At 62.0% G+C, this 53769-nt stretch carries 50 protein-coding genes and 8 pseudogenes (1 of these 58 cut by a window edge); 30 read left to right on the top strand and 28 right to left on the bottom strand.

Features of this window, described 5'->3' with window-relative positions:
- Positions 1-477: nicotinate-nucleotide--dimethylbenzimidazole phosphoribosyltransferase (locus ACFP9U_RS01245; protein WP_378618411.1), on the bottom strand; the 477-nt coding region annotated here is incomplete at its 3' end.
- 123 nt (positions 478-600) lie between these two features.
- On the opposite strand from ACFP9U_RS01245, the gene ACFP9U_RS01240 reads away from it, so the two are divergent.
- Positions 601-828, top strand: a complete 228-nt coding sequence (locus tag ACFP9U_RS01240) for a DUF1289 domain-containing protein (RefSeq protein WP_378618409.1) — start codon at positions 601-603, stop codon at positions 826-828.
- 2 nt (positions 829-830) lie between these two features.
- A complete protein-coding gene (locus ACFP9U_RS01235; protein ID WP_378618408.1) occupies positions 831-1109 on the top strand; it encodes a hypothetical protein in 279 nt (92 codons plus the stop codon).
- Here ACFP9U_RS01235 and ACFP9U_RS01230 read toward each other — a convergent pair.
- Together ACFP9U_RS01230 and dusA are read right to left on the bottom strand one after the other, a co-directional pair.
- Entirely contained in the window at positions 1056-2492 is a 1437-nt protein-coding gene (locus tag ACFP9U_RS01230; protein ID WP_378618406.1) for a uracil-xanthine permease family protein, read from the bottom strand. The two genes, ACFP9U_RS01235 and ACFP9U_RS01230, sit on opposite strands and share 54 nt — an antisense overlap.
- Before the next feature lie 164 nt (positions 2493-2656).
- Positions 2657-3664 (bottom strand): tRNA dihydrouridine(20/20a) synthase DusA, encoded by a 1008-nt coding sequence (dusA, locus tag ACFP9U_RS01225; RefSeq protein WP_378618405.1) that lies wholly within the window; start codon positions 3662-3664, stop codon positions 2657-2659.
- Between the two features lie 118 nt (positions 3665-3782).
- Here dusA and ACFP9U_RS01220 point away from each other — a divergent pair, with 118 nt between their 5' ends.
- Entirely contained in the window at positions 3783-4877 is a 1095-nt protein-coding gene (locus ACFP9U_RS01220) for a site-specific integrase (RefSeq protein ID WP_378618403.1), read from the top strand.
- 111 nt (positions 4878-4988) lie between these two features.
- Here ACFP9U_RS01220 and ACFP9U_RS01215 read toward each other — a convergent pair whose 3' ends face one another.
- The 3 genes from ACFP9U_RS01215 to ACFP9U_RS01205 are packed head-to-tail and all read right to left on the bottom strand — an operon-like array spanning position 4989 to position 7740.
- The gene (locus ACFP9U_RS01215) at positions 4989-6233 is read right to left on the bottom strand and encodes a Zn-dependent hydrolase (RefSeq protein WP_378618402.1); all 1245 of its coding nucleotides are present in this window, start codon (positions 6231-6233) and stop codon (positions 4989-4991) included.
- Positions 6234-6237: 4 nt separating this feature from the next.
- Positions 6238-6894: a TenA family protein gene (locus ACFP9U_RS01210; RefSeq protein WP_378618400.1), complete on the bottom strand. Its 657-nt coding sequence runs from the start codon at positions 6892-6894 to the stop codon at positions 6238-6240.
- 3 nt (positions 6895-6897) lie between these two features.
- On the bottom strand, positions 6898-7740 hold the full coding sequence (locus ACFP9U_RS01205) for a BtpA/SgcQ family protein (RefSeq protein WP_378618399.1): 843 nt from the start codon (positions 7738-7740) through the stop codon (positions 6898-6900).
- Positions 7741-7765: 25 nt separating this feature from the next.
- Between ACFP9U_RS01205 and ACFP9U_RS01200 the strand changes: the two genes are divergently transcribed.
- Entirely contained in the window at positions 7766-8665 is a 900-nt protein-coding gene (locus tag ACFP9U_RS01200; RefSeq protein WP_378618397.1) for a ribokinase, read from the top strand.
- Positions 8666-8685: 20 nt separating this feature from the next.
- Here ACFP9U_RS01200 and ACFP9U_RS01195 read toward each other — a convergent pair whose 3' ends face one another.
- From ACFP9U_RS01195 to ACFP9U_RS01170, 6 genes are read right to left on the bottom strand one after another with little or no spacing between them, the layout of a single operon-like run.
- The gene (locus tag ACFP9U_RS01195) at positions 8686-9462 is read right to left on the bottom strand and encodes a glutamine amidotransferase (RefSeq protein WP_378618396.1); all 777 of its coding nucleotides are present in this window, start codon (positions 9460-9462) and stop codon (positions 8686-8688) included.
- A gap of 32 nt (positions 9463-9494) precedes the next feature.
- On the bottom strand, positions 9495-10559 hold the full coding sequence (locus tag ACFP9U_RS01190) for a phosphotriesterase family protein (RefSeq protein ID WP_378618394.1): 1065 nt from the start codon (positions 10557-10559) through the stop codon (positions 9495-9497).
- A 3-nt stretch (positions 10560-10562) separates the two neighbouring features.
- Positions 10563-11567 carry an ABC transporter permease gene (locus ACFP9U_RS01185; protein ID WP_378618393.1) on the bottom strand — a complete coding sequence of 335 codons (1005 nt, stop codon included), beginning with the start codon at positions 11565-11567 and terminating at the stop codon, positions 10563-10565.
- Complete coding sequence (locus ACFP9U_RS01180) at positions 11564-12385, bottom strand: ATP-binding cassette domain-containing protein (protein ID WP_378618391.1); 822 nt, start codon at positions 12383-12385, stop codon at positions 11564-11566. Before ACFP9U_RS01180 ends, ACFP9U_RS01185 begins: the two co-directional genes overlap by 4 nt.
- Complete coding sequence (locus ACFP9U_RS01175) at positions 12382-13344, bottom strand: substrate-binding domain-containing protein (RefSeq protein ID WP_378618390.1); 963 nt, start codon at positions 13342-13344, stop codon at positions 12382-12384. The genes ACFP9U_RS01180 and ACFP9U_RS01175 overlap by 4 nt, the downstream gene beginning before the upstream one ends.
- A 31-nt stretch (positions 13345-13375) precedes the next feature.
- Complete coding sequence (locus ACFP9U_RS01170; RefSeq protein WP_378618388.1) at positions 13376-14401, bottom strand: LacI family DNA-binding transcriptional regulator; 1026 nt, start codon at positions 14399-14401, stop codon at positions 13376-13378.
- A gap of 112 nt (positions 14402-14513) precedes the next feature.
- Here ACFP9U_RS01170 and ACFP9U_RS01165 point away from each other — a divergent pair, with 112 nt between their 5' ends.
- The gene (locus tag ACFP9U_RS01165; protein ID WP_378618424.1) at positions 14514-14846 is read left to right on the top strand and encodes an alpha-hydroxy-acid oxidizing protein; all 333 of its coding nucleotides are present in this window, start codon (positions 14514-14516) and stop codon (positions 14844-14846) included.
- A 27-nt stretch (positions 14847-14873) separates the two neighbouring features.
- Here the strand turns inward: ACFP9U_RS01165 and ACFP9U_RS01160 are convergent, their stop codons facing one another.
- A complete protein-coding gene (locus ACFP9U_RS01160) occupies positions 14874-14996 on the bottom strand; it encodes a hypothetical protein (protein ID WP_378618387.1) in 123 nt (40 codons plus the stop codon).
- Positions 14993-15502, bottom strand: coding sequence for a nucleoside deaminase (locus ACFP9U_RS01155; RefSeq protein ID WP_378618385.1), 510 nt, complete (start codon positions 15500-15502; stop codon positions 14993-14995). Before ACFP9U_RS01155 ends, ACFP9U_RS01160 begins: the two co-directional genes overlap by 4 nt.
- Positions 15503-15878: 376 nt before the next feature.
- Here ACFP9U_RS01155 and ACFP9U_RS01150 point away from each other — a divergent pair, with 376 nt between their 5' ends.
- The 5 genes from ACFP9U_RS01150 to ACFP9U_RS01130 all read left to right on the top strand — a co-directional run bounded on the left by ACFP9U_RS01150 (position 15879) and on the right by ACFP9U_RS01130 (position 20980).
- Positions 15879-16874, top strand: coding sequence for an ABC transporter substrate-binding protein (locus tag ACFP9U_RS01150; protein WP_378618423.1), 996 nt, complete (start codon positions 15879-15881; stop codon positions 16872-16874).
- Positions 16875-16877: 3 nt separating this feature from the next.
- The gene (locus ACFP9U_RS01145; RefSeq protein ID WP_378618384.1) at positions 16878-17654 is read left to right on the top strand and encodes an ABC transporter ATP-binding protein; all 777 of its coding nucleotides are present in this window, start codon (positions 16878-16880) and stop codon (positions 17652-17654) included.
- Positions 17605-18450, top strand: a complete 846-nt coding sequence (locus tag ACFP9U_RS01140; protein WP_378618382.1) for an ABC transporter permease — start codon at positions 17605-17607, stop codon at positions 18448-18450. The genes ACFP9U_RS01145 and ACFP9U_RS01140 overlap by 50 nt, the downstream gene beginning before the upstream one ends.
- Positions 18447-19841, top strand: coding sequence for an amidohydrolase family protein (locus tag ACFP9U_RS01135; RefSeq protein ID WP_378618381.1), 1395 nt, complete (start codon positions 18447-18449; stop codon positions 19839-19841). The genes ACFP9U_RS01140 and ACFP9U_RS01135 overlap by 4 nt, the downstream gene beginning before the upstream one ends.
- Before the next feature lie 149 nt (positions 19842-19990).
- Entirely contained in the window at positions 19991-20980 is a 990-nt protein-coding gene (locus ACFP9U_RS01130; RefSeq protein WP_378618379.1) for an isopenicillin N synthase family dioxygenase, read from the top strand.
- A gap of 79 nt (positions 20981-21059) precedes the next feature.
- Here the strand turns inward: ACFP9U_RS01130 and ACFP9U_RS01125 are convergent, their stop codons facing one another.
- Complete coding sequence (locus ACFP9U_RS01125) at positions 21060-21977, bottom strand: DNA-binding response regulator (protein WP_378618378.1); 918 nt, start codon at positions 21975-21977, stop codon at positions 21060-21062.
- A gap of 47 nt (positions 21978-22024) precedes the next feature.
- Complete coding sequence (locus tag ACFP9U_RS01120) at positions 22025-25180, bottom strand: ATP-binding protein (RefSeq protein WP_378618376.1); 3156 nt, start codon at positions 25178-25180, stop codon at positions 22025-22027.
- A gap of 378 nt (positions 25181-25558) precedes the next feature.
- On the opposite strand from ACFP9U_RS01120, the gene urtA reads away from it, so the two are divergent.
- The 14 genes and pseudogenes from urtA (at position 25559) to ACFP9U_RS01050 (ending at position 39054) form a co-directional block, all read left to right on the top strand.
- Positions 25559-26761: an urea ABC transporter substrate-binding protein gene (urtA, locus tag ACFP9U_RS01115; RefSeq protein ID WP_378618421.1), complete on the top strand. Its 1203-nt coding sequence runs from the start codon at positions 25559-25561 to the stop codon at positions 26759-26761.
- A gap of 88 nt (positions 26762-26849) precedes the next feature.
- Positions 26850-27776 carry an urea ABC transporter permease subunit UrtB gene (urtB, locus tag ACFP9U_RS01110; protein WP_378618375.1) on the top strand — a complete coding sequence of 309 codons (927 nt, stop codon included), beginning with the start codon at positions 26850-26852 and terminating at the stop codon, positions 27774-27776.
- A gap of 13 nt (positions 27777-27789) precedes the next feature.
- Complete coding sequence (gene urtC / locus ACFP9U_RS01105) at positions 27790-28932, top strand: urea ABC transporter permease subunit UrtC (protein ID WP_378618373.1); 1143 nt, start codon at positions 27790-27792, stop codon at positions 28930-28932.
- Between the two features lie 11 nt (positions 28933-28943).
- Complete coding sequence (urtD, locus tag ACFP9U_RS01100) at positions 28944-29717, top strand: urea ABC transporter ATP-binding protein UrtD (protein WP_378618371.1); 774 nt, start codon at positions 28944-28946, stop codon at positions 29715-29717.
- Positions 29718-29720: 3 nt separating this feature from the next.
- Positions 29721-30410, top strand: a complete 690-nt coding sequence (gene urtE / locus ACFP9U_RS01095; protein WP_378618370.1) for an urea ABC transporter ATP-binding subunit UrtE — start codon at positions 29721-29723, stop codon at positions 30408-30410.
- A gap of 33 nt (positions 30411-30443) precedes the next feature.
- Positions 30444-31676, top strand: coding sequence for a formamidase (fmdA, locus tag ACFP9U_RS01090; protein ID WP_378618368.1), 1233 nt, complete (start codon positions 30444-30446; stop codon positions 31674-31676).
- Positions 31677-31687: 11 nt separating this feature from the next.
- Positions 31688-32017: an FmdB family zinc ribbon protein gene (locus ACFP9U_RS01085; protein WP_378618367.1), complete on the top strand. Its 330-nt coding sequence runs from the start codon at positions 31688-31690 to the stop codon at positions 32015-32017.
- A gap of 429 nt (positions 32018-32446) precedes the next feature.
- A complete protein-coding gene (locus ACFP9U_RS01080; RefSeq protein WP_378618365.1) occupies positions 32447-32875 on the top strand; it encodes a Gfo/Idh/MocA family oxidoreductase in 429 nt (142 codons plus the stop codon).
- Positions 32875-33569, top strand: a pseudogene (locus ACFP9U_RS01075) (N-acetylmannosamine-6-phosphate 2-epimerase). The gene ACFP9U_RS01080 and the pseudogene ACFP9U_RS01075 overlap by 1 nt, the downstream one beginning before the upstream one ends.
- Positions 33570-34644 (top strand): annotated as a pseudogene (locus ACFP9U_RS01070) (ABC transporter ATP-binding protein).
- Positions 34641-35564, top strand: coding sequence for an ROK family protein (locus tag ACFP9U_RS01065; RefSeq protein ID WP_378618364.1), 924 nt, complete (start codon positions 34641-34643; stop codon positions 35562-35564). The pseudogene ACFP9U_RS01070 and the gene ACFP9U_RS01065 overlap by 4 nt, the downstream one beginning before the upstream one ends.
- Positions 35561-36376, top strand: a complete 816-nt coding sequence (gene nagB / locus ACFP9U_RS01060; RefSeq protein ID WP_378618362.1) for a glucosamine-6-phosphate deaminase — start codon at positions 35561-35563, stop codon at positions 36374-36376. Before ACFP9U_RS01065 ends, nagB begins: the two co-directional genes overlap by 4 nt.
- Positions 36373-37527: an N-acetylglucosamine-6-phosphate deacetylase gene (gene nagA / locus ACFP9U_RS01055; protein WP_378618361.1), complete on the top strand. Its 1155-nt coding sequence runs from the start codon at positions 36373-36375 to the stop codon at positions 37525-37527. Before nagB ends, nagA begins: the two co-directional genes overlap by 4 nt.
- A gap of 540 nt (positions 37528-38067) precedes the next feature.
- A pseudogene (locus ACFP9U_RS01050) lies at positions 38068-39054 on the top strand (IS3 family transposase).
- A gap of 105 nt (positions 39055-39159) precedes the next feature.
- Here the strand turns inward: ACFP9U_RS01050 and ACFP9U_RS01045 are convergent.
- Together ACFP9U_RS01045 and ACFP9U_RS01040 are read right to left on the bottom strand one after the other, a co-directional pair.
- A pseudogene (locus ACFP9U_RS01045) lies at positions 39160-39728 on the bottom strand (LysR family transcriptional regulator); the annotation flags it as partial.
- 209 nt (positions 39729-39937) lie between these two features.
- Positions 39938-40753, bottom strand: a complete 816-nt coding sequence (locus ACFP9U_RS01040; protein ID WP_378618359.1) for an SDR family NAD(P)-dependent oxidoreductase — start codon at positions 40751-40753, stop codon at positions 39938-39940.
- A gap of 115 nt (positions 40754-40868) precedes the next feature.
- Between ACFP9U_RS01040 and ACFP9U_RS01035 the strand changes: the two genes are divergently transcribed.
- Positions 40869-41453, top strand: a complete 585-nt coding sequence (locus ACFP9U_RS01035; protein ID WP_378618358.1) for a TetR/AcrR family transcriptional regulator — start codon at positions 40869-40871, stop codon at positions 41451-41453.
- A gap of 133 nt (positions 41454-41586) precedes the next feature.
- Here ACFP9U_RS01035 and ACFP9U_RS01030 read toward each other — a convergent pair.
- Positions 41587-41997 (bottom strand): annotated as a pseudogene (locus ACFP9U_RS01030) (DUF3363 domain-containing protein); the annotation flags it as partial.
- A gap of 53 nt (positions 41998-42050) precedes the next feature.
- Positions 42051-42272, bottom strand: a pseudogene (locus tag ACFP9U_RS01025) (choline dehydrogenase); the annotation flags it as partial.
- 234 nt (positions 42273-42506) lie between these two features.
- On the opposite strand from ACFP9U_RS01025, the gene ACFP9U_RS01020 reads away from it, so the two are divergent.
- The 4 genes and pseudogenes from ACFP9U_RS01020 (at position 42507) to ACFP9U_RS01005 (ending at position 43663) form a co-directional block, all read left to right on the top strand.
- On the top strand, positions 42507-42761 hold the full coding sequence (locus ACFP9U_RS01020) for a type II toxin-antitoxin system prevent-host-death family antitoxin (protein WP_113342252.1): 255 nt from the start codon (positions 42507-42509) through the stop codon (positions 42759-42761).
- Positions 42762-42771: 10 nt separating this feature from the next.
- Positions 42772-43197, top strand: coding sequence for a hypothetical protein (locus ACFP9U_RS01015; protein WP_322450492.1), 426 nt, complete (start codon positions 42772-42774; stop codon positions 43195-43197).
- Positions 43198-43224: 27 nt separating this feature from the next.
- A pseudogene (locus tag ACFP9U_RS01010) lies at positions 43225-43332 on the top strand (hypothetical protein); the annotation flags it as partial.
- A gap of 49 nt (positions 43333-43381) precedes the next feature.
- Positions 43382-43663 (top strand): recombinase family protein, encoded by a 282-nt coding sequence (locus tag ACFP9U_RS01005; protein WP_378618356.1) that lies wholly within the window; start codon positions 43382-43384, stop codon positions 43661-43663.
- Positions 43664-43902: 239 nt separating this feature from the next.
- On the opposite strand, the gene ACFP9U_RS01000 is transcribed toward ACFP9U_RS01005, so the two are convergent.
- The 6 genes and pseudogenes from ACFP9U_RS01000 to ACFP9U_RS00975 all read right to left on the bottom strand — a co-directional run bounded on the left by ACFP9U_RS01000 (position 43903) and on the right by ACFP9U_RS00975 (position 51108).
- Positions 43903-43971, bottom strand: coding sequence for a hypothetical protein (locus tag ACFP9U_RS01000; RefSeq protein WP_378618419.1), 69 nt, complete (start codon positions 43969-43971; stop codon positions 43903-43905).
- Positions 43972-44206: 235 nt separating this feature from the next.
- Positions 44207-44674, bottom strand: coding sequence for a ferric reductase (locus ACFP9U_RS00995; protein ID WP_378618354.1), 468 nt, complete (start codon positions 44672-44674; stop codon positions 44207-44209).
- Between the two features lie 150 nt (positions 44675-44824).
- Positions 44825-45313, bottom strand: coding sequence for a twin-arginine translocation pathway signal (locus ACFP9U_RS00990; protein WP_378618353.1), 489 nt, complete (start codon positions 45311-45313; stop codon positions 44825-44827).
- Positions 45314-45478: 165 nt separating this feature from the next.
- Positions 45479-46431: pseudogene (locus tag ACFP9U_RS00985) on the bottom strand (PQQ-dependent sugar dehydrogenase).
- 580 nt (positions 46432-47011) lie between these two features.
- Positions 47012-50083 (bottom strand): efflux RND transporter permease subunit, encoded by a 3072-nt coding sequence (locus ACFP9U_RS00980; RefSeq protein WP_378618351.1) that lies wholly within the window; start codon positions 50081-50083, stop codon positions 47012-47014.
- The gene (locus tag ACFP9U_RS00975) at positions 50080-51108 is read right to left on the bottom strand and encodes an efflux RND transporter periplasmic adaptor subunit (protein ID WP_378618350.1); all 1029 of its coding nucleotides are present in this window, start codon (positions 51106-51108) and stop codon (positions 50080-50082) included. Before ACFP9U_RS00975 ends, ACFP9U_RS00980 begins: the two co-directional genes overlap by 4 nt.
- A gap of 301 nt (positions 51109-51409) precedes the next feature.
- On the opposite strand from ACFP9U_RS00975, the gene ACFP9U_RS00970 reads away from it, so the two are divergent.
- Positions 51410-51631 (top strand): FCD domain-containing protein, encoded by a 222-nt coding sequence (locus ACFP9U_RS00970; RefSeq protein WP_378618418.1) that lies wholly within the window; start codon positions 51410-51412, stop codon positions 51629-51631.
- A gap of 278 nt (positions 51632-51909) precedes the next feature.
- Here the strand turns inward: ACFP9U_RS00970 and ACFP9U_RS00965 are convergent, their stop codons facing one another.
- Positions 51910-52896 carry a 4-hydroxythreonine-4-phosphate dehydrogenase PdxA gene (locus ACFP9U_RS00965; RefSeq protein ID WP_378618348.1) on the bottom strand — a complete coding sequence of 329 codons (987 nt, stop codon included), beginning with the start codon at positions 52894-52896 and terminating at the stop codon, positions 51910-51912.
- 31 nt (positions 52897-52927) lie between these two features.
- A protein-coding gene (locus ACFP9U_RS00960) for an ABC transporter ATP-binding protein (RefSeq protein ID WP_378618347.1) crosses the window boundary here: on the bottom strand, positions 52928-53769 show its 3' portion. It continues 280 nt past the right edge of the window; 842 of the gene's 1122 nt are visible here — the last part of the coding sequence; its start codon lies beyond the right edge, outside the window; it ends in the stop codon at positions 52928-52930.

The following is a 53769-nucleotide window of genomic DNA, read 5'->3' as shown; positions in this document are numbered from 1 at the left end:
GGCCGCCCCGAGGCAAAGCAGGTCCGCGCCGCCGGCCACCGCTTCCATGCCGAAGGCGATCGTGGCGGCACAGGCGCGTTCGTCGAGGGCCGCCGTTTCGGTAACGTCGCCGACGGGAAGATCGAGCGCTAGGTCGAAGACGTTAAGGCCGAGATCGTTTGCTGCGCACAGCTGGCTGACCGGAGCAGCTCCCGCGGCGATCTCTTCCACCCGGGCCTGCGCTTCCCTCACCGGATCCGCGCTCCCCAAATGACGGGAGACGGTGTGGGTGGCGGCGAACAATGCCACGACCGGCCTCAGCACTCGCGGCGGTGTACGGCCCGTGACGGCGGCAAACCAGGCCGCCAGGTCTTCCATCCGGCCAAGATGCAGACCGGCCATGGTCTCGTGCACCCGTGACGCGGCGGCCCCGTTCAGGGCGGGCAGGCCGCGGGCGAGCGCGCGGATGTCATCGAAAGGCAAGCCGGTGGTCGTCATCGCATCCGTCTCGTTGTGATGCCGGTGGCATATCGTCCGGTGTGCCGTATGGCAACGCCGTGTTGGGATGCGGGGTTGCGCCGGCTGTTCTTTCGTCCCATCTGGGTCGGCAGGAAGGAATCCATGACCACCGTCGAAACGCCCTGCATTCTCGTCTGCTCGATCGACGAAAAGACCGGCTACTGCTTCGGCTGTGGGCGCACGCGCGAGGAGATCGCCGCGTGGATGACGATGGGACCGGATCGCCGGCAAACGGTGATGGCGGTGTTGCCGGACCGCCTGTCGAAGATCGTGCGCAAGCCGCGACGCGAGACCCGCAGACGCAGGCTCAAGCGCGAACGCGAGGACTGACCATGCCTGTCTTCTGGATCGCGATGGCCATCCTCGGCGTCGGACTTGCGCTGCTGATCGCCAATCACGACAACGGACGGGTCTTCGGGCTGGAAAACAACGCCTTTGCGGCCACGCTCTATCTCGGGCTCTGGGGCGCCGTTCTCATCCTCGGCATCGCAGGCCGCTACCATCGCCGCGGCACGATGCTGCGCGATCTCGCCTTCTGGGCGCTGCTTTTCCTTGTCTTAAGCGTCGCGTACGCCTACAGGCTGGATCTCGCCGCGTTCTTCGGTCTGTGAGGCGCGCACGTCCTCTCCCGCTTCCTCCGGCAGGAGGAGATTGAGCGCGATCGCCAGGAAGGCGGACGGCAGGAGGCCGGATGTCAGCAGGATCTGCGCCGTCTCGGGCAGATGCTGCAGCGCGTCCGGCTCGAGTTGCAGGCCAAGGCCCACCGAGAGGGACACGGCGAAGATCACCATGTTTCTCCGGTTCCATTCAACCGCCGAAAGGATCTTCACGCCGGCCGCGGCCACCATGCCGAACATGATGATCACACCGCCGCCGAGCACGGCGATGGGCACGGTCGCGATGACGGCGCCCACCTTCGGGATCAGGCCGCACAAAATCAGAAAGAGCGCGCCGCAGGTCACGACATGGCGGCTCATGACACCCGTCATGGAAACGAGACCGACATTCTGGCTGAAGGAGGTGTTCGGCAGACTGCCGAACACACCGCCGACGGCCGTTGCCAGGCCATCGGCATAGGTGGCGCCGGAGATCTCCCGGTCGGTCGCCTCGCGCCCGGCCCCACCCTTGGTGATCCCGGAGACGTCGCCGACCGTCTCGATCGCCGAGATGATGCTCATGAAGCACATGCCGATGACGATGGGCATGGAGAACTCGAAACCCCATTTGAAAGGCGACGGCAGTGCCAGCCAGCCGGCATCGGAGACATTGCCGAAATCGACCATGCCCATGACGAGAGCCACACAGTAACCGACGACGAGCCCCAGGAGGACGGCCGCGATCGACCACAGGCCCCGGGCAAAGAACTTCAGCAGCAGCGTCACCAGCACCACGACAATTGCCACGCTCCAGTACCGGAGTGCGCCATACTCCTCCGTGCCGATCAGCGGCACGCCGCCGGCGGAGTACTGTATGCCAACCCGGACAAGGGCGAGCCCGATCATCAGGACGATAAGGCCCGTCACCAGCGGGGGAAGGGCAAACCGCATCCTTTTCACGATGCTGCCCAGCGAGAAGTGGAAGAGCCCGCCGATGAAGACACCCCCCATGAGGGCGGCCATGGCGGATACGCCCTGCCCCGCGACTGCTGGGATCATCACGGGAAGGAAGGCGAAGCTCGTTCCCAGGACGATCGGCAGCCGGCCACCCACCGGTCCCATACCGATGGTCTGGAACAGGGTCCCGATGCCGGCGAACAGAATCGCCATCTGGATCATGTAGACGAGGTTTTCGAAATCCGGGGATTGTGAACCGAAGCCGAAACCGGCAGCGCCCGCTATGATGATCGCCGGCGTCACATTGGAAACGAACATCGCCAGCACATGCTGTATCCCCAGCGGCACCGCGGTCGACAGCGGCGGCATATAGTCGGGATTTTTAAGCTGCGCCTCGTCGAGGCGTCCTCCAAGAACGTCGGACCATCTTGCCTGTTTCATGTCTCCTCCCCTCCGAAACCGGAATTGCCCGATCATCGGCCATCCGGCGGCGGGGAACTATCGAGAATTTTTTGAAGGACCCACAGATTTCGCCTCCCGCGGGAACCGTCACCGCCGCGTCTCAGGTGAAGGTGGTGCTTGCCTGTGCCGCAAAGCGCTTTGCGTCAAGCCGCTTCGCCCCGCAAATCTTCGGCGACGGCGGAAAAGGCCTCCCGCAAGATCTGCGCCCCCGCATCCGGACGGGTGGCCCTCGTTGAAAGTATCTGGCGGAAACGGCGGGCGCCCGGCTGACCGTGGAAAAGGCCGACCATGTGCCGGGTGACATGGGACAGCCGGCCGCCGGCTTCGATGTGGCGCTCGGCATAATCCGCCATTGCCTCGATAACGGTCGCAGGATCGGGCTTTCCGCCTGCCGCGCCGAACAGGCGGCTGTCGACCCCCGCCAGCATCATGGGCGCATGATAGGCGGCACGCCCGACCATGGCGCCATCGACACGCCCCAGATGGTTAACGGCTTCATCGATCGATTGAATTCCACCGTTTATCCCGATGAACTTATGGGAGTATTTCTTCTTGAGGCGGTATACGCGCGCATAGTCGAGCGGTGGCACTTCACGGTTTTCGCGCGGACTCAGTCCCTGCAGCCAGGCCTTGCGCGCATGCACCCACAGTGCGTCGGCACCGGCTGAGAAGACGCACTCTGCCAGCCGGTCGAGGGCCTCTTCAGTATCCTGATCGTCGACACCGATGCGGCACTTGACGGTCACCGGCACTGCCGCGGCCGCCTTCATCGCCGCCACGCAGTCTCCGACCAGCTCCGGCGCCTTCATCAGGCAAGCGCCGAATGTGCCCGACTGCACGCGGTCGGAAGGACAACCGACATTCAGATTGATCTCGTCATAACCGCACGCCGCCCCGATACGCGCGGCCTCGGCGACCTTTCGAGGCTCATTGCCGCCGATCTGGAGGGCGACAGGATGCTCGATCTCGTCAAATCCCAGCACCCGCTCCCGGTCGCCGTGGATCACCGCATCCGCCACCACCATCTCCGTGTAAAGCAGCGCATGGCGGGTAAGTTGACGGTGGAAGAACCTGCAATGGCGGTTCGTCCAATCCATCATCGGGGCGATGGCGAATATTTTCTCTTTGTTTTTCAATGATTTATGATACATTTCAACAAGATCAGATCATGAACACCGTGCACCAAATTGGACCAAACTGCACGGGTTTGTACCTCGTTTGATCTCTCTGTGCACGGAAATCGCACGGATTGAAAGGACTGCACGGGCCATGGCAACCATCGTTCGCACGAAGGAGGGAAGCTGGCGTGTTCAGGTCCGTCGGAAGGGCAAGTATGCATCACAAACCTTTAGGCTCAAATCGCTCGCCAATGAATGGGCAGTCGAAACTGAGCGTCTGATCGATCTAGGCGGCGAGCCGACTCATCAGCGTATACGCGATCCAAAGACGGTCGGCGACCTCATCGACCTTCATGTTTCTGACTTGCACGAAGTTGGGCGGCCCCTTCGCCGGTCCAAGCAGGCGGTAATGGATGCCCTCAAGCGTGATCTGGGTGCAACCCGGATCAAGCGTCTCGATCGTGCAGCAGTTATCAAATATGGGCAACAACGCGCCAAACAAGGTGCCGGACCTGTGACGCTCGCCGTGGATCTTTCATACCTCCGAATGGTGCTCACGCACGCGGCCGCAATTCACGGCATTTCGGTTGATACGGAAAGCGTCCGCCTCGCCCGCGCCGCCCTCACCCGGCTTGGCCTCGTCGGCCGATCATTCGAGCGAGATCGGCGCCCTACCGAAGACGAGATCGATGCGCTACTCGATTACTTCGACAATAAGACCAACACGATCATTCCGATGGGTCGGATCGTCCGCTTTGCGATCGCCACAGCCATGCGCCAGGAGGAAATCTGCAAGATCGAGTGGAGCGACGTCGATCTCAAGAAGCGCGTGGTGCTTATCCGCGACAGGAAAGATCCGCGCCGCAAGGATGGCAACCATCAAAAGGTACCTCTCCTCAACCTTGCAGGTTTTGATGCATGGCACCTTCTTCTTGAACAAAAGGTACTAACTGGTGGAAAAGGCCTCTGTTTTCCCTATCACCACAAATCGGTGGGCACGGCGTTTCGACGAGGAAGAATGGAGCTCGGCATCGAAGACCTGCGCTTTCACGACCTGCGCCATGAAGCCACAAGCAGGCTATTCGAGGCAGGCCTGTCGATTGAACGCGTCGCGCTCGTAACCGGGCATCGGGATTGGAAAATGCTTCGCCGGTACACCAACCTCAAACCCGAGGATCTACATCAGTTGCAGACGTCCAAGCAGGCCTCCGAGGAGGAGTTCTTCCGAATGCTCGCGGAGGATTAGGTCTGGTTGTGGGGGCACGCAACCACCGATACCGACATTCGCTGGTCGTTGCGGTTTGATGCAAGACGCCCACGGCGGCAATTCCAGACCTTTGCGCCATAGCGTCCAATTCTACGGTGCTTGCCTGGTCGCCTCCAACGTTGAGGCCAGGAGCATCCGGGCGCCTGCGACGCAGTGGCCCGGCTCGACATATTCGGCCTCGTTGTGGCTCAAGCCGTCCCGGCACGGCACGAAGATCATTGCCGACGGCGCCTTGCGATTGATGAAAAGGGCATCGTGAAAGGCGCCTGACAGCATCCGTATCGTCGTTAAGCCGAGATGTTCCGCGGCTCTGTCAAGGCAGGTCAGCAAAGTATCGGAGAAGGAGGCCGGCTCCATTTCAGACAGGCGGCGGATCGAAGATGTGCAGCCTGACGCCACGCGCTCCTCTTCGATCTCCGCTGCAATTATCTCTTCCAGCGCATCGAGCACCGCAGTTTCAGGATGCCGCAGATCGATCGTGAATGTCACCGTCTCCGGAATGGCGTTGACCGATCCCGGCTCGAGGACGAAGCGCCCGACGGTAAAGCGAACACGCTCATCCTTTTGCATCACGGATTTGTACAGCCTGTCGAGGGCGGCCGCAGCGGCGACCATGGGATCGCGGCGAAAGGCGAGCGGCGTGGTGCCGGCATGCGCGGCCTGCCCCGTCAGGACGACCTCGAGCCATCGCGTCCCTTGAATCCCGTGGACGATGCCGATGGGAACGCCCTCCCGTTCAAGGGTCGGCCCCTGCTCGATGTGGAGTTCCAGATAGGCGGAAATTCCAATGCCAAGCGGACGCGCTTCGGTATCCGCAAGCGCATCTAGCGTCAACTTCAGTTCTTCCGTGAGATGCGCTCCATTGCGTGCGCGCACATCGGTCCATTCCGGCGGGATGTGCCCCAGCGCAAACGCCGACGAACCCATTGCACCGGGCGCAAATCGGCTACCTTCCTCGTTGGTCCAGGCGACCACTTCCAGTGGGAGGTCTGTTTCTATTCCAGCATCCTCCAAGCTTTCCATCACCTCGAATGCGGCCAGGACGCCCAGCGCCCCGTCGAACCGGCCGCCCGTCGGCTGGCTGTCCAGATGACTGCCGATCACAAAGGGAGGGAGGCTGCTGAAGCGGCCTTCGCGGCGAACGAACAGGTTGGCCATCGGATCCTGGAACACCCGGAAGCCCCGCGCCCTTGCGAGGCGCGCCAGCAGACCCCGCGCCTGACGATCCTCCTGCGAAAGCGCCTGACGGTTGACTCCGCCGGCTGGCGTCCCCCCGATGCGCGCGAATGCATCAATCCGCTCCAACAGACGATGTTCGTTAATCTCAGCCTGCATGAGGTCAATCGTTCCTCTCATAGGGGACATCGTGAAAGGCGATTTCGAGCCGCTGCACGTCGCCGAAGATCCCACTCAACCGGGATCGTTCCGCTGGACCCAGCGTCTCGCCCGCCGCGTCCAGCTGCGCCCGTAGCCAAAGGGCCTGCGCGGCAAACGTCTCATCCGCGTGCATCTCCACCCATTCCCTGACAAGCGGATCCGATATCGCCGTCACGGCGGCGCGTTTCGACCATGTCCAATACATCCACTCGGCCGCGAACATCGCCGCCACGATGTCCAGAAACCTACCCTTTCGGGCGATGTCGAGCATGCCGATGCGAAATGCTTCCACCTCGGACCGTTCCGGATCATAACGGGACGGATCGATACCGCGCGCGGCGAAGGTCCGTTCGAAATAGGCGATCTGCTGGTTTGCGAGCGCATCCAGAACGCAGATAAGCCAACGCTTCTGCGAGATGGTCTTCGCCTTCGCCGCCGCGTAGGCGAAAATGGAGATGGCCGTATTAACGAAGGCTCCCTCGTAAACGAGATAACGCTCGAAGACCTGCGCATCGAGGCGACCTTGCTCAATATCCCGGACGAACCGATGGTTGACCATCGCCTCGAACACAGCGGCGTTCTCGCGGAGCATCTGCCCGCTGAGCGTTTCGGCAGCCACGCGTCAGGCCTCCAGCGCGGGCTCGGCTGCCGCGCGGAAAGCGCGCACCCGCTCGACATCCACCGGATTCCACCAGACGCCACCCACCTTGAGAGAAGAGGCAACGATAACGCCGCTTGTACGCGCGAGGATCTCGACAATGTTGTCCTTGGTCACACCCGAACCGACCAGCACCGGCAAATCCGTGGCCGAACCGATCTCCTCGATTTCCTCGATGGTGGCCGTATTCCCGGTCCGCTGACCGGTGGCGATGACGGCATCCGCATCGAAAAAGGCAAGATCGCGGGTCAGTTCCGTGATCGAGCGGTCGGCAACGATGGCGTGGCTGCCATGCTTGACGTGGCTGTCGGCGAAGACCTTGACGTGCTCGGCCCGCAGGAGCGAGCGATAGCGCATCGCCTCGGCCGCGCGTCCTTCCATGAACCCTTCATTGGCGACATAGGCGTTGGCCCACTGGTTTACCCGGATGAAACGCGCCCCGCCCGCCATGGCAATCGCGAAGGCCGGGATCGGCGCGTTGGCCAGGACGTTCACTCCCAGCGGCACGCCGAAAGCACGATTGATGCGATCCGTCACCACCGCCATGAAGGCAGCCGTTTCATGGCCGATTTCCTCTGGCTTCGAGAACGGGATGTCGCCATGGTTCTCGATTATCAGGCCATGCATGCCGCCCTCGACCAGCGCCTCCGCATCGCGCATGCAGGCATCGTAAATCACCTCCGTGCCGCCACCGGCATAGCGCGGCGCACCGGGAAAGGCCGGGCAATGGATCATCCCGATCAGAACCTTGCCAGTGCCGAATATGTCTCTTATGGCGTTTGAGGACGTATTCGCTACCTGAGTCATCGTATCACCCCTTCTAAGGCAGGTTATGCAGGCATTCGTGATTGGCAATGTCACCGTCGACGAAACCATCGCCATCGACGACTGGCCCAAGCCGGGCGCCTCGATCCTCGGCGCGCAGACGGCGCGCGACCTGGGCGGCAAGGGCTGCAACCAAGCGATCGTCATGGCGCGCTGCGGCGTGCCGACAACGCTCGTCGCGGCCATCGGAGAAGATTTCCGTGCCGCCACGATCCGCGATGTGCTCGGCCACGAGCCCGTTGCCTGCCATCTGATCCAGATCGACGGCCGTGCGAGCGATTTCTCGACGATCCTCACCACGCCCGACGGCGAGAACGCTATCGTCACCACCACCGACTGCGCCAACCATTTGAGTGCCGCCGAGGCACATGCAGGGCTGAACGAGGCCGCCGCCGGGGATCTTGCGATCTTGCAGGGCAATCTCGGCAAGGGGACCACGACGATCGCACTCCAGACGGCGCGCGAAAAGGGTATGGTGACGGCGTTCAATCCGTCGCCGCTCAGACCCTATTTCGGCCAGTTGTGGCCGTTGATCGACATTGCTTTTGTAAACCAGGGCGAAGCGCGGGCACTTACGGGCGCCGACGAAGCCGAAGCCGCAAGGCGGCTGCTCGCCCAGGGCGTACGCAGCGTTGTGGTAACGCTTGGCGCGAATGGCGCCCTTCTGGTCGATGCCGACGGTGCCGTGCATATTCCCGGCGTGGCCTGCAACGTGATCGACACGACAGGAGCAGGCGATACGTTCATGGCCGTAGCACTTGCCTCGGCCGTCCTGCGCGCAACGGCGCTCGACCGACGCGCGATCAGCGACGCCGGAGCGGCCGCGGCAATCACCGTCGGCCGCCGCGGCACGCATTCGGCGTTTCCCTCCGCCGGAGAGTTGCAGGCCATCCTCGCAGCCGGCTGAGGCCGGGCAACCGGCGCACATCAGCGCCCGGCCGTTTCCGTGAGCCAACCCAGAATATTCTTCCAGAGAATACCGTAGCCCTTCCACTCGCAGAAGGCGGGCGACAGCCAGTGCGGACCAATGTCGGAGGTCCAGACCGCTGTGCGCCCGTCGCCGTAGCGGCCGGTCACGAGCAGCGGATGCCCGCCCTGATCCTCCGGCAACCGCGCGACAAGCTCGATATCGCCACGGTCACGCAGTTCCACTTCGTTGACGCCGAGCAGCACCGGCCACTCGCCCTCCAAGCCCGCAATGGTCGCGTGATCGGAAAGCACGATGTCGGGAACCGTTCCTTCGGGAATTTCCACGCGGTCGTCATAGGGAAGACAGGTCACCGGCAGCACATCCTCGACGGGCGTGCGCCGCCAGCGTGCCTTGCCGTCGATTCCCTGAAACGACAAGTAGCCGCCCACCATCAAGAGGTTGCCGCCCTTTTCGACCCAGCTGCGCAGAAGCTTCAGACGGTTCGGAACTGTGCGCGAGTGAAGCCAGACGGCTGGCGGCAGGAGGAGCGAGTTGGCGCCGATGTCCGATAGGATGATGGCCTCGTAGGCGTCGAGGCTGCTCATCTCGAACGGGAATTTTTCCACCGCCTCATGCGCCGGTATGTAGGTAAGTTCGTACTCGCTGCCGTCCAGCGCCTTCACCAGCGGTTCGGCGCCCAGGTGAAAGGTCACGCTTCCGAACTGATCGAAGCCCTTGAAATGGGTCGCCGAACTGAACCAGCTTTCGCCCACAAGAAGCACTTTTTTCGTCATTGCATTTTCTCTTTTTCAGAAGTGGGCCGGCTTTAACCGGCGTGAAAGACACGCATCGGATTGCCGCGCATCAGCGTTTCCAGCGCCGCCTTGTCGACGCCATGGCGCATGAGCCGCGGCAGGAAATGGCGCAGCACGAAGGCGTAGCCATTGCCGCCGTAGCGGGTAAGCATCATTTTCAGGAACACGTCATGGGACAGCAGGATGCGATCGAGATATCCCGCCTCAATCAGCCGGACGATGGCGCGTGCCACCTCCTCGTCGCTCGGGCACTGCACCTGTTGATCGGCATAGAAGAAATCCATGCCGATCATGTCGTACTCGATGAAGGCGCCGCGCGCCGCCAATTCGCTCTGATAGGCGAAGTCGCCATGTGACGGGTTCATATGGCAAAGCACCGTGTGGCGCAGATCCGCGCCCTCCTCCGCAGCGATATCAAGCACCTTGTGGCCAAGCCGGAACCAACCCGGCAGATGCACCATCAGCGGCAGACCGGTGCGCACTTGCGCCCGTGCGGCACCGCGCAGGGACGTCTCCTCGTCGCAGGTGAAATCGGACGAAACGCCGATCTCGCCGATCAGGCCGATGCGCACGCCGGTTCCGTCGACGCCCTCCAGCGCCTCGCCGACGATCTGGTCTGCGATATCGTCCACCGACATGCCTGCGACCTCCGGCGGATGCGAGGATTGCAGGTAATAACCCGCCCCCATCACGATCTGGAGTCCGGTCGCCGCCGATATCCGTTGCAATGCAAGCGGATCGCGCCCGATGCCGCGGCAGGTGGGATCGACGACCGTGTGTCCGCCCGCCTTCGCGAACCGATGCAGTTCCTCGATCGCCAGCGGCTCATCATCCAGCGCAATATTGTGCCTGTTGACGAATGGGTCCTGGCGCAGTTCCGAGAGTATCCCGATGCTAACCGGTTGGTCGGCCAGATAGCGGCGCTCCGGTTCCTTAGGCTCGTTCCACCAGCACCGGCAGTCATTCAGGATGTGCTCGTGCATCAGCGTGATGCCGAGTCTTTCGACGGGGATGTCACCGGCCACCGTCATTACCTTTCCGGACCCCACATGGGCTTCAGAACGCTCGTCGGTCATAGCCTATTTCCTCCTCGCGAATCCGAAGCGGAAATTGGCCGTGAAAATGCGCGTGTTCAGCCAGATGGCGATCAGGATGATCGCGCCGGTGACGATCTGCGTGAAGAACGGCGAGATGTGCATCAGGATCAGCCCGTTGCCGATCACCGCAATGGTGAGCGTGCCGAGAATGGTCCCGACGATGGTGCCGCGCCCGCCCATCAGCGTCGTGCCGCCAAGAACCACGGCAGCGATCACCTGCAACTCGAAGCCGACAGCCGCGTTGGACGAACCGGAACCCAGGCGCGCGGCAATCAGGAGACCGGCCAAAGCGGATGCGACGCCTGCCACCACATAGACGGAGGCAATCACCCAGCGCGCCGGCATGCCGACACGCCGGGCCGCCTCCATGTTGGATCCCACCGCAACCACCTGGCGCCCATAGCGAGTGGAGGTGATCACCACATAGCCTAGTATGGCAACGGCGATCGCGATAAGAGCCGGCACGGGGATGCCGAACAATTCACCACGCCCGAGGGCGAAGAAGCCCGGCACGCCTTTGATGGGAATCGAATAGCCCTGCGTCAGGTAGAGCGCGATGCCGCGCAGCATTGAAAGTCCCGCAAGCGTGACGATGAAGGCCGGTATACCCTGGTAGGCCACGAACCAGCCCTGGCCGAGACCGATCAGCGCGCCGAAACACAGCATCGCCACGACAACCACGGGCCATGGCAGGCCCGAAGCAAGTGCAATGGCGGCAACGGCGTTCACCAGCGCCACCTGCGAACCGACCGAGAGGTCGATGCCGGCGGTGATGATGACGAAGGTCATGGCTACCGCGACGATGAGGATGGGCGCCGCCTGCCGGATAACGTTCAACAGGTTGCCAAGCGTCATGAAGGTGTCGGTCGTTGCCGCGAAAAACACGATGCAAACTAGGAAGAAGAAAGCGATCGAGAGCACCTGGGCCTGTTCCGACAGGAAGTCGGCCCATTGGGAGCCTTGGCTTCGTTCGGTGTAGGCGGTCATCTTTCGTCCTTTTCGCCGACGATGAGTTTGACGAGATCCTCGAGATCGGTTTCGGCGATCGAGCGTTCCGCCACCTTTGTACCCTCATACATGACGGCAATCCGGTCGCAGACGCGAAACAGATCCTGCAGGCGGTGTGTGATAAGAATGACGGAAACCCCCGTCGCCTTGACGCGGTTGATCAGCGACAGGACCGCCTCGACCTCCGCCACGGCGAGCGCCGAGGTCGGCTCGTCCATGATCAGCACCTTGGGATCGAAGGAAGCGGCGCGGGCAATGGCGATGGCCTGCCGCTGGCCGCCTGAAAGCTGCGCAACCTTGGCGGTCAGGCGGGGGATGCGGATCTCCAGCGCATCGAGCATCTTGCGCGCTTCCGACAGCATCGTCTTGCGGTCGAGAAACGGCCCCCTGGTGACCTCCCGGCCGAGGAACAGATTTCCGGCCACATCGATGTGGTCGCACAGGCTCAGATCCTGGAATACCATTTCGATGTTGCGCCGGCGCGCATCCGCCGGACCGCTGAAGCGCACCGGATCGCCATCGAGATGTATCGTGCCGTCGTCGGGAATATAGGTTCCCGAGATGATTTTCGTGAGCGTTGACTTGCCAGCGGCGTTGTCGCCGACCAGCCCCAGGCATTCTCCCGGATAGATATCCAGATCGACACCACGCAACGCCTGGAGCGATCCGAAGTTCTTGCGGATACTCCTGAGCGCGATACGCGGAACCCGTCCGCTGTCGGCCTTGTCGTTCCGGGCGGGATTGACCCGTCCGGAAAAGACAGAGACAGCGTTTTCCTGCTGTCCGCCAGTCATCACTGGAAGATTGCCCTGTAGGGGTCGACATTCTCCTTGGTAACGATGGTCACCGGCACGGAGATGGTCTCGTCCACCTCGCCACCACCGGAAAGCGTGTTCAGCGCCTCGACTGCCGCGGCGCCCATCGCGGCCGGATCCTGCTGGATCACCGCGGTGACATAGCCCGCGTCGATACCGGCAATCGCCTGGGCGGTCAGATCCCAGCCGAAGATCTTCACGTCTTCCTGCTTGCCCTGGCTTTCAACCGCAGCGATTGCGCCCATCAGCGCCGGCTCGCCCGTTGCATAGATCGCGTTCATGTCGGGATTGCCGGTGATCAGGTTCTCGGCGGCCGAGAGTGCGGTATCCTGGATGTTCTGGCCATCGACGACGCCGGCCTTCTCGATACCGTCGGCAGCATCGACGACCTCCTCGAAGCCTTTCTGGCGAACATTCTGGATGTAGGAGTTGAGCGCACCGACAACGCCGTATTTGGCCTTGCCGTCCATGTTGGCCTTTACGTAGTCGAGGAAATGGGTGGCCATGTCGGCACCCGCCGCGCCGTTATCGACGCCGATCTGCGCCTTCTGCGGACCGTCATCCGGGAGGATCGCGTCGATCGCCACGACCGGAATGCCAGCTTCGGCCGCTTGGTTCACCGCCGGCATGATGCCGTTCACGTCGATTGCCACCACGGCGAGACCGTCCACGCCCTGCTGGATATAGGTCTCGATGGCGCTGTTCTGTTCCGCCGGATCATTGTTGGCGTTGAAGATGACCAGCTTCACGCCGGCCTCGTCCGCCGCCTTCTGCGCGCCCTCGTTCATCTGGTTGAAGAACAGCGCCTGTTGGTTGATCTGCACGAGGGCGAAGGTCTTTTCGTCCTGCGCTTTCGCGAGGCCCATGCCGAGCGGCAGGGTTAGGGCGGCGCCCAGCCCGAGAGAAAGTATGCGCCTTCTGAGGGTGAATTTCGTGCTCATGGTGTTCTCCTCTTTCGGTTTTCCGCTGCAGTTACGGTTTCGTGCACGGGGCAACGGATTCCCGCACGACGATTTCGACCGGAAGCAGTTCTTCTGACGGCACATTGCCTCGCGTCTTCCAGTCGGTCTCGGTGAGCAACGACAAGGCGCGCCGCCCGATAGAGCGGACCGGCTGCCGTATCGCGGTCAAAGGCGGCGCAAACAGATGGAGCGGCCCGACATCGTCGAAACCGATAATCGACACGTCTCCGGGAATGGATACGCCCTGGGCGCGCAGAACCTCGATCAGACCGATCGCAATTTCGTCCGAACTCGCGAATATGGCGGTGGGAACCGCGCCTTCCGCGATGTAGCGCTGCGCCGCCTCACGGCCGAACGCCTCGGTGTAGTCTCCCTCGTAGCGCTGTGGCCGGATCTCGGTTTTGAAATAATTGCTGAGCGAATCCGTGAGTCCCTTGTAGCGCCTGCGCGCGCTGATCATCTGGTCGGGTCCACCGACGAACAACACAGTCCTGTGACCGTTTTCGGCGAGCAGTTCCCCTGCAAGGCGACCACCCTGCTCGTTATCGCAGAAGAGCTTCGGCGCATGCGCATCTGGCACGTCCTCGTCCACGATAACCACATTGCCCGTGCGATTGATCAGGTCTCCCAGACTCCCGTCGTCAGGGTGGTTGGTGATGAAGATCAGGCCATCGACATGGTTGCGCTCGATCAATTCGAGATAGGCCACTTCCCGGCCCTGGCGGTTGAGCGTGGCGTAGAGCGAGAGGGCAAGCTTCCGCTCGTCCGCGGCCTCCTCGACCGCGGCGACGAGCATCGCGAAGAAGGGATTGGCAATGTCCGGGACAACAAGGCCGACCGTGTCGGAACGCCCGCGGCTCAGTCGCCTAGCATGGGGGTTTGGTTGATAATTCAGAGCGCGGATGGCGTCTTCGATCCGCTGCCGGGTTTGTTCCGGCAACTCGAGCGAACCATTCAGCATTCGGGACACAGTTGCAACGGAAACCTCCGCTCGCTGCGCCACATCCTTCAGGCTGGGTTTGCTCAGCTGCACCATAGGCATATCGTTTTGTAAAGCGGTTTAGTAAATCGCTTTACAAGCGTGACCGGACCGAGCCTGCGAGTCAATAGGCAAATGCACACTAACCTTGGACTTGCGGTAAGCCCCAATCAGGCCGCACAATTCCCAGGTCGGAAGGATCATCTGCGCCGTCGGCCTTCCGGCATCGTTTCCTACCCCGTCAATACCCCACGCGCATCAGATCCCTGGCGCCGGCGCGGGCGCCAAATGGTTCCAACTCTACGTCTTCCGCGATCGTGACGTCAGTCAGCGGCTGCTTACAAGGGCCCGAGCGCTCGGCTTCAAGGCGCTGGAAGTCACGGTCGACAACGCCATACCCGGCGGCTGCGCGATGCCCGCAACGGCTTTTCACTCCCCTTCAGATGGACGCCGGCCAAGCTCGCCAGTCTTCTCGCCCATCCCGGCTGGACATCGCCGATGACGCGCGCTGGCGTTCCGAAGCTCGAGGTCATGCACCGGAAGGCGCGGTACGGTCGACGATATCTAGGCCGATTCCCGCGGAAAGCGCGATCTCGGCCATTGTTGCGATTGTCGAACCGCTGATGTTGGGTTTGAAGAGAAGCACGGTCACTCGGTGCTCCTATGTTCACCGGAAGTCGTCCAAAATCCCTCATGCACGTGCGCCGTCTCCTCTTCGAGCAGCGGCCCGACCACCTCGACCTTTCGCTGACCGGCGGCGAAGATATCCCTGCAGGGCAGATCCATCGTCAGGTTTTCCGGGTCCGGCCCGATCAGCGCCTTCAATGCTTTTTCGCTCAACCCGTGCACCACGCGGCCCAACCCCGCCCAATAGGCAGAGCCTGCGCACATGGCGCAGGGTTCGGCGCTCGCATACATGGTGCATCCGGCCAGGAATTCGGGCCCGTATTTCCGCGAAGCCTCGGTCATGAGGTTGCGCTCCGCGTGACCGGTGCGATCACCAAGCGTTCCGCAGGTGTTCATCGCTTCCAGGAGAACGTTGCCCTCCGCATCCGCCAACAGCGCACCGAAGGGATGGTCGCCACGGGCCCGGGATGCCTCGGCGAGTTCGATCGTGCGGCGGAGGAGTGCGAGATCGTCTTCATGGTTCATGGTCATCTCGTATCTTGTAGTGATCGCTGCTGCGTAACTATCAGCTCCGCGCAAAAATTAGGCGAGCCGCGACAATGCATATTTTATAGGCAGAAAGAGATGATCCCTTGCGCTTTTGCATGGGCGCCCATGGTCAGGCTCGCGGCAAAGCCCGGAATCTCCAAGCTTCGGGCAATTGGCACGCCTCCTGCATGAGTAACGAAGAGTAGAAGCGGTCAGGGCAAGGCCCGGGACATTGCTCGGCACAACGGATCTTCTTCAGGAGGCGCCCATGCCGAAGCCCTACTCACGAACATCCTCCCAAGATGGTCGTCAACCCGCCGGTCCTAAAGGACCGGCGGGTTGCGATGTCACTGGCCTATTTAGAGGGAACACGAGAATGATGAGGAAAGTAGCAACGAGCTTGCTGGGCGCGGTGGTGGCGACAGGTTCGGCGCTCGCAACCGCTAAAGCCGCCGACAAGGTGATCTACCAGCTCGACTGGCTGCCCGGCGGCGACAAGGCGCCGATCTATGTCTGCATCGAGAAGAGGTTCTGCGCCGACGCCGGCCTGGAGGTGACGATCGAATCCGGGCGCGGTTCGTCGGAAGCCATTACCAAACTCGCTACCGGCAATTCCGACATCGGCTCGGCGGGGCTGGGAGCGGTCATGGCGGCGAAGGCGACCGAGGACGTGCCCGTGACGGCCGTCATGTCGATCTTCAACAAGGGCCCGCACGCCTTCTACACGCTCGCGGGCAACGGAATGGAGGAGATAGCGGACGTCAAGGGCAAGACCGTCGCCACCTCGCCCTTCACCGAATCCAACGTCTACCTGCCGCTGGTGCTTAAAGATCTTGGCATGTCGGAGAGCGACATCACTCTCACCAAGGCCGATCCAGGCGCACTGGGGCCCATGCTGATGACAGGGGCGAGCGACGTTATCATTGCCTGGCTGACAGACCTCTCGCGCTACCAGGGGCAGGCGAGCCAGGCCGGCAAGGAACTCGTCGTGCTCCCCTGGTCGGCGGCGGGCCTCGACCTTTATTCCGCGTCGCTCGTGGCTTCCGACAAGTTTCTCGAGGGACGGCCCGAGGTCGCAAAGCGCTTCATCGCCGCTTTCAGGAGATCAATCGAGTTCTCGAGGGAAAATCCGGCAGAAGCCGCCGAAGCCGTCGCCGCCATGGTGCCCGAGTTGCAGGTAGAGAATGTGGAGGGCTCGTTCCGGGATGCACTCGTCCTCATCTTCAATGAAGTGACGGAGGAGGACGGGCTGGGCACCTTCGAGCCGGAACGGCTCAAGGCTACATGGGAGCGCGTGGCCCAGGCTCAGGGCTTCGATCCGGCTGCGCTCGATCCCGAGACGGCAGTCGACCGCAGCTTCCTACCGGAGAACTGATCGATGGCGAGTGGACCTGCGGCCATCCGCTTTTCCGGTGTGGGGCAGGTGTTCGCAACCGGTGCCGGCGCTCTTGAAGCCCTGTGCGGGTTGGAGACGAACATCACCCGGCACGAATTCGTGGCGGTGCTCGGCCCTTCGGGCTGTGGCAAGTCCACGCTGCTGCGCCTCGTGGCCGGGCTCCTACGGCCAACGCGTGGCGCTGTGGAGGTGTTCGGCCTCAAGGTGACGGAACCGCGCGACGACATCGGCATCGTCTTCCAGAAACCGACGCTGCTTCCCTGGGCGAATGTGGAGGACAATATCGTCTTCCCGCTCCGTCACAAGACGGGCCGCGTGGACGCACAGGACCGAGAGCGCGCCCGTGCACTCCTTGCCAAGGTGGGGCTCGCGGGCTTCGAGGAGCGCCTCCCGGTGGAGCTTTCGGGCGGCATGCAGCAGCGCGTCGGCATCGCCCGGGCGCTGCTCATGAATCCCGACATCCTGCTCATGGACGAGCCCTTCTCCGCCCTCGACGCGCTAACGCGCGAAGAGATGGGCTTCGAACTGCTCCGCATCTGGGAGGCGCAGCCCAAAACCGTGCTCTTCATCACCCATTCGATCAGCGAGGCGGTGCTTCTGGCCGACCGCGTGCTGGTGATGAGCGAGCGGCCGGGCCGCGTGATCGAGGACTTGGCGATCAAGATCGAGCGCCCGCGCGGCATCGAAACGAGCAATGAAAAGGTGATGCATGACTATGTCGGACACCTCCGAAGCCTCCTCCTCAAACGCGCAGCGTGAGGAGGGCCTCACCTGGCGGCTGGCCGCAAGGCGGGCGTTACACGCGCCCGGCCTGCTTCCGGCCGCCACTTTCGTCCTCGTACTTCTCGTGTGGGAGGCTTCCTGCCGGCTCTTCGAAATCCCGACCTTCGTCCTGCCGGCGCCGAGCCGCATCCTCGGCGGCTTCGACAGCATCGCCGTCGCGCGCTGGATCGATCACGTCTGGGCGACGCTCCGCGTTGCCCTGATCGGCTATATTGCCTCCATTGCCATCGCCCTGCCGATCGCGGTCCTGCTCGCCCGGTCGGAAATCCTGTCGCGGGCGATCTACCCCATCCTGGTGGTAGTCCAGTCCACGCCGGTGGTGGCGGTGGCGCCGATCATCATCGTGGCTCTGGGCTCCGGCGACCTGCCGCGCGTCGTCATCACCTGTCTCATCACCTTCTTCCCGCTAGTGGTTTCCACCACGACAGGACTGATGGCCACGCCCCCCGAACTGATCGAGTTGTCGCGCAGCCTGCGCGCGCCGGTCAACCGCGAGATCACGCAGATCCGCTTTCCCTATGCCGTGCCCTACATCTTCTCCGCGCTCAGGATATCGGTGACGCTCGCCGTCATTGGGGCCGTCGTCGCCGAGTTCGTCGCCGCCGACAAGGGCATCGGCTACTTCATTCAGTTTTCCACTTCCATGTTCCAGGTGCAGCAGGCCTGGGCGGGGCTCGTCGTCCTCGTCCTTCTGTCGCTCATCCTGTTCCAGATCGTCACGCTGGCCCAGCGCATCTGGTTTCCCTGGAGCCTACCGAAGGAGCGGACATGACCGACTTCCTTATCAAGGGCGCGCTCGGCATCCTGACTGGCCTCCCGGGCGCGGCTGCACGCGCCGAAGGTGACATCCGCGTACGCGGCAGCGTGATCGCAGAGATCGGGAGCCTTGCCGCGCTTCCCGGTGAGCGCGTCGTCGATGCCTCGGGCGCCGTGGTCACGCCCGGACTCGTCAACACCCACCACCACCTTTTCCAGAGCGTGCTCAAGGCCGTGCCTGCCGGCATGAACGAGGCGCTCGCGGCATGGCTCCGGCTGGTGCCTTATAGCTACTGGGACAGCATCGACGAAGCGGCGCTGCGCGTGTCCGCCACGATCGGCCTTGCCGAACTGGCGCTTTCCGGCGCCACCACCGTCGCCGACCACCACTATTTCTTCTCGGATCGCTACGACTTCGATCCCGTCGACGTGCTGTTCGAAACCGCCGAGCAGTTCGGGCTGCGCTTCGTGCTCGCACGCGGCGGCGCCACCAGAGGACGGTCCTTCGACGGCGACCGCATCGCGCCGCTGCCCGTCGAGCCGCTCGACAGGATGATCGCGTCTGTCGAAGCAGCAGTGAAACGCTGGCACGACCCCTCGCCCACCGCCATGCGGCGCGTCGCTTTCGCGCCCACGACGCCCACCTTCTCGCTGCATGAGGCGGAGTTGCAGGAGATCGCCGCGGGTGCGCGGGCCATGGGGGTGCGGCTCCATTCGCACCTTTCGGAAAACATGGATTATGTCGACTACACGCTGGCCAATTACGGCAAGCGGCCGGTCCATTGGCTGGCGGAGCATGGCTGGCTCGGGCCGGATGTCTGGTTCGCGCATCTGGTGGAATGCGAGGAAGACGAGCTGCACCTCCTCGCCGAAACCGGCACGGCCATGGCCCACTGCCCGCAGGCCAATGCCAGGCTCGGCTCGGGCATCGCGCCCACCGACCGGCTCCACGCACTGGGCGGCACGGTCTCGCTCGCAGTCGATGGTGCTGCGGCGAACGAGGCCGCCGACATGGTCTCCGCGCTCTACGCCGCCTTCTCGCTGCACCGGGCGCAAAAGGGCGTTGGCGCGGTGAATGCAGAGACAATCCTCCACTGGGCGACCGCAGGAGGCGCAAGGGCGCTGGGCTTTGAAAGTATCGGCACGATCGAGCCAGGGAAGCAGGCCGACATCGCCATCTTCGACCTCGATGCACCCCGCTATTTCGGCCAGCACGACCGCGTGTTGGGACCTATCATTTCCGGCGGACATGCACATGTCCGCGCGAGTTTCGTCGCCGGGCGGCAGGTGGTCGTGGATGGCCGTTTGCCTTGGCTCGACATTGAGAAGCTGGCTGCCGACGCGGCGCGTGTGGTCGCGCGCATCGCAGCACCTCAAGAGGAAGGGAGGCTCGGGGCAAACGTCTAGGGGAGTGCCCGTCCCGCATAGATATGGAGTAGAAGCAGTCAACGCCCAGGGCATTCTGCTGGCCCAATGCGGCACAGCAAAGAGGCGCCGGTCATTGCTCCTTTTGAAAACTTGCGGCTTGGGCCGCGCTTCAACAAACGGTGTTACCAATGCAGAAGATGGATTACGGCCTCGCCGAGCTGAACAAGGAAACTACCTTCGGCGGCGAGGGCCGAGAGAAACAACGGGACGTGCCGCGCATCGACATGAGCGACTACGAGACCCGCAAGCAGGAGATCGCCGACGCGCTTTGGGCAGCGGCGACCGAAATCGGCTTCTTCCAACTCGTCAATCACGGCATCCCCCAGGAGCAGGTCGACGAAGCCTTCGCCATGTCCGAGCGCTTCTTCGCCCTGCCAACCGAGGTGAAGGCGAACTATCCGCTCGTCGGTGGCACCAATGCGGGCTGGGAGTACAAGGCCCAGGTGCGCCCTTCCACCGGCACCGCCGACCACAAGGAATCCTACCAGATCACTCTGCCGCGCATGGAAAAGCTCTGGCCAAGCGGCGAGGAGCTTTCCGGTTTCAAGGCGGTGATACTGGCCTTCGAGCGGGCGAACTGGGCACTTGGCATGAAGGTGCTCGACTGCTTCCGCCTGAAACTCGGCTTTGCACCGGATTTCTTCACCGGGTGCCACGACCCACAGTCACCCGAATACCAGAGCACGCTGCGCCTCCTGCACTATCTCGGCATGGAGGATGCCAAACCCGAAGACTTCAAGATGTGGCGCGCGGGCGCCCACACGGATTTCGACTGCCTCACACTCCTGCATCAACGCCCCGGCCAGGGCGGCCTGCAGCTTTGTCCAGGCAAGGAGGCCGATGAGCTCGAATGGACCGACGTAGAGCCTGCCCCCGACGTGGTCACCTGCAACATCGGCGACATGCTGATGCGCTGGAGCGACGACAAGCTGCTCTCCACCCTGCACCGCGTGCGCATGCCCAAGCCGCACGAAAGCCAGGGCTCGCGCCATTCCATGGCCTTCTTCTGCCAGGCCAACAAGGATGCACTCATCCAGGGTCGGGAGAAACGCTACGAACCGATCACCGCGCACGACTACCTGCAGCAGCGCATTGCGGCGAACTTCGCCAAGCACTGAACACCGTGGCAGCGGAGGCCGCCGGACCGGCGGCCTTCGGCAGCGGGCAACCCGCGCAGCGCCCGCGAACCGGAGCGCTCTATCCGTCCCACAGCACGCGCACCGACATGGTCGCGGCGGCCGTCCGGTTTTCCACGCCGAGCTTGATGTAGATCTGCTCCAGGTGCTTGTTCACCGTGCGTGGAGAAAGGTCGAGGATCTCGGCGATCTCCTTGTTCGATTTTCCATGCGTGATCCAGAGCAGGACCTCGGCGACGCGCAGGGAAAGATCGAAGGCGGCGGCAAGCCGCTCCTCGTCCGTGCCGGCGTCACGGTCTACCAGGCGGATGAGGCGCTCTGCGGCGCCGGCCTCACCCACGATGCGGCATTCGACGTGCTTTCCGTTGCGGGCGAGAATATGCGGCTCGGCCCGGCCGGGTTTCTGGGACAAAAGCCAGTCGGCCAACTCCCACGGCAGGCGGCTTCCTTCCTCGACGGAGATGCCGCATTTCAGAAGCAGTTCGCTCGCCTGCGGCGTTGCCCACAGGATCGTGCCCTTCTCGTCGGTGACGACGATGCGCCGGCCCGTGCTGTCGAGCGCCTCGCGGGCGGAGCGGGCGCGCCGCGCATTGGCCAGGTGCACCCGCATGCGCGCCAGAAGCTCGACAATCGGCACCGGCTTGACCACGAAGTCCACCCCGCCGGAGGCGAGTGCGTTGACCACGTGCTCGCTGTCGCCGAAGCCGGTCATGAAGATGACCGGGATATCGGCCATGCCCATCTCGGTCTTGAGGATGCGGCAGGCCTCGAAGCCGTCGATGCCGGGCATCTTGGCATCCATGAGGATGACGTCCGGCCCGATCTCGCGCGCAAGGCTCAGCGCCGCGCGCCCGCTTTCGGCGACCACCACCTTCATGCCCTCCAATCCAAGAGCATCGGTGAGCATGCCGAGCGTTTCGGGCGAATCGTCGACCACGAGCACGACTGGCGGGGAAGATGGAGCGGCATTCAGTCCCATCCCTCTCGCTCCTTGCGCGAACGCGTGACCATGCAGGTCTCCATGCATCAGATGTCCTCGCCGTTCTCTGCTACCTGCCGCTCATGATACGTCCACTCGATGTCAAGTGTTGAGCCGAGTTGCTCCATGAAATCGTCGACGCTGAACGGCTTGATGAGGTAGCCATCGTGTAACCGGCGGTATTCCGGCAGATTTCGCTCATTGCCCGCATCAGCTGAGATCATGATGATCGGTAATTGCGGATAGAGGCGGTCGCGCACGGTTTGTGCCACCTGCCAACCCGACGCGCCGGGCATGGCGACGTCCAGCAGCAGGATGTCGGGCCGTGCCTCGGCAAGCACGCTGAGGCAGGCCGCACCATCCGGCACGGCCGTCACCTTAAAGCCCAGCGGTTGCAGGATGTCGGCGACAAGGGCGCGCTGGGCCGGATCGTCGTCGGCGATCAGGACCTTGATCGTGTCACCCTTGACGCCGGCAATGGCCGCTGCCGGCAGCTTCTGCTCGTCGGGCCGTGTGGCCGCGCTCAACATCAGACGCATGGTGAACGTCGTCCCCCGCCCCGGCTGCGAATTTACGCTGAGCTCGCCGCCCATGATCTCCACAAGGAGCTTGGTGATCGTGAGGCCCAGACCGGTGCCGGGCGGGCCCGCACCAGCGACGTTGTCGATCCTTTCGAAGGGCAGGAAGATGCGCTCGATGTCTTCGGCCGCGATGCCGATGCCCGTGTCCTCGATCTCGAAGGTGGCGATCTGGTTGCGATAGGTCACACGGAAGGAGACCTGGCCGCGCTCAGTGAACTTGACCGCATTGGAGAGCAGATTGATGAGAATCTGCCGCAGCCTCTTCTCGTCCGTATAGACATATTCGGGAATGTAGGAGCCCGGCTCGAAGACGAAGCCGATGCCCTTCTCCTGCGCCTGGAGGGAGAACATGCCGACGAGCTGGTCCAGATAGGGGCGCAGCGCCGTCTTGTCCCGGTAGATTTGCAGACGCCCCGCTTCGATCTTCGAGATGTCGAGCAGCCCCTCGATCAGCCCCGCCAGATGCTCGCCGGAGCGCTTGATGGTGCGGGCCGCATTGGCGACGATCTGCGGCGTCGGGTCGTGCCGATCCAGCAGTTGCGCATAACCGAGGATGGAGTTGAGCGGTGTGCGCAATTCGTGGCTCAAGCCCACAATATATTTGCTCTTTGCAAGATTGGCGGATTCGGCCGCCTCCTTGGCTTTCTGGAGCTGCCGATCCGTCTCCCCGTGCGCCTCGATCTCCTCCATCAGGAGGGTCGTATGGCGCCGCGCCTCATCCTCCGCGAAGACGCGGCTCTCATGCGCCAGCACGAAGAGCCACACCATGATGGCGGCGATGACGAAGATGATGGCGAAGAGCCGCAGGAACATGGGGAAGACGAGGTCGGGCGACGGGCCGTCACCGATCGTCGACTGGTAATAGACCACCCACAGGACGAGCGCGATCAGCGCCGTCACCGTCAGCAATATGCCGAGATAGGTGCCGATGCGTGAGCTGATGAGCTCGGCGATGCGGAATGGAAAGACTGCATGGGCAAAGCCACTGATCTGGTCGGAAAAGCGTGCTCCTTCCTTGCAGCGGTCGCCGCAGCGCGCGTCGAGCGAGCAGCAGAGCGAGCAGATGGGCCCGCTGTAGACCGGACAACCGGCCATATCTTCCGGCTCGAAGCTGTGCTCGCAGATGCAGCACTGGATCGTGCTCTGCCCGGAGGGCAGGTGCGATGTGCGCGCGAGATAGTAGCGCCCGTTCGTGGCAAACGCGATCACCGGTGCGAGCACGAAGGCTGCGGCAATGGCGACATGGGCGTAGAGCGCGGCGGCGATTGCGCCAAACATGCCCAGATAGGACATGAGCGCCAGAAGGATGGCGATGGCGGCGGCGCCGAAGCCGACCGGGTTGATATCGTAGAGATGGGCGCGCTTGAACTCGATGTGGCGCGGCGACAGGCCGAGCGGCTTGTTGACCGTGAGATCGGCGACGATGGCGGCGAGCCACGCACCGGCGATGATGGCGTAGAGCCCGAGGATCTGCTCCAGCGCCTTGTAGATGCCGAACTGCATGAGAAGCAGGCCGATCACCACGTTGAAGACCACCCACACCACGCGGCCGGGATGGCTGTGGGTGAGACGGGAGAAGAAGTTCGACCAGGCGATGGAGCCTGCATAGGTGTTGGTCACGTTGATCTTGACCTGGCACAAGACGATGAAGACGCCCGTCAGCCCCAGGGCAAGCTCGGGGCTCGCCACCATCCGCTGGAAAACGGCAAGATACATGCGCGTCGGCTCGGCCGCGTCGTGGAAGGCGACGCCGCTCTGGAAGGCATAATAGGCGAGGAAGGAGCCCGCGAGCATCTTCAGCGCCCCGACGACGATCCAGCCGGGACCGGCCGCAAGCAATGCGCTCCACCAGGCAAAGCGGTTGGCGTGCTGCTTGCGCGGCAGGAAACGCAGATAGTCCACCTGCTCGCCGATCTGCGCCACCACGGAAAAGACAACCGCCGAGGCCGCACCGAACATGGTGAGCGAAAACGTGCCGTCCACCGGCCCGTGAAGGCCCGTATATCCGGTCCACTCGCGCACCGAGGGCAGGCTTTGCGCGGCGATATAGACGAATGGCAGGAGCTGCAGCACGACCCAGAAGGGCTGCGTCCAGGCCTGGAAGCGATTGATGAAAGTGATGCCGTGGATGACCAGCGGGATGACGAGCAGCGCGCTGACCACATAGCCCGCGGCAAGGGGGATACCGAAACATAATTCGAGCGCCGTCGCCATGATTGCAGCTTCGATCGAAAAGAAGATGAAGGTGAAGCTGGCATAGATCAGCGAGGTGACGGTGGAGCCCAGATAGCCGAAACCGGCCCCGCGCGTCAGAAGGTCGATGTCGACGCCGTATTTGGCCGAGTTGTAGGAGATCGGGATGCCGAGGAGGAACATGACGAAACAGCTCGTCAGCACCGCCCATAAGGTGGTCTCGAACCCGTAATTGAGCGTCAGCGTTCCGCCGATGGCTTCGAGCGCCAGGAATGAGACAGCGCCGATGGCCGTGTTGGCGATGCGCCAGGCCGACCAGCGCCGGACCTTCGTGGCCGTGAAGCGCAGGGCGAAATCCTCGAGCGTCTGATTGGCCACCCAGATGTTGTAGGTGCGGCGCACACGGGTGACCTTGAAACCCGCTGTCATGCCCGCCTCGACCCCCAGCAACTCAAAAGCATCGGCTCACTCCACACACACGAACCCGATGCCCTCTTGAGCGTCCCTGCCCTGCCCGCGCGTTCACCCAGCGTGGCCGGCACACTGGCCGAAGCGCCTGGGCCATTCTCCGTACCGAAGCCGGTGCGCGGGGTTCCCCTTCGTTATTTGCCGCAGCTTAGGGGGAAAAATGCGCCGCGGGAATACGTCAAATGCCCCGTTGATAGGCAGCCGCTTCGAATGCCCAAAATTGCGGCAGTTGGCGACAGGCCAGCAGATTCCAGATCAGGCAAGCGAGGCACAAGCACCATGCGCGACGACACCCCGCGGAAAACCCTCTTCACCACGCGCCGGCAGGTTCTGGCTGGCATGAGCGCGCTGCCCTTCATGGGCCTGCTCGGCACACGCGTGAACGCGGCCGACTATCCGACAGCCGTGGTGAACACCACCGGCCTGGCCGTAACCGACGACAAAGTGACGGTCGGCATACTTCACTCGGTCACCGGCACGATGTCGATCTCGGAGACCGGCTCAGTGCAGGCGGAAAAGCTCGCCATCAAGCAGATCAACGATGCGGGCGGCGTGCTGGGCCGGCAGATCGACTTCATCCAGGAGGACGGGGCTTCCGACTGGCCGACCTTTGCCGAGAAGGCGAAGAAGTTGCTCGTGCAGGACAAGGTCGCCTCGGTCATGGGATGCTGGACGTCCGCCTCGCGCAAGGCGGTCCTGCCGGTCTTCGAGCAGTATAACGGCATGCTCTACTACCCCACCTTCTACGAGGGCCTGGAGCAGTCGCCTAACGTCATTTATACCGGCCAGGAAGCCACGCAGCAGATCATTGCCGGCATCGACTGGGTGGCGCAGAACAAGGGCGCAAAAAGTTTCTATCTGCTGGGTTCCGACTATATCTGGCCGCGCACCTCCAACAAGATCGCCCGCAAGCACATCGAGAAGCTAGGCCTAGAAGTGGTGGGCGAGGAATATTATCCGCTCGGCCACACCCAGTTCAATTCGGTCATCAACAAGATCAAGCTCAGGAAGCCCGACGTCATCTATGCTATCGTCGTCGGCGGTTCCAATGTCGCCTTCTACAAGCAGCTGAAGGCCGCCGGCATCGATATGACCAAGGAGAAGCCGCTGCTTCTCACCATATCGGTGACGGAGGACGAGATCCTCGGCATCGGGGGCGAGAACATCGTGGGCGCGTATGCCTGCATGAAGTACTTCCAAAGCCTGGGAAACGAGAACAACCTGGAATTCGTGAAGGCCTTCAAGGAGATGTGGGGCGAAGATATCGTCATCGGCGATGTCACGCAGGCCGCCTATCTGGGGCCATGGCTGTGGAAGATGGCGGTCGAGAAGGCCGGCAGCTTCGATGTCGACAAGGTGCGCGAGGCCTCCCCCGGCCTCGAGTTCGCCAAGGCGCCGGAAGGCTACGTCCGCATCCACGAAAACCATCATCTCTGGTCGAAGACACGCGTAGGTCATGCGCTCGGCAACGGCCAATATGAGGTCGTCTACGAGACGGCGGACCTCGTCGAGCCCGACCCCTTCCCCGAAGGCTACCAATAGGCTTTCCGACCCGGCCCCGCCGGCGCTCATCCGGAGGGGCTCTCCTCTCCGCCGTCCTACCTGCACCTTGTGTCTGCGCGAGGCGAACATGATTGGCGACTATACGCTTGTCGAATTCAGCTCCATCCTGGCGATGCAGGGCTTCGCCGGGCTGATCCTTTTTTCCGTCTTTGTGCTGATGGCGCTTGGGCTTGCCGTCATCTTCGGCCAGATGGGCGTCATCAACATGGCCCATGGCGAGTTCATGATCCTCGGCGCCTATGTCACATGGCTTTGCTCGCAATTCGTGACGGCATACGTACCCGCGCTCTTTCCCATCTACTTCTTCATCGCCATGGCGCTCGCCTTCGTGGCCTCCGGCGCGCTCGGCATCCTCGTCGAATGTGCGCTGATCAGGCACCTCTACAAGCGCCCGCTCGACACGCTGCTCGCCACCTGGGGGCTGAGCCTTATCCTGCAGCAGCTCTACCGCTCCGTGTTCGGCGCCCGCGAGGTCGGCGTCAGCCTGCCGGACTGGATGATGGGCTCCTTCCCTCTCACCGACATCATCGAGGTGCCGATCAACGGCCTTTTCGTGATGGCGCTGACCATGCTGATCTCGCTCGCCGTCTTCATGCTGATGTTCCGCTCCCGCTGGGGCAAGCAGGTGCGCGCAGTGGTGCAGAACCGCGCCATGGCGGGTGCCGTCGGCATCAACACCAAGAAGGTCGACCGCCTGACTTTCGGCCTCGGCTGCGGCGTGGCGGGCGTGGCCGGCTCCGCCTTCACAATGATCGGCTCCACCGGGCCGACGGCCGGCCAGCTCTACATTGTCGACACCTTTCTCGTCGTCGTCTTCGGCGGTGCTGCGAGCCTCATCGGCACCATCGCCTCGGCCTTCACCATCTCACAGGCGCAGTCGACGATGGAGTTCTTCATGTCGGGCTCCATGGCCAAGGTGCTCACGCTTCTGACCGTCGTCGGCATCCTCATGCTGCGGCCGGAAGGCCTCTTCACCCTCAAGATGCGCCGCTGACGGGGAACTCGCCATGAACATCACCCTTTATTCCCGGCGCGAATGGCTCGCACTCGCCATCCTCTCCGCGCTCATCCTCATCGTCTTCCCCGCCACGATGGACATCTTCCGCCTCAACCTCGTCGGCAAATATCTGACCTATGCCTTCGTGGCCGTCGGCCTCGTGCTGTGCTGGGGCCATGGCGGGATCCTGAGCCTCGGACAGGGAATCTTCTTCGGGCTTGGCGGCTACTGCATGGCGATGTTCCTGAAGCTGGAAGCCTCCAGCCCGGAAAATACGGCCATCCAGTCCACCCCCGGCATTCCCGACTTCATGGACTGGAACCAGGTGACCGAGCTTCCCTTCTGGTGGGTCCCGTTCAAGTCGTTCCCCTTCACCCTCGCTGCGGTCGTCGTAGTGCCCGTCATCTTTGCCTGGATCATCGGCGCGGCCATGTTCAAAAGGCGGGTGGGCGGCGTCTATTTCGCCATCATCACGCAGGCGTTCGCAGCCATCCTCACCATCCTGATCGTCGGCCAGCAGGGCTATACGGGCGGCGTCAACGGCATCACCGACCTGCGTACGCTGCTTGGCTGGGATATCCGCACCGACAGCGCCAAGTTCATCCTCTACTTCGTCAACGCCGCCCTCCTGATCGCCGTCCTCATGATCGGGCAGATGGTGCGTGTGTCGAAGTTCGGCCGCCTCCTCATCGCCATGCGCGACAAGGAGGATCGCGTGCGTTTCTCCGGCTATGACGTGGCGAACTTCAAAATCTTCATCTTCTGCCTCGCGGCCGCCTTCTCGGCCATCGGCGGGGCGATGTTCACGCTGCAGGTAGGCTTCATGTCACCCTCATTCGTGGGCATCGTGCCGTCGATCGAGATGGTTATTTTCGCAGCGGTCGGCGGGCGGCTGTCGCTCTTCGGCGCGGTCTACGGCGCGCTCATCGTCAACTGGGCGAAGACCAGCTTTTCCGAGACTTTCCCGGAACTGTGGCTCTTTGCGATGGGCGGGCTCTTCATCGCGGTCGTCATGACCTTCCCCAACGGGCTTGCCGGCCTCTTTCATTCCCATGTCGAGCCGCTTCTGGCGCGGCTCCTGCGTAAGCCGCCGGTCGTGGCGGTACGGGAAACGACGACAGCCGCGGAGCCGGCCAAGCTCGCGGCCGAATAGGAGACCGATCCATGCAACAGGCAAGCACGGCTCCGGCCAGCCCCGCGCCCAAGGACTTCCTGCTCTCGGTCGAAGGGCTCACCGTCTCCTTCGATGGCTTCAAGGCGGTCAACGACCTCTCCTTCTACGTGGACGAGAACGAGATCCGCGTCATCATCGGCCCCAACGGCGCCGGCAAGACGACCGTACTCGACCTGATCTGCGGACGCACCAGAGCGACCGAAGGCTCGATCCGCTTTCGCGATCAGGAACTGACGCGCATGAAGGAGCACCAGATCGTCCATGCCGGCGTCGGCCGTAAATTCCAGAACCCGTCCATCTACGAGGATTTGACGGTCTTCGAGAACCTGGAGCTCTCCTTCCCGCGCGGACGCGGCGTCTTCGGCGCGCTGGCCTTCAGGCGGGATGCGCAGGTTATCGAACGGGTCGAGGAGATCGCGGAAATGATCTTCCTCAAGGACCAACTCGACACGCAGGCGGCGATCCTGAGCCACGGCCAGAAGCAATGGCTGGAGATCGGCATGCTTCTGATCCAGAGCCCGGAGCTCCTGATGCTCGACGAACCGGTGGCCGGCATGAGCGTGTCGGAGCGCGTGAAAACGGCAGAACTGCTCCACCAGATCATCCGGGACCATTCCGTGATCGTCATCGAGCACGACATGAAATTCGTCCAGGACATCGCCCACCGCGTCACGGTCATGCACCAGGGCAAGGTGCTGTCGGAGGGCTCGATGGACCATGTCCAGCACGACCCGAAGGTCATCGAAGTCTATCTGGGGCACTAGAAAATGCTGAGCGTCGAAAACCTTTCCGTCTCCTACGGCCAGAGCGAGGTTATTCACTCCGTCTCCTTCCGCGTCCAACCCGGCGAGATCGTCGCCATCATGGGCCGCAACGGCATGGGCAAGACCACGCTCATGAAGTCACTCATCGGCATGGTGCCCGCGCAGTCGGGCGGCATCAGCGTCGACGGCGCGGCGATCGAGGGGGCGGAAAGCTACGAGCGCGTGGCCAACGGCCTCGCCTATGTCCCGCAGGGCCGCATGATCTTCTCCACCATGACGGTGAAGGAGAACATCGAGACGGGGCTGACCGTCACCGGCGAAAGCACTGTCCCCGGTGACATCTACAAGCTGTTCCCCGTGCTTATCGAAATGAAGGGGCGGCGCGGCGGCAACCTCTCGGGCGGCCAGCAGCAACAGCTGGCAATCGCTCGCGCCCTCGCCTCACGCCCCAAGGTGCTGCTGCTCGACGAGCCCACGGAGGGCATCCAGCCCTCCATCATCAAGGAGATGGCGCGCACGCTGCGCCGCATCCGCGATGCGCGGGGCCTTTCCATCGTCGTCTCCGAGCAGGTCCTGAGCTTCGCCCTCGACATCGCCGACCGGATGCTCGTCATCGAGAACGGTGCGTTCGTCCACGAGAGCCCGCGGGAAGGGATCGACGAGAAGAAAGTCGCTTCCTTCCTATCCGTCTGATCCGTTCAACCAATCACAAGAGAGGAGCCACCCATGCCCGACACATTGATCAAGGTCGATCTCGCGTCTTCGCCCTACGAGAACGAGATGATCCACAACCGCTGGCACCCCGACATCCCCATGGCCTGCTGGGTTGAACCGGGCGACGATTTCCGCGTCGAGACGCATGACTGGACGGGCGGTCAGATCAAGAATGACGACGACGCTTCGGACGTGCGCGACGTCGACCTGAACCAGGTCCATTTCCTGTCAGGGCCGATCGGCGTCAAGGGCGCGCAACCGGGTGATCTCCTGGTGGTCGACATCCTCGATATCGGCGCATTCGAGAATTCGCTGTGGGGTTTCAACGGCTTCTTCTCCAAGAAGAATGGCGGCGGTTTCCTGACCGAGCATTTCCCCGAGGCGCAGAAATCCATCTGGGATTTCCACGGCATGTTTACCTCCTCCCGCCACGTGCCGGGCGTCAAATATGCCGGCCTCATCCACCCGGGCTTGATCGGCTGCCTGCCGGACAGAAAGATGCTGGAGATGTGGAACACGCGCGAGAAAGCGCTGTTCGATACCGACCCCGAGCGCGTGCCGGCCCTTGCCACGCTGCCTAATGGCGACAAGTCCGCCCATATGGGCAAACTCAAGGGCGAAGCGCGCGACAAGGCCGCCGCCGAGGGCGCGCGCACCGTGCCGCCGCGCGAACACGGCGGCAACTGCGACATCAAGGATTTGAGCCGCGGCTCCAAGATCTACTTCCCTGTCTATGTGGACGGCGCCGGACTCTCCATGGGCGATCTCCACTTCTCCCAGGGCGACGGCGAGATCACCTTCTGCGGCGCCATCGAGATGGCCGGCTGGCTGCACATCAAGGTCTCGCTGCTCAAGGACGGCATGGCCAAATATGGCATCAGGAACCCGATCTTCCGCCCCTCGCCCATCACGCCGAAATACGACGATTATCTCATCTTCGAGGGCATCTCGGTCGACGAAGCCGGCAAGCAGCATTATCTCGACGTACACATCGCCTACCGCCAGGCCTGCCTCAACGCCATCGAATATCTGACGAAGTTCGGCTATTCGCGTGCCCAGGCCTATGCCATCCTCGGCACAGCACCCGTGCAGGGCCATATCTCCGGCGTGGTCGACATACCCAACGCGTGCGCCACGCTTTGGCTGCCGACCGACATCTTCGAGTTCGACATCATGCCGGGCAGCGCCGGGCCGACGAAGTTCCTCGATGGTTCCATATCCGTGCCCTTGGCGCACGATCTCTGAGGTGGCTCGCCATGCCCTTTTACGACTACGAATGCGCGGAGTGCGGTGTCTTCACCGCGCTCCGTCCCATGGCCGCTTCGGCGGAACCCTGCGACTGCCCCGATTGCGGTACGTCCGCCCCCCGTGTCATCCTACGCACACCCAACTTCGCCCTCATGGAGCCTGGCATGCGGGCAGCACACGCCACCAACGAGCGCTCGACGGTGAGCCCGAAGAGCACCCAAGCGGGCCACGGCCCCGGATGCTCCTGTTGCTCCGCCAAGCCATCATCTCGAACCCTCACTCGACCGGACGGATCCAAGGCCTTCCCCACGGCCCGGCCTTGGATGGTAAGTCACTAGCTAGTGCCTGTCCATAAACGCGTGTTTTTCCAAATAGTTGTCGGTCATCGGCGACTTGATGCGGGGTGCAATGGGGTACTCGGCGCGAGACGCGGCGCCAAGAACGAGGCGGATGGCGTGTCGACGGCAGGTTCGCGCAAGACCGCTCGGCCGGCGGTTACAGAAGGACCGATTGAAACCCCAGGGGACACGAAGGCCCTCAGATTGACTTACCAAATATCGGACAGCTACCGTGGCCTCAAGTCATCCGTTGAGATGGACACGGCCATGTGAGCCGTCGCAACCAACCGGACGGTTGGAGCGAAGTGCCAAATTTGCGACACAACCGCCAATTCTCGCAAAGTTCTGCAAGGTTCCATTCGCGAACATCTCTCGGGCACACTCAGCTTCATCGAGCAGATCAGGTCCAAATACCCCGAATATTTCTGATTGGCCTCGTCAGCTGGTTGCGAGAACGCCACAAGCGTGACTCATGGATACAACGTAGAGGACGAGACGTTCACGACCATCATGTTCGACAACGGCGTGGTGGCTTGCCTGCATTGTGGCTGGTTCGTTCCGGAAACTCATCCCTCCAGCTTTGATTTCAGGCTCGACATTACCGGCGACAAGGGCATCGTGAACCTCGACTTTTCGAACGCGATGGTGACTTTCCACCATGCGGACGGTTCCAAGCAGCCTCTGCTGACCCAGGCACTGGTCAATGAAAATCGCACCTTTGTCAGCGCCTTGCAGCACAATAGCCCAATGCCAGTAACCGCTGATGACGGTATTGCTGCGGTCGCGATGGTCAGTGCCGCACAGCAATCCGCCCGAACAAACAAGCCCGTCGACCTTAGTACGAATAGCTTGGTGTGATGGTCTATCAGAACAACATACTGGGTCTGCTCAAAGGCGGGCTCATCGTCTCCGTTCAGCCCGTAACTGGCGGCCAGATGGATCGTGACGACATCGTCGTTGCAATGGCCTGCGCGGCGATTGACGGCGGGGCTGTGGGGCTGCGCATCGAAGGAGTGGACCGCGTTGCCAAGGTCCGGGCAGCTCTGCCCGATGCTCCAATCATCGGAATTGTCAAACGCGAACTCGACTACTCTGATGTACGAATTACGCCGTTTGAAACCGACGTCGAAAGCTTGGCCAATGCCGGTGCCGATATTATCGCGATTGACGGCACAAATCGAGAAAGACCGCGTTCGTTCTCCGCAATCTGCGCGGCGGCCAAAGCTGTCGGCCGGTTGGTAATGGCCGATATTTCAAACGCGGAAGAGGCTCACTCCGCCTTTGACCACGGGGCCAAGATTATAGGCACCACATTGTCAGGATATGTCACCGGAGCCACGCCGGAAGAGCTGATCTATCCCTCATTGCTGAACTGCGTGATCAACCATTCTTCCTGATCGCTGAGGGACGACTCAATACGCCGCAACTTTGTCGACAAGCAATCGAGGCGGGCGCGGACGGCGTTACCGTGGGTTCCGCGCTCACGAGACTGGAAGTTGCTGTCGGAGGTTTCGCCCACGCAGTCAAGGCAGCGTACAAGGAGACTCAGTGAATGGCGAATGTCACGATCAGTCATACCAACAAGGATTTTGGCTCGGTCGAGGTCCTACGTGACATAAATCTTGAGATCGAGGATGGCGAATTCCTCGTACTGGTTGGGCCTTCCGGTTGCGGCAAATCCACACTCTTGCGGATGATCGCCGGATTGGAGACCGTTACATCTGGCGAAATCAGCATCGGCGGCAACTTAGTAAATGGTGTGGCACCCAAGGATCGGGACATCGCAATGGTGTTTCAGTCCTATGCGCTTTATCCCCATATGAACGTCCGCGACAACCTGTCATTCGCTCTGCGCATCCGCAACGCGCCCGAACCAGAGATTGAAGAGCGTGTCAGATTGGCCAGCGAGATCCTCGGCCTGTCCGCACTTATGGACCGACTTCCCAAACAGCTGTCTGGCGGACAGAAGCAACGCGTGGCGATGGGGCGTGCGATTGTGCGTGATCCGCAAGTCTTTTTGTTTGACGAACCCTTGTCCCATCTAGACGCCAAGCTGCGCATCCAGATGCGCAAGGAACAAGGAACTTCACCAAAGGCTGAAAACGACGTCGATCTATGTCACCCACGATCAGATCGAGGCCATGACAATGGCCGACAGAGTCGTGGTAATGCGCGATGGAGTGATTGAACAAGCCGGCGCGCCCCTGGAACTCTATGATCAACCAGCCAATATTTTTGTGGCTGGCTTCATTGGCGCGCCCGCGATGAACTTCATCAAAGCGCGCATCGACCGCAATGGACCGGAACCACGCCTGCACGTTGGCAAAGATATGCTCCTCCCACTTCCTTCCGGTTTTGCAGGTTCGTCGGCGGACGAAGTCACACTGGGCATCAGGCCAGAGCACATTTCCATTGCTGAAGCCCAAGCCGGCGCCAAGGCAGTCGTTAAGGTCATCGAGCCAACCGGGAATGAAACCTTGCTGGAATGTGATTTCAACGGCACCAGGATCGATGTGACCCTCCGTGAGCGAACGGATACTGCACCGGGTGCGACAATCAAGTTGGCCATCGATCCTGAAAAGCTGCACATCTTCGACCCCGAATCCGGTCTACGTTTGAACGCATGACTGGCGAGCGCAATGTATCCCCTGATTTGACTGGTGCCGCGTTGGATATCGGCGGTACTAAGATTGTCGCTGCCCGCTTCGAAAGTGGCAGCGAAGTGGCACGACTGAACCGGCCAACTGATCGGGGCATGAGTGGACGCGGCCTAATCGAGACTTGCCGGGACCTGCTGACCCAAGTAGAGGCAGATTCTGAATCTCCACTGGGCGTTGCCGCCACCGGACGCGTGGCCGCATCGGGCCTCTGGTCTGCTGTCAACGCCGGAACACTGCCTCACATTGAAAATCTGCCGTTGGCGGAGGCACTGGCCAGCGGATTAGGTCGGCCGGTCTTCGTGCTCAACGATGCCGCTGCCGCGGCTTGGGTGGAAGCCCGTCATGGTGCGGCCGCAGATGCTGCGTCCATGATCTATGTCACCGTATCTACCGGTGTCGGCGGCGGCTTCGTACTCAACAACACATTGTTGACCTCAGAGAGCGGCCTCGCTGGGCATGTGGGATTCATGAGCGCCCGCAGTTCCAACTTGCCCTGCGGCTCCGGCCGGGTGGGAACGATCGAATCCATCGCCTCGGGCACCGCCATTGCCGCACGTGCCAAGGCAACCGGCCATCCCGTCACGGCAAGAGAGGTCTTTGAATCTTGGAGGAGAGGTGAATCTTGGGCGGAGAGCTTGGTTCATGACTCGGCACGCACCATCGCGGACTTGGGCTCCAGCCTACGCGCGAGTCTTGGGCTTGACTGCATGGTACTGGGTGGAAGCGTCGGTTTGTCCGAAGGCTATGGCAAACTCGTCGACCATTTTCTCGCCAAGGAGCCACCCCTCTTCCGGATCGAGACCGCGTTAGCGACCTTTCAGCATGATAGCCCCCTGCTCGGCGCCCTCTTGTTTGCCACCGAGCAATCGAAAGCCAGAAACCAATGAAGGTCCTGATCTGCGCGGATACCAAGACCGCAATCCAGCGTGCCGCTGGTCTGATGACCGCGTGTTTGAGGGAAAAGCCAACCGCCGTGTTCGGGTTGGCTACCGGAGCGACGATGGAGCCGCTTTATTCGGAATGGATCGCAACCGCCAGAACCGAGGACCTGTCATTTGCACACATGCGTACCTTTAACCTTGATGAGTATGTGGGGCTGACTGCAACTCACCCGCAATCGTATCACCACTACATGCACGAACTGCTGTTCAGCCGGGTCGACATCGATCCGACCAATACTCATCTCCCAAATGGCGCAGCACCAGATCCCGCTACGGAAGCAGAGGCCTATGAACAGGCGATCCGTACTGCGGGCGGCATTGACCTGCAATTGCTCGGGATCGGCCACAACGGGCACATTGGCTTCAACGAGCCGACGTCGAGCCTCTGCTCGCGCACGCGGGTCAAAACGTTGACGCAGAGCACGCTTGAAGCAAACGCGAAGCATTTCGACCCGGGAGAAACACCGCCGCGCTTTGCCATCACGATGGGTATCGGTACCATTCTCGAGGCTCGTGCCTGCATTTTGCTGGCGACTGGCAGCGCCAAGGCAGATGCGGTGATGCGGATGATCGAAGGGCCGCTGAGCGCGGCATGCCCTGCGTCTGCCCTGCAGTTGCATCCTGCGGCAACGATCATCCTGGATCCCGACGCCGCAGCCCGGTTGCACCTGCGTGACTACCACCAGTTGGTGCATCCTGAAGGCAGAGAACCGGTGCTCAACTCTCCTATCTGTTCGAGGAGAGAGGCAGCCAGATGACTATATTTCGCGCTGGGCGGTTATTCGACGGCGTCACGGTTCGCAACAGCCATGACTTGGTGGTCGAGGATGGGGTTGTGGCTTCCGTGCGCCCTCGTGAGTATAGCGGTTCTGAAAAGATTATCGACCTCAGCGAGAATGCTCTGATTGCCCCAGGCCTGATCGACCTGCAGGCCAATGGCGCGGCGGGGCTTCTGCTCAATGAAGCTCCCGAACTCGCCACCATTGATGCGATGTGCCGGGCGCACATGGCGGTTGGCACCACGGCCCTGCTGCCGACCTTGATCACCTCTGATCGAGAAACAACTCGCAAGGCGGTTGCTGCCGCCATCGAAGCTGCACGCAAGAGCATTCCCGGATTTGCCGGCCTTCATCTCGAAGGCCCGCATCTGGATCCCAAACGCAAGGGCGCCCACGACCCCGCGTTGATCCGCCCTATGCAGGCCGACGATCTGGAACTTTTGCTTGGAGCGGTCCGGCAATTGCCAACGCTCTTGGTCACTTTAGCGCCCGAGGCAGCAACCGGGCAGCAGATCAGAGCGCTGAGGCAGGGAGGAGCCGTTATTGCGTTGGGTCACACAAATACCGGCATCGAAGCTGCGAAGACGGCATTCGCTGCCGGTGCAAGTACGGTGACCCATCTGTTTAACGCCATGAGTCAAATCGGCAATCGAGAGCCGGGGCTCGTCGGCGCGGCATTGCAACAGGATCCGGTTTTTGCCGGGGTGATCGCCGATGGCGTCCACGTCCATCCAGCGAACATCGCATTGGCCGCCAAATGCATGACCGGCAATGCCGGCGGGGTTGTGCTGGTCAGTGATGCCATGGCCTGTTTTGGCACAACGACGACGACGTTCTCACTGAATGGCCGCAACGTTACTCGAAAAGACGGCGTGTTGCGGTTGGCCGACGGCACCCTCGCCGGCGCCGATCTCGACCTGCCCACAGCAATCCGCAACTATGCGAATATGTCAGGGCTGGGCTTGACAGCGTCGCTGACGGCCGCAACGGCAAACCCAGCCCGTGCGATAGACCGTTTCCCCGGTCTTGGTAGCCTCGAGTTCGGCCAGTCGGCAAGTTTTGTATCTCTCGATCCAAATCTGAATGTCACCGGTGTCTGGTTCAACGGTAAACCCGTGACTAGACATTGACACCAAAACTATCAGCAGAAACACCAACAATTCGCTCCCAATCTGCACTCGCCGAAATTCTCGATTTGTTTGTACTGGAAGCGCAACTGACCCGATTCTATGCAGCCAGATGGAACCAAGACAGGCCAACAAGCTCCATCGCGACTAGTTGTCTCTTGGCTCACGATGGCTGCGTACCACTGTTGGAAGACGGCGATCGCTGCTTTTAAGGGTGAATGACGCAAAAAAGAGCATCCGCCGATAACAATTCGAAACACAGGGGGCCCGACCTCGAACGCCGCACCACAAGTAAGCTACGGAACATCGTGCGTGCTTTGGCACGGATGGCTGCAAGACAGCACCATGCGGAGTCTTGTTCGGAGTTGGAAAAGACTTCAGACTCGAAAGGCTGATGTTCCGAGGATTAGACCATGCCGACCGTCGCTCTCTACGCGCGTTACTCGTCCGACAACCAGCGTGATGCCTCGATCGAGGATGGCCTGCCTCCTGAAAAGTGATCCTCCCTGAAGTAGGCTATTAAGCCGTAGAGAGGACGTTGGAATGCCCCAGAAGAAGCACAAGCCCGAAGAGATCGTCGCGAAGCTGCGCCAGGTCGATGTTCTGCTGTCGCAAGGGAAATCGGTTGGCGAAGCTGTTCGTTCGATCGGCGTGACGCAATTCACCTATTACCGGTGGCGCAAGGAGTTCGGTGGCCTGAAGGGCAACCAGGTGAAGCGTCTCAAGGAGCTTGAGAAAGAGAACGATCGGCTACGCAAGGCGGTTTCGGACCTGACGCTCGAGAAGCTGATCCTGAAAGAGGCTGCTTCGGGAACTACTGAGCCCCGCCCGCCGTCGGCGCTGCGTCGACCATGTGATGTCGAAGTTCTCCGTCTCGGAGCGCTTCGCCTGCAGGGTTCTCAGTCAGCACCGTTCGACCCACCGCAAGAAGCCCAGAGGCCGGCCGGATGAAGAGGCGCTCACCGCCGATATCATCCGGCTTGCTTCCCGGTATGGCCGCTATGGCTATCGCCGGATCACGGCGATGCTGCGATCTGAAGGCTGGACGGTGAATGCCAAGCGCGTCGAGCGCATCTGGCGACGGGAGGGGCTGAAGGTTCCCCAGAAGCAACCGAAGAGAGGTCGGCTCTGGCTGAATGACGGATCGTGTATCCGGCTTCGACCGGAACACCCCAACCATGTCTGGTCCTATGATTTTGTCGAGGGCCGGACGCACAATGGCGGGAAGTTCCGCATGCTCAACATCATCGACGAGTTCACCCGGGAGTGCCTGGCGATCCGGATCGCTCGCAATCTCAACGCGACCGACGTCATCGACGCCCTGTCGGACCTGTTCATCCTGCGTGGTGTGCCCGGCCATGTTCGTTCCGACAACGTCCTATGTCGGGAAGGATTGGCGGTTTTGGGCGTCAGGTCTCGGGGCATCTGAACGATCAGATACCCTTGGAGGCCATTGTCTGGCCGGCGCCAACCAGTGGATCGGCACCACCATCTGCACAGGTAATGGCCGGAAAGCCGATCATGCATTAAGACTGAAACTGGACCACCTCGTAGGGGCAGGCCACCCGGCGAGCTGCCAGAAAGGCGCTTGACGATATAGTCATACACCTGTGGCCCGGTGCCACCCTGCCGGACAATGAATGTGTTTCCCGCCAGCTCGGCCCAGGTAACACCCGCTCCGTCCGCGAGCGGATGGCGCTCGGGCAGCGCGGCCAGGAGCCGTTCGCTCCATATCCTCCGCGAATGACAGTCGGGAAATCCGGGAGAGCCCGCCACGAAAGTCAGATCCAACCTGTTGGCCCGAAGCCGCATGATGCTATCACGGGCGGTGCCTTCCGCGATCTCAACCTCGATACCCGGATGTTGCTCTCGATAGCGTTCGATCAGGGCTGCGAGAAAGCTGCCGGGGATGAGAGCATGGATACCGCGCGTAGCCGGCCCTGCGCTCCCCGCGCCACCATCCCAGCCGTCCTGACCGCATGTTCCAACTGGTCGATGCCGGTCGTCACTCGCTCGATGAAATGCTGCCGGGTTCCGTCAGCCGGACGCCGCGCGCGTGACGCTCGAAAAGGCGGATGCCAAGATCTTCCTCCAGAGTTTTCACGCGTGCGCTGACGCTGGACTGGCTGATGCGAAGAGCGTTCGCCGCACGGCGGAAATTAAGATGCTCAGCGACGGCAAGAGCCTGGAATCAGCGCAACCATTGGGATGCGCCGTCAAGCAACGGCAATATTTCTTCGTTATTATTTCTATTAATTATTTTTCTTGCGCATTATAAGTAACCGGTACCCGAAGAATTCAGCACAAAGCCATAGCCATACTGTCCTTTAGGTCGATCTGGCTTTGAGTTCCTTGACGATAATTCGCTCGACCATCTCATTGACCTGGATAGTCGACATTCAGCCTCGTGGTATCAGCGTCCCGTGAGCTCAACGCTGAGGGCCCTTAGTCTTCGGCGTGCTTCGGGATTGTAAACTTGGGAGGTCGCCCGGCTTTCGCGCCGGCCATCGAAGTACAGGCCGGTTGTCTTCGCACGATCTTTTCTGACAGCGAGCGTAACCACTGCTTCCGCTCCTGCATCGACGGGAGTGCTTGGTGTGATGCCGGCCTCGCGCACCATCGTGGTGTTCATGTGGGTACCGGGGTGGAGGGCGTTTGCGACGATCTTGTGCGCGTCAAGTGCTTCAGCCAGGTCGAGCGTATACATGATTTGGGCGACCTTGCTTTGCCCATAAGCGCGGTAACCGTGATAGCTGCGCTCAAGCATTACATCGTCAAAATTGATGGAGCTCTGGCCCGCAGAGGCTACGTTCACGATGCGTGAAGGCGCTTCGCCTCCGTCGGCTTCAAGCAACGGCAGCAAGCGTTCCGTCAGCAGGAAAGTAGCAAGATAATTGATTGCGAAATGAAGTTCGTATCCATCCGTGCTTTCCTGGCGTGAGCCGTTAGGCTTCGAGATTCCGGCGTTGTTGATCAGGACATCCAGGCGCGCGCATTCGGACTGTACAGCCTCGACCAATCGGAGGACATCGGCAAGTGAGGCAAAGTCCGCCTGGAAAAACCTGGCGGAGCCGCCTGCCTGTGCGATCGAGTTGACAACCGCTTCGCCGCGGCTGGCATCGCGACCATGCACCAGGATATGAATGCCCGGCCCTGCGAGCTTTTCGGCAACCCGCCGGCCAAGTCCGTCGGTAGAGCCGGTCACGAGAATGGTACGGTCTGCGGTCATAGCGTTCGCTCCATAGGATCGGATTGGATTCAAGAGCAGTTCTTTGTACAAACGGAGAGTTTCTACGCTTAATATACGTAGCATGACTACGTTTAACAAGGGGAAGTCAATCTGAGTGAGCAAATGGGGCACATCCGTTCCAAGACGGCGGAAACGGGCTGATGGCGAGCGCAATCGAGCGCAATTGATCATCGCGGCTAAAAATGCCATCGCCGAGCATGGCGCGGCGGTCAGTCTTGATCAGGTGTCGCGAGATGCCGGGGTCAGCATTGCCACACTTTACCGTCACTTCCCTTCCCGAGACGCGCTGCTTCAGGAAGTCTACAGCGAGGAGGTCGAAGCTCTGATAGGGACGGCGGAACAACTAACGGCCGATCACGACCCCGTGACGGCCCTGCGTGAATGGCTCGTGGTATTCGTGGAGTTTCTCAATACCAAGCGCGGCATGGCTGACGCATTGAGCACTTTAATCGACGGACCGGATGCCCTTTTCAGTGAGACACATGCCCGGTTGTCCTCTCCGATTTCGGCACTGGTCGCGCGGGCGACCGACACAGGTAAATTCCGGATCGACGTCGAGCCGCTCGACTTGCTCCGCGCTCTGACCGGTGTGGCAAACGTCCGACCCGATCCTGACTGGAAACAATCTGCCATTCATCTGATCGATCACTTAATCAGGGGCGCAGAGCTCGAACGCTGAGATCTGCACATCGGGAAGTTCCGTAGCGTCTCCGTAGCGGGTTCGAGACCACAGCACTCATCACAACATGGCTCGGTAAGGCATCCGGTTGAGAGATGTTATCCTGATCCGACGGTATAAGTTTGCTTTGCTGCTACAATCCCAGCCCCTTCTGCCGCCCCGCTTGCCAAGACACCGACCCGCCCTGCACGATGCCCGTGACGTCCCGGCCAAGCTGGTGATCGATGACCGGCCTCCATGGGACAAGGGTGAACTCGTGGCTCTTCTCGACCATGGCGAACTTGCCGCTGGATAGCTGCACGGTGCCGGTGAACTTGCCGCTGACGCTCTAACCATCCGCTACCGCCCGGAACGAAAGAGCTTTGCTCTCGGCTATCTCCGCGCCGACACGACCAACTTCGCGCTCGCGTAGCGTAGCGAGGAGATTGCGCCGTTAGAAGATGCGGCCGTTGTGCTGACGGGTGGCGTCACCTTGTTCGATATGATGCTCGCGGCGGCGGTCCATCGCCTTGCGCACGTCCTTGCCGAAGCCGGCCGAAGCGAGCGGATGTTCGTCAGAACGCTCAGGTTGTCGCGATGCCGTGCAGGGCGCAGATAGGCCACTGCCGTGCTCTGGCGCTCCCCGTTCCACACCGTCGCCTGGGTCACATGCGTGCCCTCCTGCTCCACACTGTTATAGTCCGCGGTATGGGCTAGGCCATATTGCCTGCCGGCTTCGAGAAATGCGTCATAATAGGCGTGATCAGCCTTGCTGCGAGTGACCCGCAACGGCCCATTCCCGCCCCGGTTCGGATCCTTGCCCCCCTCAAAATTTTCCATGCGCTTGAAGTACGGCAGGCAATCCTCGAACGCCCAGCCATCAAGGCCCTGGTCAAGCCGATGAAGCTGTCCTGACCCTCGCTCGGCTGATCGGTCGCCAGGTTCGAGCGCAAGATGGCGCGGGAACGTAAGGCGCAAAGAAAGCGCCCGGCAGACGAGGATGCGTAACTCCATCCTTGCAAGAACACGAATTACACGTATAATTCAGGTATCCCATTTGTAAGGATGCCTGTCATGCCAACCGTCGGTTCCCTCGAATTCCAGCGCAAGTTCGGCGAGTTCCAGCACCAGGCGCAGCGCGAGCCGGTAGAGATCACCCGGCACGGCCGGCGCGAGTTCGTGCTGATGTCCGCCGACCATTACGACTGGCTCCGCGCCGCTGCGCAGCGAAGCCATCGCACGGCGGATGCCGCCGATGTGGTGATCGACGCCGTGGAGCGCGCCGAGATGGACCCCGAGCACGCCCATCTCGACGACCTCCTGAAGTAAGGCGGGCAGCGTGGCGATCCCTGAACCAAAGCCCGGCCTCGTCCTCCGCTACGATTACCTCTGGACGCATGAGGCCGCCGCCGGCCAGGATCAGGGCAAGGACCGCCCGACCTGCCTCGTCGCCGCGACCGATGCGCTTGTGCGGCCCCGCCATGTGGTGCTGCTGCCGATCACCCATACGCCGCCCTCCGGCGATACGGTCGGCATCGAGATCCCGGCGAAGGTGAAGCAGGCCATCGGACTCGACGACGCGCCGAGCTGGGTGATCGTATCGGAGCACAATATCGACGAATGGCCCAATGGCGGGCTCTCGCCGGTTCCCGGCAAACAGGGCGAGTTCGCTTATGGCTTCATCCCGCCGGGGCTGTTCGCAAAGATCAAGGCCAGTTTCCTCGAACTGGCCCGCGCGAAGAAGAGCGGCGTGGTGCGCCGCTGAACCATGGAGTTTTGAAAGGACCGGCCGATGACCCGCGTTGCCCTCTATGCCCGCTATTCCTCCGACAATCAGCGCGAGGCGTCCATCGACGACCAGCTGCGCATCTGCCGCGAACAAGCGAAGCGCGACAAGTGGAAGGTGGTCGGCACCTACAAGGATGCGGGGATTTCGGGCGGGCGCGAGCATGATCCTGCGGCCCGGCATCCAGATGCTGCTGCAGAATGCACAGGCGGGTCAGTTCGACGTCGTGCTGGCCGAGGCGCTGGACCGCATCAGCCGCGATCAGGCCGATGTGGCCACATTCTACAAGCACCTGACGTTCGCGGGCGTTCCGATCGTCACCCTGGAGCAGGCGAAGCGGTCAGCGCCGCGCAAGCTGTACGGGCCACCGCAGCAGCCACAGAAGATCAGGGCCGACAGCAGTGATTTCGGCCGCCGTGCGCCGTTCAGACGGTTCTTCTTGTGACGTTCGCGCACCGCCTCGGTGACGTTCGCATATTTGTCCGCGATCTTGCCCTGGCGCTCGCGGACGGCCTGCCAGAGATCGTCATCGACGATGCGCAGTCGGGAACGTCCTTGACGATCCACTCCGAGTCCGGGTGCGTGAAACGCGCTTTCCCGTGGAGGGATCCTTGATGTAGCGCAGCCGGTTCCAGATCAGCCGGCCGATATAGAGTTCGTTGTTTACGAGGCCCGTTCCCCGCTTCACGTGCCCCGGATCGTCGTGTCGCTCCAGGGCTTGCCGTTCGGGCCGGGCACGCCTTCCTCGTTCAACGTTCTAGCGATGGTGCGGGGACCGCTCCGGCGGCGAACTCGCGAAAGATGCCACGGACGACGTTCGCCTCGCCCTCATCGATCTCCCGATCGCCGTGGACTGACGGGCGACGTTGGAGACTTGTGAAACGCGTTTTGTCGCGGTCCCAGAATACGGGACGAAGGCTGGAGATTCCTGTCTTGGAGCTTATCGATAAGGACAGCCGAATGTGGCGGCCCCAAGCTATGGAAAGCCTCAAGGAGACTTCTTTCGTTTTGCAAACACTCGCAGCCTGACAATTGCCATGATGGTCGCCGCAATGACCAGGGCGCAGAGCCCGACCCTGGATACTGGCTCCATAGTTCCTTCGATCAACAACGCGTGGACGACGCTGCCAAGCACAATCACCCCTGCGAAGGCGGCATGACCACGTCGCCATGTGTGTGCTCGTAATGGCAACCGACGTCGGAGCGCCGCCAGAAGCGCTGTGCCGAAGACCGCCCACATGGCGATTGCCCCCCAAAATGAGAACGGGGTGGGCGATGCGAATAAAAGGGCGTCGATAACATCCGGCGGGCTGGTGATCCAAAGACCTGCTACATGAGCGGCTACTGTCAGCGCCAGAAGCCCGCCAAGAATGCTGTGAATGCGCCTCCCACGCTGCGCAGGAACCCCGGGCAGGAATCCTCCTACAAGCAAGGGTTGGATGAGCAGGAGAGCCATCGCGATAACGCCTGCGAACCCGGCCGCTATGTAGACTGGATCGCGCCATGCAAGCAGAGGGCTGGCTGCGGCAGCTGTGAGGGGCACGACGACCGCAACCGCCAGGGCTACCCATATCAAGATCGCACGGGCACGGTTCATTCGCTTCCGTCAGACCGGTTGCAGGACGAAATGCACCTCAAGGCTCGTATCGTTTGCGCTCGACAGAACGGGGCGCAGGAAGACGGCTTCGAAATCGCCACTGTCATAGGCGAGGTGCCCGTGCGGCTGACCAAAGGAGGGGATGATCTGAGGCATCTCAAGGCGGAAGCGACCGCTTTCGTCGGTGAGCGTTGCACCATGACTGTGCGGGTCACGTTCGTGTCCCTCGGTGGTATGCGCCCAGATCTGTATACGTTGACCCGCGAGGGGAGCGCCGTCGCCTGCTCGGCGTACGGTGCCTGACATCCAGAATCCACCGCCGCCGATCTTCTCCACGATCGGCGCGCCGGGACGGTAGTTGTTGGATCCGCCACGCATCGAGGGCGTTGGCGCAATGTTTTGCGACCGGGCAGGAACGACGAGGGAAGAAAACCCGACCGCTACCGCGGCGGCGCCTGTGGCCAACATGGTCCGGCGGGTCAAAAGCTTGGAATGCATGGGATCATCTCCTTTCGGATTGCCGCTGTTCGACCGAGCAATAGAGCCGGACGAGACGAGACCGCGGCCGGTAGTGACGATGTCCGGCTGATGTCACCGGCACCTGCTCGGATCGCGATCCTGTTGATTTCCCAAGAGCCGAGCGGTTGCTTGTGTCGGCGTTCATCATTGCGCCGGCGCAAGTGGGACCGAGAGGATCCGATTGTCTCCTCCGCCGCGCGTGTTCGTCAGGAACCACAGATTGCCGTCGCTGCCCTCGAACACGTGACGAATGCGGCCATACTCGCCGGTGTAGTGCGCGGTGGCTACGGAGTTGCCCGTAGCGTCGATTGTTACCGACCACAGCCGCTGGCCGGTCAATCCGGGATAAAGAAAGTGCCGTCGATGTAAGCAAGCCCACTGGGTCCCATTTCCCGGGTTCCCCACTGCATGACCGGGTCTATGTAATCGGGATTGCCGCCCCGGCCTTCGACGATCGGCCAGCCGTAGTTCCCGCCCGGCTCGATGCGATTGAGCTCATCCCAGGTATCACTCCCGAACTCGGTCGCCCAGAGCTGCCCGGCGTCGTCCCACGCCAGCCCCTGGGGATTGCGGTGTCCAAACGAGTAGACGAGGGAATCGGCGAACGGATTGTCGCTCGGGATGCCGCCATCGGGAGTCATGCGCAGGATCTTGCCGCCAAGCGAGTTCAAATCCTGCGGAAGTTCAAGATTTCGGGTCTCGCCAACCGTGGCGTAGAGCATTCCATCCGGGCCGAACGCGATCCGGCCGCCATTGTGGCTGCGCCCGCCGGGTATGCCATCAAGGACGACCTCCGGATCGCCCAGCATGCCGTTGCTGTACGGCATCCGCACGATACGATTCCCCTCCGTCGTGCTATGATAGGCGTAGATCCAGACATCCGTGCCCTGTTCCAAAACGGCAAGGCCAAGCATCCCTCCGTCGCCTCGGGCTACGAAGACCCGGACACTGCCGACGGATCGCAGCGCCTCACCCGGTCGAAACGCTACGATCTCCGCTGTGCCGCGCTGGCTGACGAGCACCTCCTCGCCCACGGGCACGGCAGACCAAGGGATACTGAGCCCTGAAACGATCTCGACGGGCGTGCCCACGGGCATTACGCCCGATATCGGAGTAGCGTTTGAATTCGACGACTGGGCATGAGCGCCCGAGGGCACCACAGCTGGTGTGGCATCGATCACGATGAACGCAAGAGCGAACATCGCGAACCGAACCACGGTGGACGCTCCACTCAATGCCGCTGACCGGCGCACCTCATGTCTCAGGGGGCCAGCACCGGCGCAGTTGTCGAAATCCCGGCTCTTCATCGTCAACTCTCCCAGTTTGACGCGAAGTGGTCGGAATTACTGCAACTTTGTCTTACAAATATGCCGCACTGGTATCAGAATGTCGCAGCACGCGTCTCGCAAAGCGATCCGTTGCCGGAATTGTCCGCACCACCTCCCTCGCGATCCACCAAACGACAGGCGTAAGGTCGCAGGTTGGCGTCCCGCGCTTAGATATGAAACGCCCCGGAATTTCCGCCGGGGGGCGATCCAAAGACGGCGAGCGGTCCAAAAGTGAACAGGGTTGACCTGTCGCCGAGGGTAGCAGGTCACCGGCACTGAGTTGGCCGCGCATCATCACCCCTTCCGGGTGGACGGGGCACGCTTACCTTCGTTGTCAGGTTGGCACCGTTCATTCGGCGGGAACCGGTGTCGCCTCGTTGTGGCGTTGTGGCGCACCGATGCCTTCAATGAGGAAATAGGCCAGCGGTGTGATGAAGAGCGTCAGTATGAAGGCAAAGCTGAGCCCCCCGACGATGACGAGTCCGATGGCCATGCGGCTTTCCGCACCCGCGCCGGTCGCCATGGCCAGCGGCAGCGCACCAAAGACAGTGGCGATCGTGGTCATCATGATTGGGCGCAACCGGGTCACCGCGCCATCGAGCGCCGCCTCGCGTAAATTATGGCCACGCTCGCGCAACTGATTGGCGAATTCGACCATCAGGATGCCATTCTTGGCCATCAGACCGATCAGCAGCACGAGGCCAACCTGGCTGTAAATATTGATCGATTGTCCAGCGAGCCAGAGCGACAGGATAGCGCCCGCGAGGCCCAGCGGCACGGTCAGCATGATGACGAGAGGGGTGCGGAAGCTTTCGAACTGCGCAGCCAGAACAAGAAAGACGATGACTAGTGCGAGGCCGAAGACCATGGAGACGCCGCCGGAGGCACGCAGATAGTCTGCTGCCTGTCCGTCCCAAGCCAGAATTGCGCCGGCAGGAAGAGCGGCAACTTCTGCCTCGACCTGTGCCATTGCCTCGGCCAGATCCGTTCCCTCAACGAGATCGGCTTCCATTTCGACCGAGTGGACTCGGTCGTACCGCGTGATTGCAGGTGCGGTTGCCATGGGCGCGATCGAGGAGAAACTGGACAGCGGAACGAGGTCACCGCGCGTATTGCGCACAAGGATCGACAGAATGTCCTCGGGGTTGTCGCGATCCTCGGGTGCAGCCTGCAGCACCACCGGATATTGCCGCCCATCCGAGGCGTATTCTCCCACTGAACGCGAGGCATAAAGCGCCTGCAATGTTTGGGCAACAATCTCGGCGTCAAGTCCGAGGTCCTGTGCCCGTGCCCGGTCGACCGAAAGCGTAGCGCCTGGCTGGTTGGCCGCATAGGAGGCTTGGAGTCCGCTCAGGCCTGGATAATCTTCAAGTCCGGTCATGAGCGCATCTGACCATGCAGCTGCCCGTTCGATATCAGGTCCGCCAAGCATGAACTGCAGACCACCGCGTCCGCCGCCAATGCCGAGGCCGCCTGAAGGCCGAATAGCGGTGGCCGCCGCGGCAATCTGATCGAGTTGCGGCCGCAGCTCCGAGATCAGGTCGTTGACGGAGGTGCGGCGCTCGTCCCACGGGACAAGGTTTACGAAGATCATCGCTCGACGCAACTCACCCCACATGCCGACGATCGAGGTGATGTTCGACACGATCCCTTCCGTGCGCAGCGGTTCGAGCATGGCCTCTATTTGACGTACCGCCCCGTCGGTGTAGGCCAGATTGGCGCCTTGTGGCGCGGTGACATAGATGCGGAACTGGCCGCGATCCTCGTCCGGTGTCAGTTCCCGCGGCAACTCGCGCCAGATCGCGAAGGCGGCGGCGATAGCGAAAGCGGCGAGCGCCAGGATCGGCACCGGCCGGGCGAGGACAAGGCTGAGACTGGCGCGGTAGCCATTCTCAATCCGGTTGATCACCACCCCAACGACACGAGCAAGGCGGCCGGGCTTTTCCTCACGAGGCAGCAACCGAGCAGCGAGCACCGGCGAAAGCGTCAATGCCACGAACCCCGAGATAGCCACAGCCACGGCTAGGGCAATGCCAAATTCACCGAAAAGCTGGCCGACCTCGCCCTCCATGAACGAAACAGGCAGGAACACTGCGACCAGTACAGCGGTGGCCGCCACAACAGCAAAGTTTACCTGATTGGCACCACGTCGCGCGGCCTCGACGCGGGACATGCCCATGGCGCGATGACGCTGGATATTCTCAAGCACGACGATGGCATCGTCCACGACGAGGCCGATCGCCAGTATGAGGGCGAAAAGCGTCAGGATATTTATCGAGAAGCCGAGCATCCACAACGCCACGGCCGCACCGAGAATCGATATCGGAATGGTCACCACGGGGATCAGTGACAGCCGTGCCGAACCGAGAAACAGGAAGATCACTGCAGTTACCAGCAACACGGCCTCGCCGAAGACATGCAGCACCTGACGTATTGAGCTTTCGATGAAGACTGCCTCGTCCGTCGTCACCTCGATGGCCATGCCTTCGGGCAGTTGGGATCGCATCACCTCCAGCTCGGCGTGGACGCGGTGCGAAATATCGACTGTATTGGCCTGGGCCTGCGGCTGGATGCCAATGCCGAGGGCCGGACGCCCATCCGAGCGGAAAAAGCTCTCGGTCTGTTCCGGTCCTTCTTCGATGCGCGCGACATCGCCCAGGCGCAGCGGCCGTCTGCCGTCGCTGCGGATTACGATCTGTTCGAACTCTCCCACTGTGGTGAAACGGGTGCGGGCCAGAAGCTGCAGCTGTCGCGACGGCGTCTCGATCTCGCCCGCTGGCAATTCGATGTTGTTTGCCTGAAGCGCGCCGACGATGTCGCTCGTGGTCACGCCAAGCGCCGCCATGCGCCGGGGCTCAAGCCAGATCCGCATCGCCGGCGACCGTTCGCCGAAGATGGAAGCATTGGCCACGCCGGGAAGCCGGGCCAGCCGGTCCACAATATAGCGGTCGGCGTAATCGGAGAGCTCGAGGGGTGTCATCGCAGGATTGGTGAGGCTCAGCCGTACCACCGGATCCCCCTCATCATCGTTTTTCTCGACCTCGGGTGCCGTAGCCTCTTCCGGCAGGTCGTCTGCCACGCGATCCACCGCAGTACGCACATCGTTAGCGGCAGCATCGATGTCACGAGAGGGATCGAACACCAGAACCGTACGCATGCTGCCACGTTCGGATTCCGAATACATGCTTTGCAGCCCGGCTATGCCTGCGACGGCGCCCTCGACGACCGACGTCACCTGAGCGTCCACCACGTCGGGCGCGGCCCCGACATAGTCGATATTGATCGTTACCTCAGCGGTATCCACCTGCGGCAGTTCGCGTACCGGCAGCTGCGTGAGCGCCACTGCGCCGATCAGGACGATGAGCAGATTGACGACCGTGGCGAATACCGGCCGGCGCAGCGACAAATCAGGAAGTGTCACAGCCGGACCTTCGCCAGATCGGCGCCCGTCGCGGGCTGTGGAGCGACTGCCATACCGTCGGACAGACGGTGCAGGTTGTCGACGACCACCTCGTCCGCGCTATCCAAGCCGGAAGTAACCTCGACAAGACCGTCCCGGCTCTGGCCTGTTTCAATCTCGACCTGCCTGGCTACACCATCTTCGACGGTAAAGATGGTCGTTCGGGGCCCCTCGACCGTCAGCGCCCGCTCGGGCACGGCGGGGCGTTCACGGCTGTCAAGGACGATGGCGACTTCCATGAACATGCCCGCTCTCAAGGCCCCGTCGGCGTTGTCGATCCGCGCGCGCAGTGCTAGCGACCGGGTGGCGGCATCAATGCGGGTATCGAGAGCACTGATCTCACCGCGAAAGATGCGATCGGGCCAAGCAGCCGAACGCATCTCGACACGGAGACCGGGGTGCAACTCCGGATATGCTTGTTCCGGCACTTGGAAATCGGCTTCGATCACGGACAGATCATCCAGCGTAGCAACAATCGTGGTGGTATCGACGAGTTCACCTTTCGTCAGATCGCTCAGTCCGACGACACCTTCAAAGGGTGCGCGCAAACTGTGGTTCTCGAGCGCCTCGCGTGCCAGATCGCGTTCGGCCTCGGCACGCTGCAGCGCCGCCTGTGCGGCTAGGTGTGTGGCCTCTGAGACGTTGCCGCTTTCGTGCAATAGGTTCTGCCGCGCAGCTGCTGCACGCGCTTCCGTCAGCGTCGCCTCGGCGGACTTCAGAGTTGCGCGCGCCGCCCCGTCGTCAAGCCGCAGAAGCAGGTCCCCTTCGGTGACCCTGGCGCCGGGTGAGATGGCAAGCTCGACGACACGTCCTGCGGCCTCGGGATGCAATTCGACCGCGCGGATGGCGCGGGTGGTGCCAACGGCATGGATCGTGTCCGTGAACGCCATCTCGCGTGGAGAAACGATCGCGACCGCGAGCGCGGCCTCGCCTTGCGCGGCCTGGGCTGGTTCCGGATGGGGAACGAGCATGGCCCCGGTCAGCACGAAACCCGCAATGCCGGCCGCAGCTATCAGCACAAGCCCGATTATGATTTTCAGTCTGCGCATTTCTTTGGCTCTTGGGATACAGAACGCACGAGGCTGTCCACGGTGGTTCACGGAACCCGAACAGAACTGGTTTTTCTTTGGTCATCTTTGCTGCATCGCAGCATGGGGAGGGGGTGGTCGGCTAGAACCGTAGGCCGGATGTTTCACGCTGATATGCCGTGGGACAGCCAATTTGTCGCAAAGTGTCTCAACTTGTTATCAGCTCAATTACAAAGCTTCGACTTGACACTCGCTTCTCATCGAATGCTGCGGGAACAACTATATTGAGGACGGCTATGGGCTCATCGACGCCAAGATTGGCGCGCTACGGGCCCGCGCACATGACGACCGGCACGTGGTCAACAACTCGCTCAGCACCCATACGGCACTCTGCGAAATGCTGGAGAAGGGTGAAACCGAGGCGTTTTGCGCCTTGCTGGCACGCCATGTCGACAATACGGGGCGCGATTACCGGGCCTAGCTTGCGCGTCAGAGCGAGGATGCAGCGTAAGAGGCGCCGTTTCTACCGCGCGCCGAAGCTCCGGGTGCCGCCGAGATCGAAGGAAAAGGATCGGCGTAAGCGGCTTGACCTTCACCTGACCACCAGTGCTGGAACCGCCCAAATCGAGCGAGACCGTGAACGTCCTGCCCCGAGAGTGGAGCCATCGACAAAAAAGTGCCCTTCAGGGGCGCGCGGCAGGAAGGTCGTCACCACGAACCCCAACACCGCGCGGCCCTGCCCGCACGATTCAAGCTTCATCAGTTCGAAACCAGATCCCGGGCAACGGCAAAGGCAGCCCGGATGGCACCAACGTCGGCCCGCCCCTTGCCGGCGATGTCGAACGCTGAGCCATGGGCCGGCGTGGTCAAGGGCAGCGGCAGACCACCGTGGACGGTGACGCCGCGATCGAAACCGAGCAGCTTCAGGGCGATCTGGCCCTGGTCGTGGTACATCGTGACCACCGCGTCGACCTCGCCGCGCTGCGCCTTCAGGAACACGGTGTCCGACGGCAGAGGGCCCTCCACCGCGAGTTTCTCCGCGGCGAGTTCGCGCACCGCCGGCGCGATCACGTCGATCTCCTCGCGGCCGAAATTGCCGCCATCGCCCGCGTGCGGGTTGAGCGCCGCCACCGCGATGCGCGGGCGGGCGTAGCCGGCCCGCCGCAGCGTCCGGTCGATCAGACGGACCGATTTCCTGATGCCGTCCGCGTCGATATGGTTCGCTACGTCCCTCAGCGCGATGTGACTGGTCACCCGGCCAGTCCACAGACCGTCGACGGTGTTCAGTTCCGAGACATGGCCGCGCACCCCCAGCAGGTCGGCGATGTAGTGCAGTTCGCCCGAATGGCCGATGCCGGCCATGTGCATCGAGGCCTTGTTGAAGGGCGCGAAGACGACCGCATCGATGACGCCCTTCTGAGACAGCCTCAGCGCCTCGTCGAGAACCCGAAGCGTCGAGCGTCCCGAGGCTTCCGTGTTCTGCGCGACGATCAACTCGCCCGGCACGATCGTCTCCATCCGGTGCAGGGCGAATCTGTCAGCGCCGGTCCAGTCGCCTTGCGTAGCATCCAGAGGCGTCAGCGGATGGGAAATCTCGGCCTGCGCCTGCCCTAGCTCGAACACGTGCTGGTCGCCGATCAGCAGAACGTTAGCCCCCTCGACGATGTCCTCGGAGAGCAGCCGGGCGACGATCTCGGGGCCTATGCCGCTGGGGTCGCCGGGGAGAAGTCCTATTCTGGCCGACATCATGCTCTCCTGTCCCTCATACTTGGCCCGGTCAGCGGACCCTGAGACCGTCCTCGTCGAAAACGCGCACCGCGTCCTCGGCCGCTCTGATCGCTACCGGCTGGCCGGGAGAGAAGATCTCCCGCCCGCGATACTCGACCGAGATCGGCGTGCCATTGACGAGGGTGATATGAACGTACTGCGTTCCGCCCAGATATTCCGACAATTCGACGGTTCCCGACAGCACCTCTGCCTTGCCCTGATCCGCCCCTTCAGGCGTGACGGTCAGGTTCTCCGGCCTCAGACCGATATTCACCCGGGTTCCCGCCGCGGGCGACGCGGACAACGCCACGCGAAAGGCCTGGGAGCCAATGCGTGCCTGCGTCCCCTCCCAAATCGCGGGCACGAAGTTCATCCGGGGTGATCCGATGAAGCCGGCGACGAAGGCGTTGTCGGGATTCTCGTAGAGCTCCTGCGGCGGGCCGACCTGCTCGATCCGCCCGTCGCGCAGGACGACGATCCGGTCGGCCAGCGTCATCGCCTCGGTCTGGTCATGGGTGACATAAATCACCGTGCTGCCGAGCTCGCGGTGCAGGCGCGCGATCTCGACCCGCATCCCCACGCGCAGCTCGGCGTCGAGGTTCGACAAGGGCTCGTCGAACAGAAACGCAAGCGGCTTGCGCACGATGGCGCGGCCCATGGCGACGCGCTGACGCTGCCCGCCCGAAAGCTGCGACGGGCGGCGGTCCAGGAGGGGCTCGATCCCCAGCACCCTGGCGGCCGCCTCGACCTGCTCGGCGATTTGCCTCTTGGGCGTCCGCGCGATGGACAGCCCGAATGCCAGGTTCTCGCGCACGGTCATGTGCGGGTAGAGCGCGTAGGACTGGAACACCA

Source organism: Nitratireductor sp. GCM10026969 (genome assembly GCF_042660605.1).
Lineage (GTDB): Bacteria > Pseudomonadota > Alphaproteobacteria > Rhizobiales > Rhizobiaceae > Chelativorans.
This window is presented reverse-complemented; position numbering and strand designations above follow the sequence as displayed.

Bases quoted from the DNA above. Each gene is read 5' to 3' on its own strand.
- ACFP9U_RS01240 (WP_378618409.1), top strand. From the start codon at position 601: ATGACCACCGTCGAAACGCCCTGCATTCTCGTCTGCTCGATCGACGAA.
- ACFP9U_RS01235 (WP_378618408.1), top strand. From the start codon at position 831: ATGCCTGTCTTCTGGATCGCGATGGCCATCCTCGGCGTCGGACTTGCG.
- ACFP9U_RS01230 (WP_378618406.1), bottom strand. From the start codon at position 2,492: ATGAAACAGGCAAGATGGTCCGACGTTCTTGGAGGACGCCTCGACGAG.
- dusA (WP_378618405.1), bottom strand. From the start codon at position 3,664: ATGTATCATAAATCATTGAAAAACAAAGAGAAAATATTCGCCATCGCC.
- ACFP9U_RS01220 (WP_378618403.1), top strand. From the start codon at position 3,783: ATGGCAACCATCGTTCGCACGAAGGAGGGAAGCTGGCGTGTTCAGGTC.
- ACFP9U_RS01215 (WP_378618402.1), bottom strand. From the start codon at position 6,233: ATGCAGGCTGAGATTAACGAACATCGTCTGTTGGAGCGGATTGATGCA.
- ACFP9U_RS01205 (WP_378618399.1), bottom strand. From the start codon at position 7,740: ATGACTCAGGTAGCGAATACGTCCTCAAACGCCATAAGAGACATATTC.
- ACFP9U_RS01200 (WP_378618397.1), top strand. From the start codon at position 7,766: ATGCAGGCATTCGTGATTGGCAATGTCACCGTCGACGAAACCATCGCC.
- ACFP9U_RS01195 (WP_378618396.1), bottom strand. From the start codon at position 9,462: ATGACGAAAAAAGTGCTTCTTGTGGGCGAAAGCTGGTTCAGTTCGGCG.
- ACFP9U_RS01190 (WP_378618394.1), bottom strand. From the start codon at position 10,559: ATGACCGACGAGCGTTCTGAAGCCCATGTGGGGTCCGGAAAGGTAATG.
- ACFP9U_RS01185 (WP_378618393.1), bottom strand. From the start codon at position 11,567: ATGACCGCCTACACCGAACGAAGCCAAGGCTCCCAATGGGCCGACTTC.
- ACFP9U_RS01175 (WP_378618390.1), bottom strand. From the start codon at position 13,344: ATGAGCACGAAATTCACCCTCAGAAGGCGCATACTTTCTCTCGGGCTG.
- ACFP9U_RS01170 (WP_378618388.1), bottom strand. From the start codon at position 14,401: ATGGTGCAGCTGAGCAAACCCAGCCTGAAGGATGTGGCGCAGCGAGCG.
- ACFP9U_RS01155 (WP_378618385.1), bottom strand. From the start codon at position 15,502: ATGACCATGAACCATGAAGACGATCTCGCACTCCTCCGCCGCACGATC.
- ACFP9U_RS01150 (WP_378618423.1), top strand. From the start codon at position 15,879: ATGAGGAAAGTAGCAACGAGCTTGCTGGGCGCGGTGGTGGCGACAGGT.
- ACFP9U_RS01145 (WP_378618384.1), top strand. From the start codon at position 16,878: ATGGCGAGTGGACCTGCGGCCATCCGCTTTTCCGGTGTGGGGCAGGTG.
- ACFP9U_RS01140 (WP_378618382.1), top strand. From the start codon at position 17,605: ATGACTATGTCGGACACCTCCGAAGCCTCCTCCTCAAACGCGCAGCGT.
- ACFP9U_RS01135 (WP_378618381.1), top strand. From the start codon at position 18,447: ATGACCGACTTCCTTATCAAGGGCGCGCTCGGCATCCTGACTGGCCTC.
- ACFP9U_RS01130 (WP_378618379.1), top strand. From the start codon at position 19,991: ATGCAGAAGATGGATTACGGCCTCGCCGAGCTGAACAAGGAAACTACC.
- ACFP9U_RS01125 (WP_378618378.1), bottom strand. From the start codon at position 21,977: ATGGGACTGAATGCCGCTCCATCTTCCCCGCCAGTCGTGCTCGTGGTC.
- ACFP9U_RS01120 (WP_378618376.1), bottom strand. From the start codon at position 25,180: ATGACAGCGGGTTTCAAGGTCACCCGTGTGCGCCGCACCTACAACATC.
- urtA (WP_378618421.1), top strand. From the start codon at position 25,559: ATGAGCGCGCTGCCCTTCATGGGCCTGCTCGGCACACGCGTGAACGCG.
- urtB (WP_378618375.1), top strand. From the start codon at position 26,850: ATGATTGGCGACTATACGCTTGTCGAATTCAGCTCCATCCTGGCGATG.
- urtC (WP_378618373.1), top strand. From the start codon at position 27,790: ATGAACATCACCCTTTATTCCCGGCGCGAATGGCTCGCACTCGCCATC.
- urtD (WP_378618371.1), top strand. From the start codon at position 28,944: ATGCAACAGGCAAGCACGGCTCCGGCCAGCCCCGCGCCCAAGGACTTC.
- urtE (WP_378618370.1), top strand. From the start codon at position 29,721: ATGCTGAGCGTCGAAAACCTTTCCGTCTCCTACGGCCAGAGCGAGGTT.
- fmdA (WP_378618368.1), top strand. From the start codon at position 30,444: ATGCCCGACACATTGATCAAGGTCGATCTCGCGTCTTCGCCCTACGAG.
- ACFP9U_RS01085 (WP_378618367.1), top strand. From the start codon at position 31,688: ATGCCCTTTTACGACTACGAATGCGCGGAGTGCGGTGTCTTCACCGCG.
- ACFP9U_RS01065 (WP_378618364.1), top strand. From the start codon at position 34,641: ATGACTGGCGAGCGCAATGTATCCCCTGATTTGACTGGTGCCGCGTTG.
- nagB (WP_378618362.1), top strand. From the start codon at position 35,561: ATGAAGGTCCTGATCTGCGCGGATACCAAGACCGCAATCCAGCGTGCC.
- nagA (WP_378618361.1), top strand. From the start codon at position 36,373: ATGACTATATTTCGCGCTGGGCGGTTATTCGACGGCGTCACGGTTCGC.
- ACFP9U_RS01040 (WP_378618359.1), bottom strand. From the start codon at position 40,753: ATGACCGCAGACCGTACCATTCTCGTGACCGGCTCTACCGACGGACTT.
- ACFP9U_RS01020 (WP_113342252.1), top strand. From the start codon at position 42,507: ATGCCAACCGTCGGTTCCCTCGAATTCCAGCGCAAGTTCGGCGAGTTC.
- ACFP9U_RS01005 (WP_378618356.1), top strand. From the start codon at position 43,382: ATGATCCTGCGGCCCGGCATCCAGATGCTGCTGCAGAATGCACAGGCG.
- ACFP9U_RS00995 (WP_378618354.1), bottom strand. From the start codon at position 44,674: ATGGCTCTCCTGCTCATCCAACCCTTGCTTGTAGGAGGATTCCTGCCC.
- ACFP9U_RS00990 (WP_378618353.1), bottom strand. From the start codon at position 45,313: ATGCATTCCAAGCTTTTGACCCGCCGGACCATGTTGGCCACAGGCGCC.
- ACFP9U_RS00965 (WP_378618348.1), bottom strand. From the start codon at position 52,896: ATGTCGGCCAGAATAGGACTTCTCCCCGGCGACCCCAGCGGCATAGGC.